This window comes from Streptomyces qaidamensis (assembly GCF_001611795.1).
GTDB classification, from domain to species: domain Bacteria; phylum Actinomycetota; class Actinomycetes; order Streptomycetales; family Streptomycetaceae; genus Streptomyces; species Streptomyces qaidamensis.
In genome coordinates this window covers 1,194,805-1,250,719 of the sequence record NZ_CP015098.1, presented here as the reverse complement: position 1 = coordinate 1,250,719, position 55,915 = coordinate 1,194,805, and the positions used below count along the sequence as shown (strand labels likewise).

55 protein-coding genes and 1 pseudogene (1 of these 56 cut by a window edge) are annotated in these 55,915 nt (G+C 72.0%); 30 read left to right on the top strand and 26 right to left on the bottom strand.

The features are described from left to right. Positions 1–118: 118 nt before the first annotated feature. Positions 119–1,144: a lactonase family protein gene (locus tag A4E84_RS05260; protein WP_062925414.1), complete on the top strand. Its 1,026-nt coding sequence runs from the start codon at positions 119–121 to the stop codon at positions 1,142–1,144. 101 nt (positions 1,145–1,245) lie between these two features. Here A4E84_RS05260 and A4E84_RS05255 read toward each other — a convergent pair whose 3' ends face one another. From A4E84_RS05255 to A4E84_RS05240, 4 genes are all read right to left on the bottom strand, one after another. Continuing rightward, positions 1,246–2,169 (bottom strand): sirohydrochlorin chelatase, encoded by a 924-nt coding sequence (locus tag A4E84_RS05255; protein WP_033307137.1) that lies wholly within the window; start codon positions 2,167–2,169, stop codon positions 1,246–1,248. A 110-nt stretch (positions 2,170–2,279) separates the two neighbouring features. Then, positions 2,280–3,266 (bottom strand): N-acetylglucosamine kinase, encoded by a 987-nt coding sequence (locus A4E84_RS05250; protein WP_062925413.1) that lies wholly within the window; start codon positions 3,264–3,266, stop codon positions 2,280–2,282. Then, complete coding sequence (locus A4E84_RS05245; protein ID WP_062925412.1) at positions 3,263–3,940, bottom strand: uracil-DNA glycosylase; 678 nt, start codon at positions 3,938–3,940, stop codon at positions 3,263–3,265. Before A4E84_RS05245 ends, A4E84_RS05250 begins: the two co-directional genes overlap by 4 nt. A gap of 92 nt (positions 3,941–4,032) precedes the next feature. After that, positions 4,033–5,190 carry a WD40/YVTN/BNR-like repeat-containing protein gene (locus A4E84_RS05240; protein WP_062925411.1) on the bottom strand — a complete coding sequence of 386 codons (1,158 nt, stop codon included), beginning with the start codon at positions 5,188–5,190 and terminating at the stop codon, positions 4,033–4,035. 210 nt (positions 5,191–5,400) lie between these two features. Here A4E84_RS05240 and A4E84_RS05235 point away from each other — a divergent pair, with 210 nt between their 5' ends. Then, positions 5,401–5,985 (top strand): Rv1733c family protein, encoded by a 585-nt coding sequence (locus A4E84_RS05235; protein ID WP_062925410.1) that lies wholly within the window; start codon positions 5,401–5,403, stop codon positions 5,983–5,985. A gap of 8 nt (positions 5,986–5,993) precedes the next feature. On the opposite strand, the gene A4E84_RS05230 is transcribed toward A4E84_RS05235, so the two are convergent. Then, entirely contained in the window at positions 5,994–8,009 is a 2,016-nt protein-coding gene (locus tag A4E84_RS05230; RefSeq protein WP_062931323.1) for a hypothetical protein, read from the bottom strand. A gap of 126 nt (positions 8,010–8,135) precedes the next feature. Continuing rightward, a complete protein-coding gene (locus A4E84_RS05225; RefSeq protein ID WP_062925409.1) occupies positions 8,136–9,821 on the bottom strand; it encodes an acyl-CoA dehydrogenase family protein in 1,686 nt (561 codons plus the stop codon). A 76-nt stretch (positions 9,822–9,897) separates the two neighbouring features. Here A4E84_RS05225 and A4E84_RS05220 point away from each other — a divergent pair, with 76 nt between their 5' ends. Next, positions 9,898–10,656 (top strand): PaaX family transcriptional regulator C-terminal domain-containing protein, encoded by a 759-nt coding sequence (locus tag A4E84_RS05220; protein WP_062925408.1) that lies wholly within the window; start codon positions 9,898–9,900, stop codon positions 10,654–10,656. Positions 10,657–10,730: 74 nt separating this feature from the next. Here the strand turns inward: A4E84_RS05220 and A4E84_RS05215 are convergent, their stop codons facing one another. Then, positions 10,731–11,519 (bottom strand): pectate lyase, encoded by a 789-nt coding sequence (locus A4E84_RS05215; RefSeq protein ID WP_062925407.1) that lies wholly within the window; start codon positions 11,517–11,519, stop codon positions 10,731–10,733. A 338-nt stretch (positions 11,520–11,857) separates the two neighbouring features. Here A4E84_RS05215 and A4E84_RS05210 point away from each other — a divergent pair, with 338 nt between their 5' ends. Beyond that, positions 11,858–13,216: an extracellular catalytic domain type 1 short-chain-length polyhydroxyalkanoate depolymerase gene (locus A4E84_RS05210; RefSeq protein WP_079128875.1), complete on the top strand. Its 1,359-nt coding sequence runs from the start codon at positions 11,858–11,860 to the stop codon at positions 13,214–13,216. A 20-nt stretch (positions 13,217–13,236) separates the two neighbouring features. Here the strand turns inward: A4E84_RS05210 and A4E84_RS05205 are convergent, their stop codons facing one another. Next, positions 13,237–14,316, bottom strand: coding sequence for an NADH:flavin oxidoreductase/NADH oxidase (locus A4E84_RS05205; protein WP_062931321.1), 1,080 nt, complete (start codon positions 14,314–14,316; stop codon positions 13,237–13,239). A gap of 118 nt (positions 14,317–14,434) precedes the next feature. On the opposite strand from A4E84_RS05205, the gene A4E84_RS05200 reads away from it, so the two are divergent. Next, positions 14,435–14,785, top strand: coding sequence for an ArsR/SmtB family transcription factor (locus A4E84_RS05200; RefSeq protein ID WP_062925406.1), 351 nt, complete (start codon positions 14,435–14,437; stop codon positions 14,783–14,785). 165 nt (positions 14,786–14,950) lie between these two features. Here A4E84_RS05200 and A4E84_RS40380 read toward each other — a convergent pair whose 3' ends face one another. The 3 genes from A4E84_RS40380 to A4E84_RS05190 all read right to left on the bottom strand — a co-directional run bounded on the left by A4E84_RS40380 (position 14,951) and on the right by A4E84_RS05190 (position 18,122). Beyond that, positions 14,951–15,868 carry an RCC1 domain-containing protein gene (locus tag A4E84_RS40380; protein ID WP_079128874.1) on the bottom strand — a complete coding sequence of 306 codons (918 nt, stop codon included), beginning with the start codon at positions 15,866–15,868 and terminating at the stop codon, positions 14,951–14,953. A gap of 62 nt (positions 15,869–15,930) precedes the next feature. Beyond that, positions 15,931–16,743 (bottom strand): IS5 family transposase, encoded by an 813-nt coding sequence (locus A4E84_RS05195; protein ID WP_062925405.1) that lies wholly within the window; start codon positions 16,741–16,743, stop codon positions 15,931–15,933. A 35-nt stretch (positions 16,744–16,778) separates the two neighbouring features. Continuing rightward, on the bottom strand, positions 16,779–18,122 hold the full coding sequence (locus tag A4E84_RS05190; protein ID WP_062925404.1) for an FAD-dependent oxidoreductase: 1,344 nt from the start codon (positions 18,120–18,122) through the stop codon (positions 16,779–16,781). Between the two features lie 215 nt (positions 18,123–18,337). Here A4E84_RS05190 and A4E84_RS05185 point away from each other — a divergent pair, with 215 nt between their 5' ends. Then, positions 18,338–18,790 carry a DUF6214 family protein gene (locus tag A4E84_RS05185; RefSeq protein WP_237304845.1) on the top strand — a complete coding sequence of 151 codons (453 nt, stop codon included), beginning with the start codon at positions 18,338–18,340 and terminating at the stop codon, positions 18,788–18,790. Between the two features lie 40 nt (positions 18,791–18,830). On the opposite strand, the gene A4E84_RS05180 is transcribed toward A4E84_RS05185, so the two are convergent. The 3 genes and pseudogenes from A4E84_RS05180 to A4E84_RS05170 form a co-directional block, all read right to left on the bottom strand. Next, positions 18,831–19,097 (bottom strand): hypothetical protein, encoded by a 267-nt coding sequence (locus A4E84_RS05180; protein ID WP_062924574.1) that lies wholly within the window; start codon positions 19,095–19,097, stop codon positions 18,831–18,833. A gap of 32 nt (positions 19,098–19,129) precedes the next feature. After that, positions 19,130–20,600, bottom strand: a pseudogene (locus A4E84_RS05175) (NF041680 family putative transposase). Between the two features lie 133 nt (positions 20,601–20,733). Then, positions 20,734–21,387, bottom strand: a complete 654-nt coding sequence (locus A4E84_RS05170; RefSeq protein WP_062925403.1) for a DUF305 domain-containing protein — start codon at positions 21,385–21,387, stop codon at positions 20,734–20,736. Between the two features lie 190 nt (positions 21,388–21,577). On the opposite strand from A4E84_RS05170, the gene A4E84_RS05165 reads away from it, so the two are divergent. After that, positions 21,578–23,080 (top strand): LVIVD repeat-containing protein, encoded by a 1,503-nt coding sequence (locus tag A4E84_RS05165; protein ID WP_062925402.1) that lies wholly within the window; start codon positions 21,578–21,580, stop codon positions 23,078–23,080. Here the strand turns inward: A4E84_RS05165 and A4E84_RS05160 are convergent. The 4 genes from A4E84_RS05160 to A4E84_RS05145 all read right to left on the bottom strand — a co-directional run bounded on the left by A4E84_RS05160 (position 23,068) and on the right by A4E84_RS05145 (position 26,409). Continuing rightward, positions 23,068–23,754, bottom strand: a complete 687-nt coding sequence (locus tag A4E84_RS05160) for a TetR/AcrR family transcriptional regulator (protein ID WP_062925401.1) — start codon at positions 23,752–23,754, stop codon at positions 23,068–23,070. The genes A4E84_RS05165 and A4E84_RS05160 overlap by 13 nt on opposite strands. A 246-nt stretch (positions 23,755–24,000) precedes the next feature. Continuing rightward, positions 24,001–24,669 carry a phosphatase PAP2 family protein gene (locus A4E84_RS05155; protein ID WP_062925400.1) on the bottom strand — a complete coding sequence of 223 codons (669 nt, stop codon included), beginning with the start codon at positions 24,667–24,669 and terminating at the stop codon, positions 24,001–24,003. Positions 24,670–24,826: 157 nt separating this feature from the next. Further along, positions 24,827–25,762 (bottom strand): M56 family metallopeptidase, encoded by a 936-nt coding sequence (locus tag A4E84_RS05150; RefSeq protein ID WP_062925399.1) that lies wholly within the window; start codon positions 25,760–25,762, stop codon positions 24,827–24,829. A gap of 98 nt (positions 25,763–25,860) precedes the next feature. After that, positions 25,861–26,409, bottom strand: a complete 549-nt coding sequence (locus A4E84_RS05145) for a DUF5134 domain-containing protein (protein WP_062925398.1) — start codon at positions 26,407–26,409, stop codon at positions 25,861–25,863. A 150-nt stretch (positions 26,410–26,559) separates the two neighbouring features. Here A4E84_RS05145 and A4E84_RS05140 point away from each other — a divergent pair, with 150 nt between their 5' ends. Then, complete coding sequence (locus A4E84_RS05140; RefSeq protein WP_062925397.1) at positions 26,560–28,224, top strand: FUSC family protein; 1,665 nt, start codon at positions 26,560–26,562, stop codon at positions 28,222–28,224. After that, on the top strand, positions 28,221–28,895 hold the full coding sequence (locus A4E84_RS05135) for a MarR family winged helix-turn-helix transcriptional regulator (RefSeq protein WP_079128873.1): 675 nt from the start codon (positions 28,221–28,223) through the stop codon (positions 28,893–28,895). The genes A4E84_RS05140 and A4E84_RS05135 overlap by 4 nt, the downstream gene beginning before the upstream one ends. Before the next feature lie 55 nt (positions 28,896–28,950). On the opposite strand, the gene A4E84_RS05130 is transcribed toward A4E84_RS05135, so the two are convergent. Then, entirely contained in the window at positions 28,951–29,712 is a 762-nt protein-coding gene (locus tag A4E84_RS05130; RefSeq protein ID WP_062925395.1) for a VOC family protein, read from the bottom strand. A 184-nt stretch (positions 29,713–29,896) separates the two neighbouring features. Between A4E84_RS05130 and A4E84_RS05125 the strand changes: the two genes are divergently transcribed. Continuing rightward, positions 29,897–30,832: a hypothetical protein gene (locus tag A4E84_RS05125; protein WP_062925394.1), complete on the top strand. Its 936-nt coding sequence runs from the start codon at positions 29,897–29,899 to the stop codon at positions 30,830–30,832. Here A4E84_RS05125 and A4E84_RS05120 read toward each other — a convergent pair. Continuing rightward, a complete protein-coding gene (locus A4E84_RS05120; protein WP_033307117.1) occupies positions 30,814–31,206 on the bottom strand; it encodes a VOC family protein in 393 nt (130 codons plus the stop codon). The genes A4E84_RS05125 and A4E84_RS05120 overlap by 19 nt on opposite strands. Before the next feature lie 71 nt (positions 31,207–31,277). Between A4E84_RS05120 and A4E84_RS05115 the strand changes: the two genes are divergently transcribed. Continuing rightward, positions 31,278–31,817, top strand: coding sequence for a GNAT family N-acetyltransferase (locus A4E84_RS05115; protein WP_062925393.1), 540 nt, complete (start codon positions 31,278–31,280; stop codon positions 31,815–31,817). Between the two features lie 3 nt (positions 31,818–31,820). Here A4E84_RS05115 and A4E84_RS05110 read toward each other — a convergent pair whose 3' ends face one another. Then, positions 31,821–32,504, bottom strand: coding sequence for a glycerophosphodiester phosphodiesterase (locus A4E84_RS05110; RefSeq protein WP_062925392.1), 684 nt, complete (start codon positions 32,502–32,504; stop codon positions 31,821–31,823). 253 nt (positions 32,505–32,757) lie between these two features. Here A4E84_RS05110 and A4E84_RS05105 point away from each other — a divergent pair, with 253 nt between their 5' ends. The 5 genes from A4E84_RS05105 to A4E84_RS05085 all read left to right on the top strand — a co-directional run bounded on the left by A4E84_RS05105 (position 32,758) and on the right by A4E84_RS05085 (position 37,366). Then, positions 32,758–34,155, top strand: coding sequence for a DUF6421 family protein (locus A4E84_RS05105; RefSeq protein ID WP_062925391.1), 1,398 nt, complete (start codon positions 32,758–32,760; stop codon positions 34,153–34,155). Positions 34,156–34,196: 41 nt separating this feature from the next. Then, a complete protein-coding gene (locus tag A4E84_RS05100; protein ID WP_062925390.1) occupies positions 34,197–34,943 on the top strand; it encodes an SDR family oxidoreductase in 747 nt (248 codons plus the stop codon). Continuing rightward, positions 34,940–36,010 carry a threonine aldolase family protein gene (locus A4E84_RS05095; RefSeq protein ID WP_062925389.1) on the top strand — a complete coding sequence of 357 codons (1,071 nt, stop codon included), beginning with the start codon at positions 34,940–34,942 and terminating at the stop codon, positions 36,008–36,010. The genes A4E84_RS05100 and A4E84_RS05095 overlap by 4 nt, the downstream gene beginning before the upstream one ends. Before the next feature lie 69 nt (positions 36,011–36,079). Continuing rightward, positions 36,080–36,652, top strand: coding sequence for a transglutaminase domain-containing protein (locus tag A4E84_RS05090; RefSeq protein WP_062925388.1), 573 nt, complete (start codon positions 36,080–36,082; stop codon positions 36,650–36,652). 12 nt (positions 36,653–36,664) lie between these two features. Then, a complete protein-coding gene (locus tag A4E84_RS05085) occupies positions 36,665–37,366 on the top strand; it encodes a B3/B4 domain-containing protein (protein WP_062925387.1) in 702 nt (233 codons plus the stop codon). A gap of 21 nt (positions 37,367–37,387) precedes the next feature. Here A4E84_RS05085 and A4E84_RS05080 read toward each other — a convergent pair whose 3' ends face one another. Continuing rightward, a complete protein-coding gene (locus tag A4E84_RS05080; protein ID WP_062925386.1) occupies positions 37,388–38,116 on the bottom strand; it encodes a lysophospholipid acyltransferase family protein in 729 nt (242 codons plus the stop codon). Positions 38,117–38,303: 187 nt separating this feature from the next. Further along, positions 38,304–38,720, bottom strand: a complete 417-nt coding sequence (locus A4E84_RS05075) for a DUF4395 domain-containing protein (RefSeq protein ID WP_062925385.1) — start codon at positions 38,718–38,720, stop codon at positions 38,304–38,306. A 78-nt stretch (positions 38,721–38,798) separates the two neighbouring features. Here A4E84_RS05075 and A4E84_RS05070 point away from each other — a divergent pair, with 78 nt between their 5' ends. From A4E84_RS05070 to A4E84_RS05055, 4 genes are all read left to right on the top strand, one after another. Beyond that, a complete protein-coding gene (locus tag A4E84_RS05070) occupies positions 38,799–39,212 on the top strand; it encodes a thioredoxin family protein (RefSeq protein WP_062925384.1) in 414 nt (137 codons plus the stop codon). Between the two features lie 83 nt (positions 39,213–39,295). Continuing rightward, positions 39,296–39,787 (top strand): flavin reductase family protein, encoded by a 492-nt coding sequence (locus A4E84_RS05065; RefSeq protein WP_062925383.1) that lies wholly within the window; start codon positions 39,296–39,298, stop codon positions 39,785–39,787. Between the two features lie 220 nt (positions 39,788–40,007). Next, positions 40,008–40,796 carry an electron transfer flavoprotein subunit beta/FixA family protein gene (locus tag A4E84_RS05060; RefSeq protein ID WP_062925382.1) on the top strand — a complete coding sequence of 263 codons (789 nt, stop codon included), beginning with the start codon at positions 40,008–40,010 and terminating at the stop codon, positions 40,794–40,796. Between the two features lie 52 nt (positions 40,797–40,848). Further along, positions 40,849–41,811 carry an electron transfer flavoprotein subunit alpha/FixB family protein gene (locus A4E84_RS05055; protein WP_062925381.1) on the top strand — a complete coding sequence of 321 codons (963 nt, stop codon included), beginning with the start codon at positions 40,849–40,851 and terminating at the stop codon, positions 41,809–41,811. A 69-nt stretch (positions 41,812–41,880) separates the two neighbouring features. Here the strand turns inward: A4E84_RS05055 and A4E84_RS05050 are convergent, their stop codons facing one another. Further along, a complete protein-coding gene (locus tag A4E84_RS05050) occupies positions 41,881–42,786 on the bottom strand; it encodes an endonuclease/exonuclease/phosphatase family protein (RefSeq protein WP_062925380.1) in 906 nt (301 codons plus the stop codon). 194 nt (positions 42,787–42,980) lie between these two features. On the opposite strand from A4E84_RS05050, the gene A4E84_RS05045 reads away from it, so the two are divergent. Then, a complete protein-coding gene (locus tag A4E84_RS05045) occupies positions 42,981–44,282 on the top strand; it encodes a DUF6986 family protein (protein WP_062925379.1) in 1,302 nt (433 codons plus the stop codon). A 155-nt stretch (positions 44,283–44,437) separates the two neighbouring features. After that, positions 44,438–46,402 (top strand): serine/threonine protein kinase, encoded by a 1,965-nt coding sequence (locus A4E84_RS05040; RefSeq protein WP_062931319.1) that lies wholly within the window; start codon positions 44,438–44,440, stop codon positions 46,400–46,402. Here A4E84_RS05040 and A4E84_RS05035 read toward each other — a convergent pair. Next, entirely contained in the window at positions 46,348–47,163 is an 816-nt protein-coding gene (locus tag A4E84_RS05035) for a hypothetical protein (protein WP_062925378.1), read from the bottom strand. The genes A4E84_RS05040 and A4E84_RS05035 overlap by 55 nt on opposite strands. Before the next feature lie 7 nt (positions 47,164–47,170). Beyond that, the gene (locus tag A4E84_RS05030) at positions 47,171–48,235 is read right to left on the bottom strand and encodes a LacI family DNA-binding transcriptional regulator (protein ID WP_062925377.1); all 1,065 of its coding nucleotides are present in this window, start codon (positions 48,233–48,235) and stop codon (positions 47,171–47,173) included. Positions 48,236–48,430: 195 nt separating this feature from the next. On the opposite strand from A4E84_RS05030, the gene A4E84_RS05025 reads away from it, so the two are divergent. From A4E84_RS05025 to A4E84_RS04990, 8 genes are all read left to right on the top strand, one after another. Further along, on the top strand, positions 48,431–49,384 hold the full coding sequence (locus A4E84_RS05025) for an ROK family protein (RefSeq protein WP_062925376.1): 954 nt from the start codon (positions 48,431–48,433) through the stop codon (positions 49,382–49,384). Positions 49,385–49,577: 193 nt separating this feature from the next. After that, complete coding sequence (locus A4E84_RS05020) at positions 49,578–50,021, top strand: helix-turn-helix transcriptional regulator (RefSeq protein WP_033307101.1); 444 nt, start codon at positions 49,578–49,580, stop codon at positions 50,019–50,021. A 10-nt stretch (positions 50,022–50,031) separates the two neighbouring features. Next, the gene (locus A4E84_RS05015; protein ID WP_062931318.1) at positions 50,032–50,448 is read left to right on the top strand and encodes a VOC family protein; all 417 of its coding nucleotides are present in this window, start codon (positions 50,032–50,034) and stop codon (positions 50,446–50,448) included. A 146-nt stretch (positions 50,449–50,594) separates the two neighbouring features. Further along, the gene (locus A4E84_RS05010; RefSeq protein WP_062925375.1) at positions 50,595–52,988 is read left to right on the top strand and encodes an ATP-binding cassette domain-containing protein; all 2,394 of its coding nucleotides are present in this window, start codon (positions 50,595–50,597) and stop codon (positions 52,986–52,988) included. A gap of 128 nt (positions 52,989–53,116) precedes the next feature. Beyond that, positions 53,117–53,353, top strand: coding sequence for a hypothetical protein (locus A4E84_RS05005; RefSeq protein WP_062925374.1), 237 nt, complete (start codon positions 53,117–53,119; stop codon positions 53,351–53,353). A gap of 65 nt (positions 53,354–53,418) precedes the next feature. Then, positions 53,419–53,619 (top strand): hypothetical protein, encoded by a 201-nt coding sequence (locus A4E84_RS05000; RefSeq protein WP_062925373.1) that lies wholly within the window; start codon positions 53,419–53,421, stop codon positions 53,617–53,619. Positions 53,620–53,767: 148 nt separating this feature from the next. Next, positions 53,768–54,811: an NUDIX hydrolase gene (locus A4E84_RS04995; protein WP_062925372.1), complete on the top strand. Its 1,044-nt coding sequence runs from the start codon at positions 53,768–53,770 to the stop codon at positions 54,809–54,811. 308 nt (positions 54,812–55,119) lie between these two features. Beyond that, on the top strand, positions 55,120–55,915 hold the 5' portion of the coding sequence (locus tag A4E84_RS04990) for an ABC transporter permease (protein ID WP_062925371.1). Its footprint extends 236 nt past the window's final position; 796 of the gene's 1,032 nt are visible here — the first part of the coding sequence; its start codon is at positions 55,120–55,122; its stop codon lies off the right edge, out of view.

Here is a 55,915-nt window from a genome sequence, read left to right as displayed (position 1 = left end):
CCGCGTACCCCCGGCGGCCCGGGGCCGACTGGGCGAACCACCCCTTGACCGCTTGGTCTAGACCTTGCATGATCGGCTGCGCTGTCCTTCCGGGCGGCGCGGGCGAGAGGGGTCAGCGGTGGCGGACGGCAGGCGACGGGCGTTCATCGGGTCGTTCACGGCGGCCGGCGGCCCCGGGATCGTGACCGCGGAGGTCGACCCCGGCAGCGGCGCGCTGACCGTGCTGAGCAGCGTGCAAGCCGTCCCGGACCCCTCCTACCTGACCCTCGCCCGAGACGGGGAAACGCTGTACGCGGTCAGTGAGACGGCCGAGGGCACGGTGGCCGCCTACCGGGTGGCCGGGGACAAGCCCGAGCCGGCCGGGCGGCCCGTGCCGGTCGGCGGCAGCGGACCGACCCACCTCAGCCTGTTCGCGGGGCACGTGCTGACCGCCAACTACGGCTCCGGCAGTGTCACCGCGGTCCCCCTGCGCCCCGACGGCACCCTCGCGCGGTCCGCTTCCGGTGTGCTCCGGCACACCGGCGCCGGACCGCACACGCCCCGCCAGCAGGGGCCGCACGCCCACCAGGTGCAGCCCGACCCGAGCGGACGCTGGGCCGTCAGCGTGGACCTCGGGACGGACTCGGTGCGGGTGTGCACGCTGGTGGACGGCGCCCTCGCCCTGTACCGGGAGACCGCCCTGCGCCCCGGCTCGGGGCCGCGCCACCTGGCCTTCCACCCGGACGGCACGCACGCCTACGTCGTCAACGAACTGAGCCCCTCCGTCACCGTGTGCCGCTGGGACGCGGCGGAAGGCGTCCTGACGCCGCTGTCCGAAACCGCAGTCCTGCCCGGCACACCGGCGAGCGACGCCTATCCCTCGGGCATCGTCACCTCGCCCGACGGCCGCTTCGTGTGGACCGCCACCCGCGGCGAGGACGTGCTCTCCGTGCTCGCCGTGCAGGGCGAAGAGCTGCGGCTCGTCACCACCGTGCACTGCGGCGGCCACTGGCCCCGCGCCCTGGCCGCCTCCGACGGCTTCCTGTACGTCGCCAACGAGCGCTCCGGCGATGTGACGTGGTTCGCGGTCGACCCGCTCACGGGCCTGCCGCGACGAGGCGGCTCGATCAGGGTGGCAGCGGCGTCCTGCGTGACCCTCGCCTGAGCCAGAGGTACAACACACCCCACCGGACGCCCCACCCGCGACGTCGAAGGCCCGCTCCGAACCGGAGCGGGCCTTCGAGGCGTTGCGCGCGGCAGCCCGCGTCAGCGCACCGGCGTGCTCTGTGCCTGCTGCGGGGCGATGCCCAGCGCCGTCGTGTACTTGGCCAGGGCGAGCTTGCCGATCGCCGGGTACGCTCCGAGCGACTCGGCGGCGGAGCAGCCCGCCTCCTTCGCGGCTTCCTCGATCAGCCCCTGCTCGATCTCCGGACCGATCAGATACGGAGCGAGCGCCAGCTGCTGCGAGCCGGAGGAGCGCAGCTGCTCGGCGACGGACGCGATGGAGCCCTCCTGGTCCAGGGCCGCGGCCATCACCGGCACGGCGAGGCGCGCGGCCAGCAGCATGCCCGTGATGCCGGCCGCCTGCACCGCCTCGTCACCGCCCACCGACGCCAGGACGATGCCGTCCGCGGCGGTCGCCACGGTGAACAGCCGGGCACGGTCCGCACGGGCCAGACCGGCCTCGGACAGCCGCACGTGCAGCGCCTCGGCGAGCAGCGGGTGCGGGCCGAGGACGTCGGTCAGCTCGGCGGCGACCCGGCTCTCCATGAGGGCCTGGCGGACCTGGCGCAGCAGCGCGCTGTCCGGGCCGGCGAGCAGCGGCACCACGACGGCGACGGGGCCGTCGGGCATCTTGACGTCCATGCCGGCGGCACGGGCCTGCTCGAAACGGGCCGTGCGCTCCTCGGCGGCGTGCACGAGCACGGCCTGCAGCGTGGGGAACTCCGCGTTGTCCCCGTCGAGGTATCCGATGCGGGCGTCGAGGCCGGGCAGCTCGGAGCGGGCGATGCTCACGACCTCCTCGGCGAGGCTGCGCGTGGCACTACTGGGCGTCCCCGGCACGGCGAGGACGAGCGCCGGCGCGCCCTCGGGAGCAACCAACGGCTCGGGACGGCGGTGCCGTCCGGGCTGGCGGGGGCGCGGCATTCGTACGGGCAGGCCATCCGCGGGCCCAGTGGGGGAACTCATGGCGCCGCATGTTACTGGCTTCTTGGGTTCCCCTGTTCGGGGAGGGTGCAGGTGAGCGGTATCCATCCTGTTTTGTCTGATGTGTTACCTACCGATGGGATGTGATCGGATCAATCACCCGACCGGGTGGTCACGGTCAGCATCGTCTCGTCACCCGGCAGCGTGAGCGAATCCGTGCTCAGTTCCGTCGCGATGCGCACCGAGCCGTGCAGTGGATCGCCCTCGGCCGGCACCCGCCGGACCTGCGGGAGCCGCTGCGTCAGTTCCTCGTCCAGCGGCCCGAGCAGCGGGTCGCCCAGCTTGAACAGGCCGCCGGTGACGGCGACACGCGGCTCACCGCCCGAGGGGCACACGGCCGCGGCCGAGTCGGCCAGGTGCCGGGCGGCTTCCCGCAGGATGCCCGCGGCGACGGGGTCCTCGTCGGCGCATGCGGCCACGCGGGGGGCGAAGGAGGCGAGTACGGCGGGCCGGTCGGGGCGGGGATACAGCGCGCCGGGCAGCCCGGCGACGGGCCCGAACACCTCCTCGGCGCAGGCCAGCAGACGGGTCGAGCCGCCCTCGCGTCCGTCGTGGGCGCGCAGTGCGGCCTCCAGACCGGCCCGCCCGATCCAGGCGCCGCTGCCGCAGTCGCCGAGCAGATGCCCCCAGCCGTCCGCCCGCCGCCAGCCGGTCAGGTCGGTACCCACGGCGATCAGCCCGGTGCCGCCGGCGATCACGGCACCCGGCCGCGGCCCGAGCGCCCCCACGTAGGCGGTCACGGCGTCGGCGGCCAGGGCGACCCTGCGCACGCCCCACTCCCGGGCCAGGGCGCCCGGCAGTTCGGCGCGCAGCCCGGCACCCAGGGAGGCCAGCCCGGCCGCGCCGACGGCGACGGCGGTCAACGGCACCGCTCCCGCCTCGGCGTTCAACGCGCGCACCAGCGGCACGAGTTGCGTCATGAAGTGCCCGGGATCGATGCCCCGGTCGCCCGTGCGGACCGGCTCACCGGACGCCCGCCGGGCCAGCGGTCCGCGCTCAGCGGTCCCCACCACGGCCCGGAGCCCGGAGCCGCCGGAGTCCACGGCGAGAAACCCGGACTCCTCCGACGGCCCGCTCACGGCAGGCGCCAGTCCACCGGTTGGCCGCCCTGGCGGATCAGCAGGTCGTTGGCCCGGCTGAACGGTCGGGAGCCGAAGAAGCCCCGGTCGGCCGACATGGGGGAGGGGTGGGCGGACTCGACGGAGGGCAGGTCGCCGAGGAGCGGACGCAGATTGCGGGCGTCACGGCCCCACAGGATGGACACCAGCGGCTTGCCGCGCGCCGCCAGGGCCCGGATGGCCTGCTCCGTGACCTCCTCCCAGCCCTTGCCGCGGTGGGCGGCGGGCTTGCGGGGGGCGGTCGTCAGAGCCCTGTTGAGCAGCAGCACGCCCTGCTGCGTCCACGGCGTGAGGTCACCGTTGGACGGCTGGGGGAGCCCCAGGTCGGCGTTCAGCTCGCGGTAGATGTTGATGAGGCTGCCGGGCAGCGGCCGCACCTCGGGCGCGACCGAGAACGACAGCCCCACCGCGTGCCCCGGAGTGGGGTACGGGTCCTGACCGACGATCAGGACCCGTACGTCGTCGAAGGGCTGCTGGAAGGCCCGCAGGACGTTCGGCCCGGACGGGAGGTAGGTGCGTCCCGCGGCGATCTCCGCGCGGAGGAAGTCCCCCATCGCGGCGACGCGTTCGGCCACCGGTTCCAGGGCCTTCGCCCAGCCCGCTTCGACGATTTCATGCAAGGGTCGTGGTGCCACGGGCGTCACCCTACTGCCGTACGGGCAGCGGCGATCAACCGGTGGCCAACGCCTGTGCGCAACCTCGTCCCCTCCCCGGCCCCGTTAGCGCCTCAGCCGACGACCGCGGCCCGCACGCACAGCACGTCCGGCAGGTGCGAGGCGAGCTGCTGCCAGCTGTCGCCGTCGTCCGCCGAGGCGAACACCTCGCCGTTGCGGTTGCCGAAGTAGACGCCCGCCGGGTCGGCGTCGTCGGTGCACATCGCGTCGCGCAGCACCGTGCCGTAGTGGTCCTCCTGGGGCAGGCCCGCCGAGAGCGGCTCCCAGCTCTTGCCCGCGTCCGCGGTCCGGTAGACCCGGCACCGGTGGTCGGCCGGGACCCGGTCGGCGTCGGCGTTGATCGGGAACACGTACGCCGTGTCGCCCCTGTGCGGATGCGCCACCGCCGCGAAGCCGAAGGTGGACGGGAGGCCCTCGCCGATGTCCGTCCAGTGCGCGCCCGCGTCGTCGCTGCGGTACACCCCCCAGTGGTTCTGGAGATACAGCCGGTCCGGGGTGGCGGCGTCCCGCGTGACCTTGTGCACGCACTGGCCGAACTCCGGGTTCGGGTCGGGCAGGAACACCGCGGAGACACCCGAGTTGGAGGGTGTCCAGCTCGCGCCGCCGTCCAGCGTGCGGAACACACCGGCGGTCGATACGGCGACCGTCACCGCCCGCGGGTCGCGCGCGTCGGTGAGCACGGTGTGCAGACCCTCACCGCCGCCGCCCGGCACCCACTTCGACCGCGTGGGGTGCTCCCACAGGGGCCGGACCAGCTCGAACGTCTCCCCGCGGTCCTCCGAGCGGTACAGCGCGGCCGGTTCCGTCCCCGCGTACACCACGTCCGGCTCGGCGGCGGCCGGGTGCAGCTGCCACACCCGCTCCAGGGACGCCTCGGTGTCCTGCGGGAACTTGACCGCCGGGCTGGCCGGTTCGGTCCAGGTGTGGCCCAGGTCGTCGGAGTGGAACACGGACGGGCCCCAGTGCGCGCTGTCGCCGCCGGCCAGCAGCCGCGGGGTCCCGGCCCGGGTGTCGATGGCGACCGAATACACGGCCTGCGCGTTGAAGTAGGGGCTCTCGTCGAACTCCCAGGCGCCACCACCTCGCCGGCGCCCGATGAACAGGCCTTTGCGCGTGCCCACGGCGAGCAGTACCTCGGTCATGCCGATCACCTCCGCGGCGTCTTCGTCGACGCCTTCGTCCCGGACATCGGCCAGTCTGCACCCGGCCACTGACAGTCACCTCCGGGCCGTGCTCCGCCGCAGGTCAAAGGGGTGTCGGCGGCGAGGAGGCTGAGGTGGCCCCGCCCCTTCAGCAGGGCGCCGGCAGGGGCGGGGCCGTGGGGACCGTCACGCCGGGTAGGTGCAGTGAGCATCCGGGCGCCGCCGTCCGTATGGGGTGGACGGCGGGATGGTCGTGGGCTCGTGAGGAGGAGGCCTTCGATGGCGTTACGTGGTCCGAAGGTGTGGCTGTGGCGCTGGCGGCGCAATCCGCTCAAGCGCCGCGCCGACAGGGTGGAGGCCTGGGTCGTCCTCGGCGTGTGGACACTCACCGTGCTCGCCGGGGTGCTGGCCGGGACGGCGGTGAGCCGTTCCGTGGCGGACGGACTGGCCCGGGAACGCGTCGAGTGGCGCCCCCTCGTGGCACGGCTCGCCGAGCGCGCTCCGGGGACGGCCACCGAGAACGCCCATGTGTCCCGCGCCGAGCAGGTATGGGCGACGGCACGGTGGACCGCCGCGGACGGCTCCCGGCACTCCGGCCAGCTGAGGGTCCCGGCCGGCAGCGCCGCCGGGGCCCCGGTCACCGTGTGGACGGACGCCGAGGGCCGCCAGGTCACCCGGCCCGTCACCGAGTCCCAGGCCCGCGTACGGGCTCTTCTGACCGGCGGCGTGGCAGGCCTGTGCGGCGCGGCCGTACCCCTGATCGCCGGCCGTGCCCTGCGCAGCCGCCTGGAGTGCCGCCGGATCGACCAGTGGGACGCGGAGTGGTCCCGCTTCGGCCCGATGTGGGGGCGTACGACGGGGTGAGGCGAGGCCTACCGGTGCGCCTGCCCGGCCAGAGCCTCCCGGCACTCCCGCAGGAGCCCCAGGTCCTCGCGAATGCCGTGACCGCCGGAGTCGGGGCGATGCCGCCGGGGAGAGGCGAGCTCCGCCCGGAGCACGTCGTGCAGGGGAGTTCCCGCCGGTCCCAGTGCCGAGAGGCTCGCGGCGATCGTGCTGCGGGTGCGCGGTTGTTCCGCCCACGTGGAGCGGAGGAGGGGGAGGAACCCCTCCGGTTCCCCGGTGATGCGCCACACCGCGCACGCGGCCGTGGCCCGCGCCCACGCGTCCCCGGAGCCGGCCACCTCGCGCAGCCCGGGCAGGGCCGGGCGGGCCGCCGGGCCCAGCCGCCCCAGTACGGCCGCGGCACGGCGCCGCCGGCCGCTCGTGGGGCCCGTCAGCTCCCGCAGCAGGACCGGCAGCACGGCATCCGCGTCGCCCGCGACCGACCACAGGGCGTCCGCCGCCGCGACGGCGCAGCCGGTCTCCAGCAGCCCGCGCAGATCCGGCATCGCCTCGCGCGCGCCGCCGCCGAACACGCCGAGGGCACGGGCCGCGGCTTCCGTGACGGTATCGCGCCGCTGCAGCCCGTCCGGCAGGCCGCGCAGCAGCCGCAGGACCGCGGGCAGGGACTCGGCGTCGCCCAGTGCGGCGAGGGCCGACAGCAGGGGAACCGCCCGCTGGTGGATGTCGGACGCGTCGAGCGGCAAGCGGGCGAGCCGTCGCCGCAGCGCCGGAGCGAGCGGCAGGGCCGCACGCCCCAGGTGGGGTATCACCAGCCCCAGGTCGTCCGGTACGACCGGGCCCGCCAGCACCTCGGCCAGCACCGGTGCGGCCCGCGCGTCCCCGGTCCCGGCCAGTGCCTTGAGCGGACCGCCCAGGGCGGGAGCACTCCTCTCCCGGTGCCGTATGCGCAGCCCGGGACGGTACGTCACCAGCGCGTGCAGGCGGTCCGCGGCGGGCGCGGCCAGTTCGCCGAGCTCCACCAGGACGGCGACCGCCGCGTCGTGCAACCGGCCCTCTTCCGTGCCCAGCTGGCCGCCGATGAGGGTGACCGGCTCCGCGTGGCCGTCACGCCACTCGCGGAACAGGCCGGCCGACATCCACACGCCGTTGCACCGGTCGAGGGGATCCGGACTGGTCAACTGCCCGCACAGCAGGGCGACCCGGTCGGCCACCCGGCTGCCGAGCGCGGAGTGCAGGGTCCGCAGCAGCCGGGAGCCCTCCTCGTCCGAGGGGCGCAGCCGCAGCAGCCGGCCGGCGAGCGTGTCCGGTCCGGGACCGTCGTCCGCGTGTCCCGCGGCAGTCCGCTGCCCGGATCTGTCCCTGAGCAGCCGGACGACGGCCGGCACGAGATCGGCGGGGAGCAGTTCCGGGGCGCACCCCGCGAGCTGGCCGAGTGCGGCGAGCCGGAGCCCGGGGTCGTACGGGGGCCTGCTCAGTTCGGTCAGCAGGCGGACCGCTTCGACGGCGTGGGCATCGCTGGTCAGGCGGTACCGCTGCGCGAACAGGCCGAGGCTCTCCGTCAGGGCGAGCAGGACGCGGTCGTCCCGCTCCACGGTGATCCGCTCCCGCACCAGGGCGAGCACCCGCTCCGGCGGGTCGAGGAACCGCACCAGCGCCCCGGGGACCGCCCTGCGCACCCCCGCGTCCGCGTCCCCCGCGAGCCGGACGAAGACGCCGGCCCGCGCGCGCAGCGCCGCGCGGGCCCGCACCGCGAGATCACCGCGGGCGCCGTCCTCGTCGCCGATGCTGACGAGGAGCTCCACGATCCCCGCCCGGTCCCGAACCTCCTCGCGGACGGCGAGCGCGAGGAGAATCGGAAGGCAGGCGAGCGTCGAGTCGTGCACCTCGCCCCGGTGGTGCACGGCGCCGTACAGCCCGTCGAGCGCGGTCTGCCGCTCGGCCGGGTCGGCGGAGGCCAGTCCCCGCAGTAATCCGGGTACGTCCTCCGCACTGCCGTACGCATGGCGCAGCGAGGCCCAGTCGACCTCGTCGATCCCCCTGAACACCTTGTCCTCCCCCAGACGATGTGCCATCTGACGGGGAGTCTGCACCACGGCACTGACAACGAAGCGGAACCGGGAGGTGACTGTGCGCGAACTGTGCGCACGATGGCTTGAGTTCGAGTCGCCCCGTCAGCCTGCCCCGGTGCCCGGGCCTTCGCCGGGCAGCGCCCGCTCCACGATGGTGTCGAGGCCCGCGGTACGGGGCAGCGTCCCGAACGCATGCCCCCAGTCACCCCCGAGCCGTGTCGCGCAGAACGCGTCGGCCACCGCCGGCGGGGCGTGCCGGACGAGGAGGGAGGCCTGGAGCGTCAGCGCCATCTGCTCCACGAGACGGCGGGCCGTCGTCTGCGATGCCTCGGACAGCCCCGTCCTGAGCCGCGCCACGGCCCCGTCCAGCCGGGCGTCCGCTCCCCGGGCGAGGGCCAGCTCGCCGAACAGAGCCTCGGCGGTGCCCGGTTCGCGGCTCAGCGCCCGCAGCACGTCGAGGGCGTTGACGTTCCCCGAGCCCTCCCAGATCGACAGCAGGGGAGCCTCGCGGTAGTGCCGGGGCATGCCCGAGTCCTCCACGTAGCCGTTGCCGCCGAGGCATTCCAGGGCCTCCGCGGTGAACGCCGGGCCCCGCTTGGTCACCCAGTACTTGCCGACGGCGGTGGCGATCCGGCGGAAGGCGGCCTCACCCTCGTCCCCGCGGATCGCCCGGTCGGCCGCCCCGGCCAGCCGCAGGGTGAGCGTCGTGGCGGCCTCGGACTCCAGCGCCAGATCGGCGAGAACGTTGCGCATCAGCGGCTGGTCCACCAGCCGTGCGCCGAACGCGCTGCGGTGACGCGCATGGTGCCCCGCCCCGACGAGGGACGTGCGCATCAGCGCCGCCGACATCATCACGCAGTCCAGCCGGGTGCAGTTGACCATCTCGATGATGGTCTTCACGCCCTGCCCCTCGGGGCCGACCAGCCAGGCCACGGTCCCGTCGAACTCGGGCTCGGAGGAGGCGTTGGACCGGTTGCCCAGCTTGTCCTTCAGCCGCTGGATGCGGAAGGTGTTGCGCGTGCCGTCGGGCAGCACGCGCGGCACCAGGAAGCACGACAGTCCGCCCGGAGCCTGCGCCAGGACCAGGAACACGTCGCACATCGGCGCCGAGGTGAACCACTTGTGCCCGCGCAGCGTGTACACCCCGGGCTCGGCCGTGGGCGTGGCCGTCGTGGTGTTCGTCCGGACGTCGGAGCCGCCCTGCTTCTCCGTCATCCCCATGCCCGCCAGCAGTCCCCGCTTCTCCGTGGGCTCCCTCAGGGCCGGGTCGTACTCGCGGCTCGTCAGCAGCGGCTCGTAGAGCTTCGCCAGCTCGGGCTGGGTGCGCAGGGCGGGGACGGCGGCGTAGGTCATCGACGTGGGGCAGCCGTGCCCCGCCTCGGTGTGCCCCCAGACCAGTCCTCCGGCGGTCCTCGCGACATGGGCGCCGGGCCGGTCGTCCGCCCAGGGCGAGGCGGCGAGACCCTCCGCGATCGCCGTGCGCATCAGGTGGTGCCAGCTGGGGTGGAACTCGACCTCGTCGACGCGGTTGCCGTACCGGTCGTGGGTGCGCAGCTCCGGCTCGTGCCGGTTGGCCAGGTCGGCCCACTCCTGCACCTGGGCGCTGCCGGCCTGGCGGCCCAGGCGCCGCAGGTCCTCCTCGGCCCACCCGGCGCCCTCCCGCCGCAGCCCCTCCAGCAGCGCCGTGTCGTCCGAGGCGTCGTACGGGGCGAGGGGCGGGGCCTGGTTGGTGACGTCGTGCGTGGCGGGTCCGCCCTGCGCCTGATGTTCGTCCGCTGTCGAGACCATGCCACGAGTGTTGCACTCTGGCTGCGGCCGCAGCAATACTGCAACATGGAAGCGGTGCCGCGTACAGTACGTGACCATGCCGATGAACGTCCCGGCGCGGTCCGGCGCGCTCGATCTGCGTCCGTTGTCCGCGCGGTCGGTCGTGCTGAGCCTCCTGCTCGGGGCGCATCCCCCCGAACTGCCGGTCAGGGAACTGGTGCGGCTCGTGGAGGGATTCGACGTCGGCGGCTCGACCCTGCGGGCGGCGCTCAGCCGGATGGTGACCGCCGGAGACCTGCGGCGTACGGACGGCGGCTACCGCCTCAGTGACCGGCTGCTGGACCGCCAGCGCCGCCAGGACGACGCCGTGCACCCGCGCACGCGCGCGTGGGACGGCGACTGGGAGATGGCCGTGATCACCGCGACGGGACGCGGCCCCGCCGAACGCGCCGACCTGCGCACGAGGCTGACCGCCCTCCGGCTCACCGAACTCCGCGAGGGTGTCTGGCTGCGACCCGCCAACCTGACCCGTGCCCTCCCTGGCGACCTGGACCAGGTGGTCCAGTACTACACGGCCCACCCCGCCCGGCCCTCGGCTGAACTGGCCGAAAGCCTGTGGCCGCTGGAGGACTGGTCCGCCACGGCGCGGGCCCTGCTCGCACACATCGCCGGCGAGGCCCGCCCGGCCGGCCGCCTGACCGCCTTCGCCGCCGTCGTACGGCACCTGCTCGCCGACCCCGTTCTGCCGCCCGCGCTGCTGCCCGCCGGCTGGCCCGGCGCCGAACTGCGCGCCGCCTATACCGACTACCAGCGGGATCTGATCGGAGAGGTAAGCGCGCGCGTGCGCGGCACCTGACACGAACGGCCGTGCGCAGCGCCCGCCGGGACGCTCCGCACGGCCGCCTTCACCGTGGGGGGAACCGCTGCGGACTACCTGTAGGTGATGTCCGAAGTGGAGTACAGACAGTTCTTGCTGTCGGGTCCCGAGCCGACGGCGGTGTTGTTGTTGTACTTCTGGCAGGGCACGACCTTGCGCCCGGAATCGTTGCGGATCGTGATGTTCCGCAAGGTCGCCACGTCGTTGCGGTTGACGTTGATGCCGACGAGTCGCGCGGTGGAGCCGGTTCCGGTCACGTCGACGGTGTTGAGGTTGACCTTGCGCGTGTACTGCGTGGAGCAGTCACCGCAGGAGCGGTAGAGCGTCTTGAACTCCTGCACCGCGAAGTTGGAGATGGTCAGCGTGCCGCCGCCGTTGTGCTGGAAGACCTTGTCGGCCGCCTTCTTCGCGCCGCCGCCGATCACCTGGTAGGTGGCGCCGTTGCCGCCGCGGAAGGTGGCGGCGTCCTCGCCGACGTCCTCCCACCAGACGTTCTGCAGCGTGCAGCTGCCCTCGCAGTGGATGCCGTCGGCCGCGGGGGCGCCGAGGATGACGTTCTTCAGCACCGCGCCGTTCGCGAGCTTGAAGATCGGGTCCTGACCCTCCTCCTGGCCGTCACCGGCCAGTGCGCCCGTGCCGTAGTACCGCTTCATCCCGTAGTCCTTGGTGCCGGACACGGAGATGGTGGAGGAGGTGCCCTGGCTGCCGTTGGGGGTCGGCCAGGTCGCGGCGCTCGCGGTGGGCGCATGGGTAGTCATGATCATGCCAACCGACAGGCCGAGTGTGGCCAGTGCGCCGGTCAGTGCGCGCCTGCGGGCGCGCGGACGTGTCGCAGAAGTCATGTCCCGATTCCTTCTGTCGTGGGGGCGGATGGGGAGGGGTGGGGCCTCCGGCGCCCGGGCGTCCCGTGGGGGGATGTCTTCATGGAGCCTGGCGGATCATGTAGATGAACGAGGTTCATGGGTCTGTCTACTGCGCGAGCTGAACGTGCCCCGCTTGCGCTGACGGGTCACACTGCTGAACGGAACGTAGGGGGCAAGCGCTTTCTAGTCAACGCTTCGCGCAGAACACTTTCGGTCGCTCCTGGTCAGGCCGCCGACTCTGTGGGAGCGCTTCCATGCGGGCCATGTCCATGTCACCATGCCGAACGGACCGCTTCCCTTCACGAGAGGGCGAGTCGATGAACCGAAGGATCCCGGACGTGCCCGCCACCGCCCGCGCCGCGAGGAGACGCCCGCGGTCGGCCCTCCTCGCGCTCGTCGCCGCGCTGCTCTCGCTGCTCACGGCCACGGCGCTCACCGCGCCGGCGGCCGTCGCCGGCGAGCCGGCCCGCGACTCCGTCCGCGCAGGGGCCGTGCCCGCCGCGGCCCTCACCGAAGTCACGAACTTCGGAACCAACCCCAGCAATCTGCGCATGTACCTGTACGTACCGGACAGCGTCACGCCGAAGCCGGCCGTCGTGGTCGCCGTGCACTGGTGCACCGGCTCGGGCCCGGACATGTACAACGGCACCGAGTACGACACGCTCGCCGACCGGTACGGATTCATCGTGCTGTACCCCTCCGTCACCCGCAGCAGCAAGTGCTTCGACGTCTCCTCGCCCCAGGCCCTGCGCCGCGGTGGCGGCAGCGACCCCGTCGGCATCAAGTCGATGATCGACTGGGTCACCCGCACCTACGACGCCGACACCGGCCGGGTGTTCGCCACCGGCATCTCCTCCGGCGCGATGATGACGAACGTCCTGCTCGGGGACTACCCGGACGTGTTCGCGGCGGGCGCTGCCTTCTCGGGCGTCCCGTTCGGCTGTTTCGCCACCACCGACGGCTCCGAGTGGAACAGCGCCTGCTCGGGCGGCACGATCACCCGCACTCCGAAGGAATGGGGCGACCTGGCCCGGGGCGCGTACCCCGGTTACACCGGCCCCCGGCCCCGGATGCAGATCTGGCACGGTACCCAGGACGACGTCCTGCGCTACCCCAACTTCGGGGAGCAGATCAAACAGTGGACGAACGTGCAGGGCGTGAGCCAGACGGCCACCACCACCGACACGCCCCAGTCCGGCTGGATCCGCACCCGCTACGGCGGCACGGGTGACCGGGCCCCCGTGGAGGCCGTCAGCCTCCAGGGCGTCGGCCACAACCTCTACGCCCAGGGCATGGCGTCCCGCGTGCTCACCTTCTTCGGCCTGGACAGCTCGGGCCCGGCGCCCCAGCCCCAGCCCGGCGCGTGCAGGGTGAAGGTGTCGGTGAACGCCTGGAACACCGGTCTGACCGCCTCCGTGACCCTCACCAACACCGGCACGAAGGCCGTCGACGGCTGGAAACTCGGCTTCACGCTGCCCGCCGGCCAGACGGTCACGGGTGGCTGGGGCGCCACGTACACGCCGTCGTCCGGGGCGGTCACCGCCACCAACGTCGCGTACAACGGCACCATCTCGCCGGGCGCGAGCGTGAGCATCGGCTACCAGGCGAACCACGGTGGCAACAGCGCCGCCCCGGCCGCGTTCACGCTCAACGGAACGGCGTGCGCGGCCGGCTGACGTACCTCACGGGTGCCGGATCAGACCGACCGGTGGTACTGGTCCGGCACCCGCACCTCACCGCCGAGTTCCCGTGCCGCGTGCCGGGCCCACGAGGGATTGCGCAGCAGCTCACGGCCCAGCAGGACCGCGTCCGCCTCGCCGTTGGCCAGGATCTTCTCGGCCTGCTCCACGTCGGTGATGAGTCCGACGGCGGCGACCGGCAGGGACGTCTCGTTCCGCACCCGGGCGGCGAAGGGCACCTGGTAGCCGGGGGTCGTGGGGATGCGGACGCCGGAGGCGTTGCCGCCGGTGGAGACGTCCAGCAGGTCGATGCCGTGGGCCCGCAGGTCGGCGGCGAAACGGACCGTGTCGTCCGCGGTCCAGCCGCCGTCGTCGAGCCATTCGGTCGCCGAGACGCGGAAGAACAGCGGCTTGTCGTCCGGCCAGACCTCCCGCACGGCGTCGACGACTTCGAGGGCGAAACGGGTGCGGTTCTCGTACGAGCCGCCGTAGGCGTCGGTGCGGTGGTTGGAGTGCGGGGAGAGGAACTCGTTGATCAGGTATCCGTGGGCGCCGTGGATCTCGGCGATCTCGAAACCGGCGTCGAGCGCGCGGCGGGCCGCGGCGGCGAACTGCTCGACCACGTCCTTGATCTGGCCGGGGGTCAGCTCGGCCGGAACCGGGTGCCGGTCGTCGAAGGCGAGCGGGCTCGGGGCGACCGGCTCCCAGCCGTGCTGGTCCGGACCGACCGGGGCGCCGCCCTTCCAGGGGCGGTCCGTGGATGCCTTGCGTCCCGCGTGAGCCAGCTGGATCGCCGGCACCGTGCCCTGTGCGGTGAGGAAGCGGGTGATGCGGCGGAACGCCTCGACCTGCGTGTCGTTCCAGATGCCGAGGTCGTAGGGGGAGATGCGGCCCTGCGGGGACACCGCGGTCGCCTCGACGACGATCAGGCCCGTGCCGCCGGTGGCGCGGGCGGCGTAGTGCGCGAAGTGCCAGTCGGTGGGGACCCCGCTCTCCGGGCCCTTTGGCGCCGCCGAGTACTGGCACATCGGGGGCATCCACACGCGGTTCGGGATCGTCAGCTCGCGCAGGGTGAAGGGCTCGAAGAGCGCGGTCACGGCGGACTCCATTCGTCACGGGGCCGAGGTCGACTCGTACGATAGGCATCGTAGTACGGCGGATGTCAAACTACGAAGGCTCTCGTACTATGGGAGCTTCCGAGGAAGTGGAGCCGCCGTGTCGTCGTCCGCCGTCAGCAGTCGTGACCTGCCGCATCCCGCGCGTGACGAGATCCGGCTGGAGGGGGTGCTGCACGCGCTCTCGGATCCGATGAGGTTGCGGATCGTGCGGGAACTTGCCGGTGCACGGGGGGAGTTGTCCTGCTCGGACTTCGAGCTGCCCGTCACCAAGTCGACCACCACCCACCATTTCCGGGTGCTGCGGGAGAGCGGGGTGATCCGGCAGGTGTACCGGGGGACGGCCAAGATGAACGGGCTGCGCCGGGACGAGCTCGATGAGCTGTTCCCGGGGCTCATGGGTGCTCTGCTCGCCGCGGCGGCCCGGCAGGCCGTCCGTCCGGGCGGCTGAGGTGCCTGCGGGGCGTGCGGCCCGCGTGGCTCCGGCGCCTTGCGAAACGCCGCGGCGCCACACCCACGCCCTGATCGGGCGCTCATCGGCAAGGGGCTAAGGCGGTAAGGGGCTAAGGGTCCAGGGGGACTAAGACGGTGTCCAGGGCACCGTCTAGGACTGGAATCAGAACGAGGTCTCTGAGGCTCGGGGGTGACGGCGTGTCAGTTCGCGTTGGCGCGGCCCGGCGGCCTGTGGAAGCTGGACTCCGGACCAGGCATCGACTTCACACTGTCTGTCGGCATTGTTCCCTGTGGTCACGACTGTGCCGTTGGCACGCAGGCCAAGGGTGTGCGTTGAACCGGCCGCCACGGCGACAATGTCGCGCCAATCGCCGACTTCGCACTGTCCGTAGCTGTTGTCTCCTGCTGCGAGGACCCGTCCGGACGCAGTGACCCCGACGGTGTGGTAGCTGCCCGCGCCGAGCGCCACCACGTCTTCCCACTCATCGACCTCACACGCCCCGGTTGCCCGGTCTCCGGTCGCTACTGCCCGCCCGTCGGCTCTGAGGCCGACGGTATGGAGATACCCGGCCGAAATGGCGGCCAGGTCACGCCACCCTTCAACGGCACACTGTCGTCGTCGGTTGTTCCCCGTGGCCAGTGCAGAACCGTCCGACCGGACGCCGACCGAGTGCCAGTCACCACACGAGAGGACGACCATCTCGCGCCAGGACTGCACGTCGCACTGTCCTTCTGAACTCCGGCCAACTGCTAGCACGCGGCCATTCGCGAGGAGCCCGAGCGTGCGGCGCCAGCCTGCGGCGACGGCCGTGATGCCTCGCCATCCGGCGACATCACATTGCCCATCGCCATTCCACCCCGTTGCCAGCACCGTACCGTCCGACCGGAGTCCCACCGTATGAGCCCTGCCTGTGTTCGTCGCGGTATGGACGTTGCCAGCTGCCACCGCGACGACGTCTTCCCATCGCTCGACACGACATTCAGCGGCTGCGGTATCGCCCACGGCGAGAACGGTTCCATCCCAGCGCCGTCCGACCGAATGACGCCTTCCGGCCGCCAGCGCCGACGAGTTGGCGAGCATTCCGCCTCCGTGTGCTTGGCGCGAGTTCGCGACGCGGGATGCCACCTTACTTTGGACTGGAATCAGAGCGGGGTCCTCAGTCGTCGCCGGCAGATGACGGCACAACCGAGTGTGATGAAGGCCTGGTGGATGTCGTCGCGGATCTCCCAGCGGATGCGTAGGCGGCGGAACCAGTGCAGTAGTGCGATGGCGCCTTCCACGCCCCAGCGGTGTACGCCGAGTCCGGAGCCGTGTTCGGTGCCGCGCCGGGCGATGTGCGGGGTGATTTCGAACCGTCGGACCTGGTTGCGGTAGCTCTCGTGGTCGTAGCCGCGGTCGGCGTAGAGGTGCTTCGGGCGGCGCAGCGGTTGGCCGCGTTTGCCGCGGATCGGCGGGACGGCTCGGATCAGTGGGATCAGCTGGGTCACGTCGTTGCGGTTGCCACCGGTCAGCGTGGCGGCCGGCGGGATGGCGTGGGCCTCGACGATCACGTGGTGCTTGCTGCCGGTCTTGCCCCGGTCCACCGGGGACGGGCCGGTGGCCGCACCACCTTTCATCGCCCGCAGATGGCTCGAGTCGACCGAAGCCCGGGACGGATCCGATATGCCGGCCGCCCGCAGTTCGGCCAGCAGCATCTCGTGCAGGCACTGCCAGACCCCGGCCTCGTTCCACTCCCGCAGTCGCCTCCAGCAGGTCATCCCGGAGCCGAAGCCGAGTTCCTGCGGGAGGCAGCGCCAGGGGATGCCGGTGTAGAGCACGAACAGGATGCCGCACAGAACCTGCCGGTCATCGAGCCGACGACGCCCCGGGTACCGGAAGCGCCGCTCAGTCACCGGCAACAGCGGCTCGATCCGCTCCCACAGCCCATCGGCAGACCTCCCACGGCTTGCGCCCACCACGAAGCCTCAGAGACCTCATTCTGATTCCAGTCCTAAGGGTCCTTGCCCGCCGCGGCCTGCAACAGGGACTGCCAGTCCGGGAGTTTGACCACGCCGCGGCCCAGTGAGGCTCCCAGTTCCGCCTCCGCCCGCTCGATCGACTGCCACCCCTGCCAGGCGACCGGGTCGCTCCCCGCCGCGTGCAGGGCCGGGAGGGGGTCGTCGGGCACGGCCCGCAGGGTGAGGGCCGGCGCGTCCTCCAGAAGCGCCGTGGCCGTCTCCTTCGCGCAGGGGCGGTTCGTGCCGATGACGCCCGTGGGGCCGCGCTTGATCCAGCCCGCCACGTACTCGCCCGGAGTCACGACGCCCCCGCGCAGAACGCGGCCGGACCGGTTCGGGACGGTGCCGGTGGCCGGATCGAACGGAAGGCCCTCCAGGGGGACCCCGCGGTAGCCCACCGAGCGCAGGACCAGCTGTCCCTCGACGACCTCGTGACGGCCCGTGCCCGTCACGCCGCCGTGGCCGTCCGGGGCCGTCCGCTCGAACCGCACCGCGCCCACACGGCCCTGCTCGGCGAGCAGTTCGGCCGGGCGGAGGAAGAACCGGAGGCGGATGCGGCGCGGGGCGCCTGTCGGGGGTGTCCCGGCCCAGCCGCGCAGGACCTCCACGTTGCGGCGCTGCGGGGCGGGCAGCGCGGAGGGGTCCGTATAACCCGGGTCCAGGGCCAGTTCCGCCGGGTCCACGACCACGTCGGTCTCCGGCAGGGTGCCCAGTTCACGCAGCTCCTTGGTGGTGAACCGGGCCTGGGACGGGCCGCGCCGACCCACCATGTGGATCTCGGTCACCCGGCTCTCCGCCAGGGTCGTCAGGGCAGCCTGCGGCATGTCGGTCGGGGTGAGCTCGGCCAGTCCCCGGGCCAGCATCCGCGTGACGTCCACGGCGACGTTCCCCACGCCGATGACCACGGCCGACCGGGCGTCCCGCAGGAATCCGGCGTCCACGGCGTCCGGGTGGGCGCTGTACCAGGACACGAATTGCGTCGCCGACCAGCTTCCCGGCAGGTCCTCCCCGGGGACGCCCAGCCGCCGGTCGGTGGCGGCGCCCACGCAGTACACCACCGCGTGGTAGAGCTCCCGCAGCCGGGCGGCGCGCACACCCCCTGGGCCGATCTGCACGCCGCCGAGGAACCGGACCCGGTCGTGCTCCAGGACCGCGCGCAGGGTGTTCTGCAGGGACTTGATCTTCTCGTGATCGGGTGCCACGCCGTAGCGGACGAGGCCGTACGGGCACGGCAGCCGGTCCAGCACGTCGACGCGCACCTCGGAGTCCAGCTGGACGAGGCTCTGGGCGGTGTAGCACCCGCTCGGCCCGGAGCCTACGACGGCGACTCGCAGCACGGCGGAACTCCTTACCCGGGGGATCCGACGGATCTCAGGAGAGCGCTGACGCCTCCAGCATCGCACCGGCCGGGCTCCGCTGACAGGGTGCTGTGCTCCACCCGCGGCGCGTGTCCGATCTATAGGGAATGTGATCATGCGGTTACGTTCAGTGCGTGCTGGAAGCATCCTTTCTGAATCTTTCTGATCGCTCTCCGGCGGACGGTGCGGCGTCCGTGCGCGCCGCATGGGAAGTGCGGGAGAACGAGGGCGCCACGCGGTGGTTCGAGTTCCGGCTGGCTTTCGCGGACGGCGCCCGGGTCGACGCGCTCGCCGTCGTGGGCGGCGGATGCGTCTGCGTCGAGGAGGTGCGCGCTCAGCCCGCGCTGTCCCTCGACGACCTGGCGGTGCTCGCCGACTGGATCGAGGAGGCGGTGGGGCAGGCGTGCGCCACCGGGCCCGGGCCGGACGGCTGCGGGGCGCAGCGGTGCCGTGCCCGGCCGGCCTGGCCGCTGGGGGCGGAGGGGCGGCGGCTGGTGGCGCGGGAGTACCGCGCGGCCCAGCGGGACGGCGCCGACCCGGTCCTCGCCGTGATGGGTGCGACCGGGCACAGCCGCCGTACCTCCCTCAGGCTGATCGGCCAGGCCCGGGACGCGGGCCTGCTGCCACCGCGCCGCGCCCGCCGCTGACTGCGACAGCGGCCCCGCCCCGGGGCGCTCAGCTTGTCGTTTAACCTCGGCTCTCGATGAGACGGGCGAGTGATTCTGTGGGCCAGCAGAGCCACTGCAGAACTGGGTTGGTGACCACGAAGTAGTGGGCGCTGACCCGACCTCGCTCCTTGTCCAGGATCTGCGGGGCCTCATCGCGGTAGACGTAGCGGAGATAGCGGCGGCGGATCGGTGCTCCTGCTATCAGCAGCACTGGTGAGGCGACAAGGACGGCCAGCTGGACCAGGACTTTCACGACTGTGAGCTTGGCTCTCTCCTCATAGCGCATGCGCTCAGTGTGCTGGCCCTCTGTGTCACTCGTCAGCCTGTTCTGCGGGGTTTGGTGCCCACCTTGTGGTGGGCGGGACGGCTGTATGCCTCGCCGGTGGCGAGGACGCGTCCCACGTCATGACGGATAGCCGGATAGCGGTTCTTCGAGCCGGGCGGTCGGCCTGGGCCGGGACGGGAGGGTTTCGGTGCGCCGACGGGTGAGCCGGTCTTCGCGTGCAGGTTTCTGAACCCTCTGCGGACGCGGGCGGGTGTCATTTTGTTCGGCTCGGTCGGCTTTTCCCAGGGCCTGCGAAGGTCGGTGGCCAGCGGGCGGGCGATCCGGAGCTGGGCATAGGCGGCGATGACGAGCCAGGTCCACCGGTCGGCCGCTTCCGAGCTGCGGAGCCGGGGCTTGGTCCACCCGAGGGTCTGCTTGAACAGGCGGAATGTGTGCTCGATGTCGAAGCGGCGGAGGAAGGACTGCCAGCAGCGGTCGACGTCCGCTTCGGTGGCGCCGATTCGCGACCACCACAGCCAGACCGGCCTGTTGACTCCGCCGCTGGGCAGCTTCTCCACGGCTAGGCGGATGACGGTGCCCTCGATGATGGGCAGCGGCCCGTTGTGGTCGAGCCATGCGGCCCGGTGGGTCAGCCGCGGGTGCAGCCGGTCCCATGCCTGCGCGGTCGCCTTCCCATAGAGCCGGGTGGCCGTGGCGGTCACGGCCTGCTCGGTGCCCCAGGTTGCGGCGTCACCGAAGACGAACTCGCCGCCGTGCTTGGGTGGCCGGCCGCCCTTGGGGTTGGCCAGGTGGAACTCTTCGCGGGAGGGTGTCGGACGCCGCATCACCCGGTCTGAACGGAGTCGGCCGAGGATCTCGACGGGCAGGTCACTCAGCAGGTGGGCGATGCGCGGGGCGTCGTATCCGGCGTCCAGCACGACCAGGACCTCCGGGTCACCCGGTCGCCACTGGCCGGCGGTGACGCTCGACGACCTCGCGGATCTGCACCGTGGTCACGGCGGCGACGTCGGCGCCGGGCTCCAGGCGGACAGCGTCCAGCACCGCCGTCCAGGACGTGCGGCCGGTCTCCAGCGCAGCCACCACCGAGTACGGCCAGCCTGGCACCATCTGATGCTTGCCCTCGCCCCGGCCGAAGGTGTGGCAAAAGGCACGGTTGGCAGAGGTGTTGGCGTCCGGTCGCAGCCACGGCGAGACATCGACGGCCAGTACGAGCCGACCGTCCGCCGCCCTCGGCAGCGGCACCTCGGTCAGGGCACGACGCAGCCGTGCGACGTCGATCCGGCCCTGGTTGAGTCCGCCGTACAGAGCCCCGTGACCTCGGCGGTGTTCGGGCGCGAGCGCGAGATCAACCAGCGTCCGAACCGGCCCGTCCGTGCACAGCAGCGCGTCGCACAACTCGAACAACGCGTCGCCCCGCGCGGTCAGACACGCGTACAACTCCGACCGGAAGCGTGACACTTCCGCGAACGCATCCCGCAGGACGCCCTGATGCACCAAACTCACGACCACGGCCTTCGCGCTGATCCACTCTGTGACGGAGCACAGGATCAGACGAAGGCCGCCTACACGTCCGCCGAACTGCGAGAACGCTGATCAAGTTCGAGCCGCGTTCGACGCTGGACGTTAAACGACAAGCTCAGAGCATGTTCCGCATCCGTGTGATCTCGCTCGTCTGCTGCGCGATCACCTCGTCGGCCATCTCCTCGACGCGGATGTTGTTGCCCTGCCCCTTCACGTCCGTGGCCATGGTGATCGCGCCCTGGTGATGGGTCGTCATCAGGGTGAGGAACAGCCGGTCGAAGGCCTTGCCGTCGGCCGCCCGGAGCTTCTTCAGCTGGGCCTGTGTCGCCATGCCGGGCATCGTGGCGTGCTCGTGCCGCTCGGCCTTCAGCGGCTTGCCGTACGACTTCAGCCAGCCCTTCATGGCCTCGATCTCGGGCTTCTGGCCGGCCGCGATGCGCTCGGCGATCGCCTTCACGCCCTTCGACTCGGCGCGCCGTGGGGTGAGTTCGGTCATCACCAGGGCCTGGGCGTGGTGCTCGATCATCATGCGGACGTAGGAGACGTCGGCCGAGTTGGGGGAGTCGTTCTCCGAGCGCTGGTCGGCGGCCTCCTCGGCGGACAGGGTGCGGTTCGCCTCGCCGGGCTCGCCCGGCGCGATCACGGCGGGCCCGTCCGCCGCGGCGGGTTTGCGGTCCGGACCGGAGTCACAGCCTCCGACCGCGAGCACGGCCAGGGCGACCAGCCCCGTCGTGACGGCGGACGCCCGAGACGCACGGCGGAAGAGCACAACGACCTCCTGTGGCAGGTGGGTTGGGACGCACCTCGTGTTGCGGACGACGTACTGGCACGCTTCCGCGGGTCATTGATCGGGAAACTTCATTGCGATTCTGTTGCCCCCTGTTGGTATGTGCATGGCGAAGACGATACTGCGTGGTGCGTGAACCGTTCCGCAGTGAACGGAACCAGGGAGGAAAACAGTGATCCTGTTGAACGACCGCAGAACACGCCGCAGACGCGTGGGAGTTGTGGCTGCCGCCGGTGGGCTGCTGGCCGCGCTCCTCACAGCGGCACCGGCAGCGGCCACCCCCGACCCGGGGGACGCGCCGCCCGCGCCGAAGAAGGTTTCCAAGAGCGCTCAGGCCGAGGTCCGTGAGGCCATCCAGAGCGGCGAGATACCCGCCCAGGACGAGATCGTCCACTCCGACAACATCCAGCACCTGGCCCACGTCCCCAAGGACGTGCTGCAGGGCACGAACTCGGACCTCGCCTTCCAGGGCAGGTACGCGTTCGCCGGCAACTACGACGGTTTCCGCATCTTCGACATCAGCAACCCCAAGGTGCCGAAGACCGTCGCCCAGGTGCTGTGCCCCGGCTCGCAGAACGACATCTCCGTCTCCGGCAACCTGCTGTTCCTGTCCACCGACTCCTCGCGCAGCGACAGCAGTTGCTCCAGCACCACCCAGCCGGCGACCGAGAAGTCCTCCTGGGAGGGCATGAAGGTCTTCGACATCAGCGACAAGCGCAACCCGAGGTACGTCGCCGCCGTCGAGACCGCATGCGGCTCGCACACCCACACGCTGGTGCCCGAGCGCCGCAACGTCTACGTGTACGTCTCCTCGTACTCGCCGAACGCCGCCTACCCCGACTGCCAGCCGCCGCACGACGGCATCTCCGTCATCAAGGTGCCGCGCAGCGCCCCCGAGAAGGCGAAGGTCGTGGGCTTCCCCGTGCTGTTCCCCGGTGAGGGGCCGGACGGCGGCGGCAACCCGGGCGGACCCACCAACCCGGGCGTCTCCAAGACCACCGGCTGCCACGACATCACCGTGCTGCCGTCGAAGGACCTGGCGGCCGGCGCCTGCATGGGCGACGGCATCCTGTTCTCCATCAAGGACCCGGAGCGCCCGAAGGTCATCGACCGCGTGCAGGACAACGTCAACTTCGCGTTCTGGCACTCGGCGACCTTCAACCAGAAGGCGAACAAGGTCGTCTACACCGACGAGCTGGGCGGTGGCGGCGCGGCCACCTGTAACGCGGAGGTCGGCCCGGACCGCGGTGCCGACGGCATCTACGACATCGTCGGCAAGGGCGACAAGCGCAAGCTCGTCTTCCGCAGCTACTTCAAGATCCCCCGCCACCAGGCGGACACCGAGAACTGCGTCGCCCACAACGGTTCGCTGATCCCGGTCAAGGGCAAGGACATCATGGTCCAGGCCTGGTACCAGGGCGGCGTCTCCGTCTGGGACTTCACCGACTCGGCCAAACCGAAGGAGATCGCCTACTTCGACCGCGGCCCGCTGACCACCGACACGATCAAGTCGGGCGGTTCGTGGTCGGCGTACTACTACAACGGCTACATCTACTCGAACGAGTACGCGCGGGGCTTCGACGTCCTGAAGATCAAGGACCGGCGCACGGACCCGGCTCGCTGGGTCCACATGCGTGAGCTCAACGTGCAGACGCAGCCGGACTACTTCGACTGATCCGGCGGACCGCACTCCGGTGCGGCCCCGGTCGCGAAGAACCGCGACAGATCCTTGTCGCCCCTCCCGCCGCAGACTCCGGTCTCCGGCGGGAGGCCCAGCTCCCAGTCGAGCCGGTAGCGCTTGAACAACTCGGCCCGCAGCACCGGCACCGGCATCGGCACCCCCGGCACCAGGGCCGCGTACACGGCGCCCATCAGCAGGGCACGCATCATCGGATAGTCGCTGTCGACGTCCGGTGAACCGTGCCGGACCATGGTGTCCCGCAGCAGCTCGGCCAGCCGCCGCTGCTCCGGGCACTGCATGAAGCCCTCGGCCTGCAGGATCCCCGCCATGTGCTGGCGCATCAGCACGGGCCGGTCCCGGGCCAGGCCCAGGATCGCGTCGATGGCCCGGGCCATCCGCTCCCGGCCGTCCTCGGTGCGCGGCTCGCGCTCCAGCGCCTCCTCCAGCGTGCGGTGCATCAGCCGGTGCACGGCGGACTGCACCAGCTGGCGCTTGCCGGGGAAGTAGTACGACACCAGACCACGGGCCGAACCCGCTCGGTCGGCGATGTCGCCGAGGGTCGTCGCGTCGTAACCGCGCTCGCCCACCAGCTCGACCGCAGCCTGCAGGAGCCGCTCCCGGGAGCGCCGCCGCAACTCTTCATTGACCGAGGCGCTACGCGGAGACATGCTGTAACTCCTGTGTTGACTGGCTGCCAGCCAACTATACTCAGAGCGTCCGGCCACGGCCTGTCAGGTCTGGGCCGGTGATGCCGTCTGCCTCGGGCGACACGGGGGATCGTCCGAGGCGGGCGAGCAGACGGATCCGATGGTGGCTTCGGGCCACCTGCCCCCGCAGGTACCGACGGCCGGCACGCGGCGACCCTGCGAGGGCGCGGCGGGCCGCGCGGTAGGGCCGGTGAGGTGTCCCCGGGGTCAGGGCTGCCGGCGGCGGTGCACCCACACCGCTGCGGCGACCACCGTCGTCCCCAGCAGCCAGCCGCCCACCACGTCCGACGGCCAGTGGACGCCGAGCCAGATCCGGGTCAGCCCTACCCCGACCACGGAGACGACGGCCACGGCCACGGCCGTACGCCACACGGCCCGGCCGACGCCGTGCCGGCGCAGGAGCCACAGCAGCAGGCCGCACACCACCGTGGCGGTCATGGCGTGGCCCGACGGGAACGCCGAGTAGTGGGCCGAGTCGACGGGATCGGGCCACACGGGGCGGGGGCGGTCCACCGCGGCCTTGACGCCCTGCTGCAGCACGGTCCCGAGGGCGACGGCCAGCGCCAGCCACAACGCCGTCCAGCGGGCCGCCCGCCGCACCACCAGCCACACGACGACAGCAGCGCACAGCAGTCGCATCGTCCACGGATCCCACACCCAGTCCGTGAGGATGCGGCACGTCTGGGTGAGGACCGGTTCGTCGACCGCCCAGCGGTGGGTGGTGCCGGCGATGTCTCCGTCCGCGCCGATCAACGGGCTCCATCTGGCCGCGACGAGGGTCAGCAGCAGTACCGAGCACAGGGCCAGAACGCCGGCGAAGCGGGCGACGGCGTGGTGCTCCGGGCGGGGCGGGGCGTCGACGGACGAGGTGTGCATACAGCGATCCTCGCCGAACCGGGGGGTCCGGATCCAGTACGGCCACGATCTTCGGCTCTCGGGCAACCCGCTTCGGCCATCCAGAGCCGCCGAACCGGGCCCGGGCACACGCCTCGTCCGATGCCGGCCGCGGCCCGGACCCCGGCGGCCCCGGCGGTCATCCCAGCGCCCGCAACCCCGGTACGAACGCCACCAGCACCGGCACCGCCGGCACCAGCGCGGCCGCCGCCGTCAGCCGCAGGCGCCGGGCCGCGGTCAGCCGGTCCGGCGGCGTGAGCAACCGGTGCACCCGGGCCGGGACATGGGCCTGCGGTGTCGGGCAGGGTCCGAACACGCCGCGGTGCTCGTTCAGTTCGACCAGGGCCAGGGCGGTTGTCAGACGGCCGAAGCGGCGCGACGCCGTGTCGTCGGCGGAGAGTTCGACCAGGCGGTGCATCTCGTCACGGAACGCGGCGAACACCGGAACCTGCGGAAACCCGCCGGCCAGGGCCGAGGAGCAGTTCAGCAGCCAGTCGTGCCGGGCCCGGGCGTGGCCCTGCTCGTGGGCGAGCACTGCGTCCAGCCGGTGGCCCTTCAGCCGGAGCAACGCGGCCGTGGTGACGACCAGTTGCGGGGGAGCGCCGGGCTGCCACCAGGCGTCGGGCCGCTCGCTCTCCAGGACGACGAGCCGGCCCGACACGGCCACCTCGCCCGGCAGCAGCGGAGCCCGGACCAGAAGATCGGCCCGTCGGCGGCGGCGCCCGGCGCGGGCCCGGCCGATCTCGCGGAGCAGCATCGCCGCGCTCCACAACCCGCCGCCGGCCAGCGCGAGGGCGGTGGTCGCCGCCCAGGGGCCCGCCGTGCCGAGGACGTAGGCCTCGACGACCGCGCGCGGGGCCGTCGCGAAGAGGTGCCCGCCGACCGCGTGCCAGGCCGCGGCCGCGCTGAGCGTCATCGACAACGCGCAGCACACGAGGACGGTCGCCACGACGCACTGCCACACCCACAGCGCCACCACCGGCTCACGGTCCGGCCAGTCCGCCCGGGCGAGCAACCGGGGGCCGGCCACGGCGGTCAGGGCGCCGAGCAGCAACAGCGCGGCGGTGAGCATCATGAGGGCAGCCTATGAGGGCGGCTACGCTCCGGGGTACGACTTGTGCCGTCGAAGTGACGCAGACAACGGAACCGTTGGGTGTTCCGGACCGCTCCCGCTCACAGGGTCAGCAGCATCGCCACCATCGCGATCCCCATGGACAGCCGGCAGGCCCGCGCCAGTTCCGGCCGGTCGCCCCACCCGGCGGAACCGCCGCTCCCGGCCACGGCCGCGACCGGCACCAGACGCACGCCGGTCAGCAGCACGTAACCGGCGAAGTACAGCAGCAGCGCCCCCGTCAGGAGCGGGACCCCCGACCCGCCCCGACCGTGCGCGTGTGCGGGCGAGCCGGCCATGACGAGGGACATGTAGACCATCGCGGCGGCCCCCACCAGGTGGTGGAGATGGTGCGCGCCGGCCCGCGCCGCCCACAGCGCGTGCACGCCCGCCGCCCCGAACACCGCCGCATAGACGGGCCACGCCCACGAAGGAGGGGTGAACACCGCCGCCGGCACGGCCATCGCGGCCATCCCGAAACCCATCAGCGCCTCGCCGCCCGCTGCGCTGCGCTGCCCCTCGGCGCCGCTGCGCATCCGCGCGAGGCAGTAGGCGCCGGTCGCCGCGCAGAGCGCCACCAGCAGCCAGCCGGACGAAGCCGGTCCGTGCACGCGCACCTCCCCCTTCGGCAGTCGGTCATTCGATGCCCGGGCCATGCGGCGCGCACGCGAGCGCAAGGGTGTACACGGGGAGCATTCGACGGAGCACGCCAGGTGAGGAGATATCGTTTACAGGTAAAACACCTGTTAATCTTGTTTCTCATGAGCAGTGCTGCACCCACCCCCGCCTCCCCACCCGCCCGGCGCCTGCCGCTGGCGGGGGTGCTGCGCCTCGGCAGCCCCTCGGAGATCTGGTTCAAGCCCGCGCTGAGTGTCGTCGCGGCGATCGCTCCACCTGCCCTCACCCTCTCGGCGCTCGGCCGGCCCGACCTCGTGATGTACGCGATGGCCGGATCCCTGTGCGCGCTGTACGCCCACAACCGGCCGTACGCCGCCCGGGCCGGAGTCCTCGCGAGGGTGGTGCTGGGCATGCTCGGCGGGGTCGCCGTGGCCCTGGTCGCGGCCTCGCTCACCGGCAGCGCCGTCGTCCTGGTCACCGTCGGCGCGCTGCTGGCCGCCGCGCAGAAGGCGCTGTGCGACGCCACCCGGGTCGGCCCGCCCGGCAACGTCGTCCTCACCTTCGTCAGCTCCGCCTCCCTGTTCGCGCCGCAGACCCTCGGCCAGGTGCCCGGCCACCTGGCCCTGACCGCCGCGACGGGGGGCTGGGCCTGGCTGGTCTGCATGGCGCCCGCGCTCATCCGGCCGCACGGACCGGAACGCCGCGCCACCGCCGCCGCCCTGAAGGCCGCCGCCGTGTGTGCCGACACCGGCGGTACGGGGGAGGGCCATGCCCGGGCCCGCGCCGCCGGTTGTGCCGCGGTACAGGCCGCCTGGCAGTCGCTGCTGTCCACCAGCGCCCCATCCCGGACCAGGCGTGCCCTCGAACGGCTCGTCGTCCGCGCCGAGGTCGCCCTCGCGGCGCCGACGGAGGCGGACGCGGAGCGACTGCGCGCGTGGGCGGGCTCGCTGCGCGGCACCGGCCCCGTCCCGCAGGCCGGACCGGCGGACGCGGCAGCCGACGAACTGCTCGGAGTCCACGCCGCCCGGCCCCTCCGGGCGCGGCTCGGCCCGCTGGCCCCCCTCGCGGTGCGTACCGCCCTCGGCTGCGCGCTCGCCGGCTACGCCTCGCTCGCGCTCGGGATCGGCCGCCCCTACTGGGCGCTGGTCACCGCCGCCTCCCTCTACCAGGCGAACCTCACCCTGACCTGGAGCCGGGCCGTCCAGCGGGTGGTGGGCAACGTCGTCGGCGTGCTCGCCTTCCTCGCCGTCGTGCCGCTGGCGCACCTGGGGCCGGTGGCACTCGTGCTGTGCTGCCTCGCGCTCAGCTTCGGCGCGGAGGTGCTGATCAGCCGCAACTACTGGCTCGGCAGCGTCTGTGTGACGCCCATGGCCCTGCTCATCACGGAGTTCGCCGGGCACCAGGAGCCCGGCGCGCTGATGGCGGAGCGGGTCGTGGACACCGTCGTCGGTGCGCTGGTCGGTTTCGTCGCCGCCCTGGCCGTCACCAACCGGCGTGCGGGCGCCCGCGTGGAACGGGCGCTGACCGCCGCCGACCGGGCCCGCGAACACGCCGCCCGCCTCCTGGCCGAACCGGACCCCGGCGCCGCGGCCCTGGAATCCGCCCGTCGCGGCCTCGCCGTCGCCCTGGCCGAGCTGCGCGCCACGGCCGACGCGGCCGCCGGTGAATGGTGGCAGCGGGCCCTGCCACAGGAGCGGGTCGTGCTCGTCGAACAGTCCGGACACCGTACGCTCGCGGCGACGGCCCGACGCCAGGGACTGCTCCCGGACCGGGACCCGGCCACCGAAACGGAGGACGCACGGCCATGACGCCGACCGAAGGACCATCGCCCACGGGGAGCGACGCGGGACCTGCCCCGCAGCCGGGGACCGGGGCAGAGCCGGTGGCGGAGGGGCGGACGTCCGACGAGGAGGCAACGGCCGGAGGGGGTGCGGTGGAGGACGCGTCCGGTGAGGGTCTCCCGGGCGGCGAACGCCGGGGCGACACCGTCGCCGCCGTCGTCCGGCAGTGGCAGGCCGTGCACCCCGGGCTCGACACCGGGCCGATGGAGATCATCGGGCGGATCAACCGCTGCGCCGCCCTGCTGCAGCAGGCCGAGGACGCTCCGCTGCGCCGGGCCGGACTCAGCCGGCCCGAGTTCGATCTGCTGGGTGCGCTGCGGCGTACCGGGCACGAACTGACGCCCGGGGACCTGGCCAGGGAGACCTTCTCCTCGGGAGCGGCCGTCACCAAACGCCTGAAGCAGCTGACCGAGCGCGGCCTGGTCGAACGGCGGGGCGACACGCGTGACCGCCGGGTCGTCCACCTCCGCCTCACCGACGCCGGACGCGACCTCGTCGACGCGATCCTGCCCGTCCAGCTCGCCTACGAGACGGCCGTGCTGTCCGGCGTGGACGGCCCCGAGCAAGGTGAACTCGCCGCCTTGCTGGGGGAGTTGCTCAGCCAGCTGGAGGGGCGCCTCGGCGTTCTGCGGGCCTGACCACCTCCGAGGCAGGCAGTGGTGGTGCCGCCGGACAAGGTGCCACGACGCAGGCTCAGGCCTCGTCGCCCGCCCGGTACACGCCGAACACCGCCCCCTGCGGGTCCCGCAGCACCGCGATGCGCGGCCCGTCGGGCACGGAGGTGGGCACCATCAGGACCGTGCCGTGCCGCTGGACGACAGCGGTGGTGTCGTCCACGTCGGCGACGGCGAAGTACGGCAGCCAGTGCGCCGGCACCTCGGGCGGGAACTTGTCGTCCATCGTCACCATGCCGCCGAAGTCCGCGCCACCCACGCCCCACTGGGTGTAGCGGTCCGACGGGGCGACCGTCCAGCCGAACACCCGCGTGTAGAAGGACACGGCCCCCTCCGGGTCCCGTGTCATCAGCTCCACCCAGCCCAGCGAACCGGGCGCGTTGAACAGCCCGGCGCCCGGGAAGGTCCCCGCCTGCCACAGCTGGAAGACGGCGCCGCCCGGATCGGCGGCCACCGCGAACCGCCCCAGGTCGAACACGTCCATCGGGCCGAACAGCAGGGACCCGCCCGCCTCCGTCACCGCACGGCCGGTGGCGTCCGCGTCGGTCACCGCGAACGACACGTTCCACGCGACCGGCTGCGACGGCTGGTACAGCGGGGCGAGCGCGGCGACGGCCGCTTCCCCGAGGTGCGCGACGGTGTAGCCGCCGGCCTCCTGGCGCGCGTCCGTCTCGGGCCGCCAGCCGAACAGCCGCGTGTAGAACCGCCGGGCCGCGTCCAGGTCACTGGTCCCCAGCTCGGTCCAGCAGGGACCGCTGGTCACCGGTGCGTCGAGCTTCATGGCGTTCCTTCCGCGAGCGGCGGGGACCTCGCCCCCGAGGGCCCCCTCCAGCACGCTAAGCCGCCCGCAGGGCTCCCTGCCATCCGGGGAAACCCGGTGGTGTGCCACAACGGCCCCGGCGTACCCTCACCCCGTACCGCACCACGTGGCGGCCTCCGCTCCTTCAGCCTGCCCGGAGGTTCCCATGCCCGCGCCCGAGGTGCGTCCCTTTCGCAAGACCGACCGCGACCAGCTGACCGACCTGGTCACCATGCACGTGGCGGCCGTCGTCCCCGGCGTCTCCGTCTCCGTGAACACCGTCCTCGGCGACCTGGAGCGGCGGCCCGGCGAGTTCATCACCGACCCGTGGGTGGCCGAGCGGACGACGCTCGTCGCCGAGCAGCGCCGGTACGTCGTCGCCGCGGCCCACCTGCTGCGCTACCGCGCCGACGCCGACGTCGGGGAGAGCTACCGGGACGCCGCCGAGATCAACTGGTTCGTCCACCGCCCGGCGACGCCCCTCTGGCCGGACGCCGAGCCGGCGGCGGACCTGCTGATGCGGGCGTGCCTGGCACGGTTCGCCCGCTGGAACCCCCGCGTCCGGTACGCCGACGGCGCACTGCCCGCCCCGCTCGTCTACGGCCTGCCCCGCAACTGGCCGCACATCAGGGCCCTCTACGAACGCGCGGGGTTCCGGCACACCGGAGACACCGAGGTCATCCTGATCGCCCGGGTGGCCGACCTGCCGGCCCACGAGCCCCGGCCGGGTGTCACAGCCGAGCGCACGCTGGGGGAGTGCGGCACCCGCTTCACGGCCCGGGCCGGGGGAAAGGCGCTCGGCTTCGTCGAGATCGACACCGCCCTGGCACGCCCGGAACGCCACACGCGCGCCTCCGGCCTCGCCGACATCGGCAACCTGCACATCGACCCGGCAGAGCACGGCACCGGCCTGGAGCACTGGCTGCTCGCCCGGGCCGCCAACTGGCTCAGGCTGTGCGGTGTGGACCGGCTCGTCGCCTACGAACCCGCCGACGGCGGCGCCACGACCGCCCTCCTGACCGGTGCGGGCTTTCGCGAACTCACCCGCACCGACCGGGGCTGGGAGCACCGCCCGGGCCGGGCTCAGATGCCGGGCCGGTAGCGGATGGGATGGTCCGCCGGCACCTCCACCAGCACGATCGGCGTCCCGTCGGGATCCGCGATCCACATCTCGACCAGCCCCCAGGGTTCCTTCACCGGCGGCCGCACGATCTCCACGCCCTTCGCCCGCAGCTCCTCCTGCGCCGCCGCCACGTCGTCGACCTGCAGCCACAGCCGCACGGCGGGCGCCGGGGGCGTCTCGGACCGGCCCGAGACCTCCAGGAAGCCGCCGCCCAGGAAGAAGACCGTGCCGCGCTCGGCTCCCGTGCCGAACTCGCGGTACACGGCGAGGCCCAGCTGCTCGCCGTAGAAGGCGCGCGACCGCTCGGGGTCGGTGGGGCGGAGCAGGATCCGGCTGCTGAGTACATGCACCATGCAGCGGAGGTTAGTGGTGGCGCTACGCTCATCCCTGCCCAGCCTCGCAGCCGCAACGGAGACGTACGCCCATGGAGACCGCCGCCACCGCACTGACCTTCCGCGACGCCACCGACGCCGACGTGGACGAGCTGGTCGCGCTGATCGAGTCGGCGTACCGGGGCGACGACAGCAGGGCCGGGTGGACCACCGAGGCGGACATCCTCGCAGGGCAGCGCACCGACCCCGAGGGCGTGCTGGAGGTCATCAAGTCGCCCGACAGCCGGCTCCTCACGGTGGAGCGGGACGGCGGGATCGTCGCCTGCTGCCAGCTGGAACACCAGGGAGAGAACGCCTACTTCGGGATGTTCGCCGTCAGCCCCCGGCTCCAGGGCGCGGGCCTCGGCAAGGTGATCATCGCGGAGGCGGAGCGGCAGGCCCGCGAGACCTGGGGTGTGCGGGAGATGCAGATGACCGTGATCTCCGTACGCGAGGACCTCATCGCCTGGTACGAGCGGCGCGGCTACCGCCGTACGGGACGGATGACTCCGTTCCCGTACGGCGATGAGCGCTTCGGTGTTCCGCAGCGCGACGACCTGCAGTTCGAGCTGCTGGTCAAGGAGCTCGCCTAGCGGCTAGGCCGTGAAACGGCCCGTGCGCTTGATGTCCGGGTGGTCGGTGGTCGCGCCGTCCAGACCGAACGCCCGGACGAGCCGCAGCTGGTCCTGCGTGTTCACCACCCAGCCGATGATCCTCAGGTCGGCCTTGCGGGCCCGCTCCACGATCTCCAGGGTCAGCCGGCGGATGTTCAGGCAGACGGTCTCGGCGCCGGCCTGGACGGCGCGGTCCACGATGTCGGTGCCGTAGCGGCTGGCGATCAGCGCGGTGCGCACCCCCGGCACCAGGGGCTTGATCTCGGCGATCGCCTCGTCGTGGAACGAGGACACCTCCACGCGGCCCGCCAGCCCGCGCTCGTTCATGACCTCGGCCAGGGCGCGCGCCGCCTGCGCGTCCTTGATCTCCGCCTGGAGCGGCGACTGCACGGCCTCCAAAACCTCCTCGAAGACCGGGACCCGCTCGCCCCGGCCCGCGTCCAGGGCCCGCAGCTCGGCGAGGGTCTTCTCGGCGATCGGCCCGGTGCCGTCGGTCGTGCGGTCCACATCCGTGTCGTGCATGACGACGAGCGCGCCGTCCTTGCTCAGATGCAGATCGAGTTCGATGGCGTCCAGGCCCGCCTCCTGGGCGGCGACGAAGGATCGGAGGGTGTTCTCGGGTTCCACACCCATGACTCCGCGGTGACCGATGGTGAGGAAGTTCAAGGCGCGACTCTCTTCCGTCGACAGGCGGCACTGGTGGCAGGCCTGACGGCCCCCCTGACCGTATCGCCTGGACCCGCCCTGTGCAGAGAGTGAGGGCATGGTCGCCGCACATCCGGGCACAAGCGTGACCGACAGGAAAAAGTGCGGTGAAGCACAGGGTCGGGCAGGATAATTTCCCGGGTTCGCCCTTGCTGGGAGGAACCTCGTGTGTATACGGTCTGCATACGTGAGATTCTCCCGTGGAAGGTGGGACATGACGGAAATTCTTGTGCAGGTGGGTTCGGAGGAAGGTCTTCCTCCCGTGGCCAGGGTGGTCGAGCACCCGGCATGGCCCGTGCTCAAGGATGCCGTGGAGCGGATCCGGCCATGGCAGTCCAAGGACGGGTCGATCGACTTCGACGCCGAGGGCGCGCCCGAACCGGCCGAGGCCGAGATCGCGGTCCGCCAGGTCGCCGACGCCGTCCTGGAGCTCTCCCCGCTGCTCCCGCACGACGGCGCCTATCACGAGGCCCTGGTCAAGGACCTGACCCGGTGGGCCGACAGCGGCTTCCAGGTGCCCGACTTCCTCGACTCGCTGCTGGCTTTCCAGCCCGCCGCGCACCGTGCGGACGGTCTCCAGCACCTCGTCGTCTTCCCGATGTACACGCAGAACGGCAACCCGGACCGCAACCTCGAAGCGGTCGTGCTGCGCATGGTCTGGCCGGACTGGCTGGCCGAGCTGGAGCGCACCCGCTACGACAACCCGCTGTTCTGCGGCATCAAGTTCGAGGACTTCACCTCCGGCTACGACACCAACTCCGCCGTCCTCTTCCCCGAGACCATCGCCGTGCGCGAGGCCCCGGAGCGGTTCACGTGGGGCGGCATCTTCTGCGACCGCGAGGCCGCCCGCTTCCGCCGCGTGACCGACGCCGCCGTCGACATCCTGGGCCTGGAGCTGCCCGAGGACGTCGCCGCGATGGTCCACGACCAGAAGCGCTGCGAGGAGGCGTTCGTCCTGTGGGACATGGTCCACGACCGCACCCACAGCCACGGTGACCTGCCCTTCGACCCCTTCATGATCAAGCAGCGCCAGCCGTTCTGGATGTACGGCCTGGAGGAGCTGCGCTGTGACCTCACCGCCTTCAAGGAGGCCGTGAAGCTGGCCGGGGAAGGCGTTCCGCAGGCCCGTGACGTGCAGGTCGCGGTCCTCTTCGACCGCATGTTCCGCTTCCCGGTCACCGGCGAGCGGGTGCGAAACTACGACGGACTGGGCGGCCAGCTCCTCTTCGCGTACCTGCACAAGCACGACGTCGTCCGCTGGACCGACAACAAGCTCACCATCGACTGGGAGCGCGCCCCGCAGGTCACCAACCAGCTGTGCGCCGAGATCGAGGACCTGTACCGCGACGGCATCGACCGTCCGAAGCTGGTCCACTGGTTCGCCGGGTACGAGCTGGTCTCCACCTATCTCTCCCCGCACCCGGGCTCCAAGTGGGCCAAGGGCCCCGACGCCCTGGACACGACGCAGCCGCCGCGCAAACTCGTCGATGACGTGCTTCCGGACGAGTTTCCGCTGAGCATGTTCTATGAGGCACTGTCCAAGAAGCTGAAGAACGTGATCGCCTCCACCAAGGGCATCACGGCGGACAGCGCCGAGCGGATCGCCGCATGAGCGATCGGCGTACCGAGGACACTGCTCAGGAGGCGAAGATCATGGGGAACGGGGCGCTCAGCGGTGCGGTGATCGCGGTGGCCGGAGCCGGCGGGCCCGCCGGCCGGGCCGCACTGCTCAGGCTGGCCGAGGCGGGTGCGACGGTCATCGGATCGGACAACGATCCGGAGCGGCTGGCGGAGGCGGTGGACGCGGCGAGCTACGCGACCGGCGGTGCCACCGTCACCGGTGACACGGTCGATCTGCTGAACCTGGGGGCGACCCGCGACTGGGCCACCCGCATCGAGAAGGACTTCGGCCGCGTCGACGGCCTGGTCCACCTCGTCGGCGGCTGGCGCGGCAGCGAGACCTTCACCCGGACCAGCCTCGACGACTGGGACTTCCTGGAGATGCTGCTGGTCCGCACGGTGCAGCACACATCCCTCGCGTTCCACGAGGCACTGCAGCGCAGCGACCGCGGCCGGTACGTGCTGATCAGCGCCGCCGGAGCCACCAAGCCCACCGCGGGCAACGCCGCGTACGCCGCCGGAAAGGCGGCCGCCGAGGCGTGGACGCTGGCCATGGCGGACTACTTCCGCAAGGCCGGGGGCTCCGGGGGGCCGACGTCGGCGGCTGCGATCCTGGTGGTGAAGGCGCTGGTCCACGATGCGATGCGCGCCGATCGGCCCAACGCGAAGTTCGCGGGTTTCACCGACGTCAAGGACCTGGCCGAGGCCATCACCAAGGTCTGGGAGAAGCCCGCCGCCGAAGTGAACGGAAACCGTCTGTGGCTCACCGAGAAGCCGTGAACCCGCCGAAGACCGACGCCCGTCGTCATCACGACCCCGAGGTCCGCGGTTTCGCCAGCGACAACTACGCCGGGACCCACCCGGAGGTGCTCGCGGCCCTGGCTCTGGCCAACGGCGGGCACCAGGTCGCGTACGGCGAGGACGCCTACACCGAGAACCTCCAGCAGGTGATCCGCAGCCACTTCGGGCCCACGGCCGAGGCGTTCCCGGTCTTCAACGGCACCGGCGCGAACGTCGTCGCGCTCCAAGCGGTCACCGACCGCTGGGGCGCGGTGATCTGCGCGGAGAGCGCGCACATCAACGTCGACGAGTGCGGGGCCCCGGAGCGGGTCGGCGGCCTGAAGCTGCTGACCGTTCCGGCGCCCGACGGCAAGCTCACGCCCGAGCTGATCGACCGGCAGGCGTACGGCTGGGACGACGAGCACCGGGCGATGCCGCAGGTGGTCTCCATCGCCCAGGCCACCGAGCTGGGCACGGTCTACACGCCGGAGGAGATACGCGCCCTCTGCGAGCACGCCCACGCGCACGGCATGAAGGTGCACCTGGACGGCTCCCGGCTGGCCAACGCCGCCGCCACCCTGGACGTCCCGATGCGGACGCTGACCAACGCCGCCGGCGTCGACATCCTCTCGCTGGGCGGCACGAAGAACGGCGCCCTGTTCGGCGAGGCCGTCGTGGTCCTCAACCAGGACGCCGTCAGTCACATGAAGCACCTGCGCAAGCTGTCCATGCAGCTCGCCTCCAAGATGCGCTTCGTGTCGGTGCAGCTGGAGGCCCTGCTCGCCCGGGACCTGTGGCTGCGCAACGCCGGTCACGCCAACGAGATGGCCCAGCGGCTCGCCGAGGGCGTGCGGGCCGTGCACGGTGTGGAGATCCTTTACCCGGTGCAGGCCAACGCGGTCTTCGCCCGCCTGCCCCACGACGTGAGCGAGCGTCTCCAGAAGCGGTTCCGCTTCTACTTCTGGGACGAAGCCGCGGGTGACGTCCGCTGGATGTGCGCCTTCGACACGACCGAGGACGACGTGGACGCGTTCCTGGCGGCGCTGAAGGAAGAGATGGCCCGCTAAACGCATAGCTATGCGGCAGAGTGTAAATGAATTGACGAGGAAAGTGGTCTCTTCTTACGCTCTGCCGTCATGCAACTGATTCAGCAGGCGCCCGACCTATCCGCGTATCTCGTCGCTGACGAGGCAATCGACCATCGCCATCCGCTCGTGCGGGGAACGGCGGCGAGGCTCGCCGACGGGGTGGCCGACTCGTATGACTATGCACGGGCGGCCTTCGAGTTCGTTCGCGACACCATCCCGCACTCGCAGGACTCCGGTGATCTCCGCGTCACCTGGCGCGCCTCCGACGTCCTGGAGCAGCGCACCGGCATCTGCTACGCCAAGGCCCACGCGCTGGCCGCCCTGCTCCGGGCCGAGGACATCCCCACCGCGCTGTGCTACCAGAAGCTCGACGTGGTGCACGGCCTGGTCGCCGTGCGGTTCAACGGCGCGTGGCACCGGCAGGACCCCCGGGGCAACAAGCCCGGTGTCGACGCCCAGTTCCGTCTCGATGGTGAGCGGCTGGCCTTCGTGCCCGACCTGGCGTCCAATGAACTGGACTATCCAGTCTTGTATGCTGCACCGCATCCGGTCGTGCTCGACACGCTCACGGCAGCGCGCGACCGGCTCCACCTGTGGCAGACGCTCCCCACCGCACTCTGAGGCAAGGCGATCATGACGCTCACCCTGACCGTGTCCGACGACGTACGCGCACTGGCTCCCGGTTTCACGCACGTCGCGATCGAGGCACACGGCCTGGTCAACGGCCCGAGCAGTGATGCCGGTTCGGCCCTGCTGGACGACGCGGCGCGCCGCCTCGCCGTACGACTGGACGGCCGCGCCCCGTGCGAGGACCCGCACATGGCCGCATGGCGCGAGACCTACACGGCGTTCGGTTCGAAGCCGTCCCGCACCCGCAACTCCGCGGAGGCGCTGGCCAGGCGGGCCCTCTCGGAGGCCGGGCTGCCCCGCATCAACCTGCTGGTCGACCTCTACAACGCCATCTCCGTCGCCCATCTGATCCCCGTTGGCGGCGAGGACATCGACCGCATCGAGGGCGGCATGCGGCTGATCCGTGCCACGGGGGAGGAGGACTTCGTGACCGTCGCCGGGGGCGAGGAGACCGTCGAGCACCCCGACGCGGGCGAAGTCGTGTGGCGCGACGACGCGGGCGTGACCTGCCGGCGCTGGAACTGGCGCCAGGGCCCGCGCACCCGGCTCACCGAGCGGACGACGTCCGGAATCTTCCTGCTGGAGAGCCTGGCGCCGATGCCGGTCGCCGAGGTGACGGCCGCCGCCGCGGAACTCGCCGAGCTGCTCGCGAAGTTCAGTCCGGGAGCGGACATCGCCGTCCGCGCTCCGGAGTCCTCCGCCTGAGCTCCGGCCGGGCGGGGGGCGTCAGTGGCTCTCGGCCGCCCGCACCTGCTCCGGCGTGGGCGCCGTGCCGCCGAGGTGGGCCGGCATCCACCAGGTGTCGTCCGGGCCCTTCGGGCGGACGGGGTAGGCGCGCTGGGCGGCCTCGAGGAGTTCCTGGACGCGCTCGCGCAGCTGGCGCGTGATGGCGCCCGCGTACTTGTCGCGGGAGGCCTCGATCGCCTCGCCCACCCGGATCGTGATGGGGATGTGGCTGCGCTTGAAGTTGCGCGGCTGGCCCTTCGTCCACAGCCGCTGCGTGCCCCACACCGCCATCGGGATCAGCGGGACGCCGGCCTCCTGGGCCAGGCGCGCCGCGCCCGACTTGAAGCTCTTCAGCGTGAACGACTGCGAGATCGTCGCCTCCGGGAAGACCCCGATGATCTCGCCCGACCGCAGTGAGTCCAGTGCATGGGCGTAGGCGGCCTCGCCCTGCTTGCGGTCCACGGGAATGTGCTTCATCCCGCGCATCAGCGGACCGGAGATGCGGTGCCGGAAGACGGACTCCTTCGCCATGAAACGCACGAGACGTTTCTGCGGCAGCGCCGCCAGACCGTCGAAGACGAAGTCCAGGTAGCTGATGTGATTGCTCACCAGCACGGCGCCGCCCGAGCGCGGGATGTTCTCCGAACCCTGGAGGTCGATCTTGAGGTCCCACACCTTGAACAGCGTGCGGGCGAAACCGACGACGGGACGGTAGACGAGCTCTGCCATGGGCGGGCCGGACCCTTCCTGCTCTGCCTGGGAAGGGATTCCCAGTGGAAAGTTACGCAGCCGTAGGTTTACGGCTTGTCGCAGATCGTGCCCGAAGAACGGCCGGGTAGCCAGCCCTCGTGCCCGGCGGCGGCGAGATTCTCGTCACGTCGCCCGCCGGTTCCCACCTCGGGCTTTTGCGCGCCCATTACTCCGCCCGGACCGCAACCCGCCGCACGAGCAGGTACAACTCGCAGCCCAAGCAGTACCCGAACGCAGCATTGAGAAACGCGGCGGCGAGCGCGGCGCCGGTCGCCGCGAGTCCCAGCCAGCCGGGACCCAGGGTGGAGCCGACGAGCCCGAGTCCGGCGAAAAGCAGCCCCACCACCTGGGCGAAGCGCGGCGGTTCGGGCGCTTCGAACGCCGTCGGCGGCCCCAGCCGCGGCCGAACGGCCTTGGCGAACAGCAAGCCGTACGGGGAGCGTCCGACGCCGCCCACCGCGCCGAGCAGGAAGGCCAGTGTCTGCCAGGCCAGCAGCCAGGCGCTCCCGGTGACCAGAACGACCGCCAGGACGGCGGCCGTGACGGCCGCGCCGAAACGCGGCCCCCTCGCATCGATGTCCATGGGAACCAAGCATTCCGCAGCAGGGCCGGGTGGCGGGGCCGGGAATCTTTGCGGTCTCGTGAACGCTTGCAGCAGGTGATGACCGGACTGGTGGTGTGCGTGGCGGTGCTCGCGGCGGCGAGCGTCTACGGAGTGCTGCAACGGCGGCGGAGCGGGAGAGTACGGGTGCGCGGGCGCGACGACGGCAAGCGGCTCGATGCGGCGGAACTGGGCGCGGAACTCGGCGAGCGGGCCACGCTCGTGCAGTTCTCCAGCGCGTTCTGCGCGCCCTGCCGGGCGACCCGGCGGGTCCTCGGCGAGGTCGCCGGCCTGGTCCCGGGCGTGACCCACGTCGAGATCGACGCCGAGGCCCACCTCGACCTGGTGCGGCGCCTGGACATCCTCAAGACCCCGACCGTGCTGGTCCTGGACGCCGACGGCCGGGTGGTGCGGCGCGCCACCGGGCAGCCGCGCAAGGCCGACGTGATCGCCGCGCTGGGGGAGGCGGTGTGACCGGCGTGACGCCGTCCGTGAGTCATCTCCCACATCACGGAACGAACTTGACTGCGCGTACCAGTTATCGTCAGCCTGACCCCATGCCTGCGGACCTCCTCGCCACGCCCGACCTCCTGCGCTCGGTCTTCCGGCGGCACGCGGCGGGAGTCGCCGTCGTCACCGCTCGTGGTGATGCGGGCCCGGTGGGCTTCACCGCGACCTCCCTGACGTCCGTCTCCGCCGAACCGCCCCTGCTGTCCTTCGGGGTCGGCACCGGCGCCTCCAGCTGGCCCGCGATCGCGGTGGCGGACCACGTCGGTGTTCACATCCTCGGTGAGCACCAGCAGGAGCTGGCCGCCACCTTCGCCCGCAGCGGTGCCGACCGCTTCGGCCCGCCCACCGCCTGGCGGGAAGGGCCCGAGGGCGTTCCCGTCCTCGACGGTGTGCTCGCCTGGCTGGTGGGCCGGGTCGTCGCGCGCGTGCCCGCCGGGGACCACCGGATCGTGCTCGCCGAGGTCGTGCACGGCGACCCCACGGGCACCGGTCGTCCCCTCCTCTACCACCAGGGACGTTTCCAGCGTCTGGGCGACTGAGCGGGGCGCCCCCCGGGCTGCGTGACCGTCGAGTTCCGGTTACGCTGCGTTGCGAAGGTCACAGTTCAAAGCGCTTGCTTAGCGGGAACGAACTGGGTGTACTGACGAGTAATATTTCGCTCGGGGCGTGGGTTCGCCCCGACCGGGATCGGACGCTAGAGGCGCCTATGCTGCCTGCAAGTAGGCAGCATGGAAATGACGATGCAGTAGGAGAGCCGGCGTGAGCTTGAGGATCGTTGTCACTGTGAAGTACGTGCCCGACGCCACTGGCGACCGGCACTTCGCCGATGACCTGACCGTCGACCGGGACGACGTGGACGGTCTGCTCTCCGAGCTCGACGAGTACGCGGTCGAGCAGGCGCTGCAGATCTCCGAGAACTCCGACGACGACGTGGAGATCACCGTTCTGACGGTGGGCCCCGAAGACGCCAAGGACGCCCTGCGCAAGGCGCTGTCCATGGGCGCGGACAAGGCGATCCACGTCGAGGACGACGACATCCACGGCACCGACGCCATCGGCACCTCCCTGGTCCTGGCCAAGGCGATCGAGAAGGCCGGCTACGACCTCGTCATCTCCGGCATGGCCTCCACCGACGGCACCATGGGCGTCGTGCCCGCGCTGCTCGCCGAGCGCCTGGGCGTTCCGCAGGTCACCCTGCTCTCCGAGGTCTCCGTCGAGGACGGCACGGTCAAGGGCCGCCGCGACGGCGACGCCGCCTCGGAGAACCTGGAGGCCTCCCTCCCGGCGGTCGTGTCGGTGACCGACCAGTCGGGCGAGGCCCGCTACCCGTCCTTCAAGGGCATCATGGCCGCCAAGAAGAAGCCGGTGGAGTCCTGGGACCTGTCCGACCTCGACCTGGAGGCCGAGGAGGTCGGTCTGGAGGGCGCCTACACCACCGTCGACGGCGCGGCCGAGCGTCCGGCCCGCACCGCGGGCACGATCGTCAAGGACGAGGGCGAGGGCGGCAAGCAGCTCGCTGAGTTCCTCGCGGGCCAGAAGTTCATCTGAGCCCTTTCGCTGACCGCCCCTCATCTTTCGCAAGCAGGAGAGAAGAAGTCCCATGGCTGAAGTTCTCGTCTACGTCGACCACGTGGACGGCGCCGTCCGCAAGCCCACCCTGGAGCTGCTGACCCTGGCCCGCCGCATCGGCGAGCCCGTCGCCGTCGCGCTGGGCAACGGCGCCGGCGACACCGCCGCCGCCCTCGCCGAGCACGGCGCGGTCAAGGTCCTCACGCACGAGGCCGCCGAGTACGCCGACTACCTGGTCGTACCGAAGGTCGACGCCCTCCAGGCCGCGCACGAGGCCGTGTCCCCGGCCGCCGTGCTGGTGCCGTCCTCCGCCGAGGGCAAGGAGATCGCCGCCCGTCTGGCGCTGCGTCTGGGCTCCGGCATCATCACCGACGCCGTCGACCTGGAGGCCGGCGACGAGGGCCCGGTGGCCACGCAGTCGGTGTTCGCCGCGTCCTTCACCACCAAGTCCCGTGTCGCCAAGGGCACCCCGGTCATCACGGTCAAGCCCAACAGCGCCGCCGTCGAGGCCGCCCCGGCCGCAGGTAGCGTCGAGGCCCTGTCCGTGACCTTCTCCGCACAGGCCACCGGCACCAAGGTCACCGGCCGTACGCCGCGTGAGTCGACGGGCCGTCCGGAGCTGACCGAGGCCGCGATCGTGGTCTCCGGTGGCCGTGGCGTCAACGGCGCGGAGAACTTCGCGGTCATCGAGGCGCTCGCCGACTCCCTCGGTGCCGCTGTCGGTGCCTCGCGTGCCGCGGTGGACGCCGGCTGGTACCCGCACACCAACCAGGTCGGCCAGACCGGCAAGTCCGTCTCGCCGCAGCTGTACATCGCCAACGGCATCTCCGGCGCGATCCAGCACCGCGCCGGTATGCAGACCTCGAAGACCATCGTGGCGATCAACAAGGACGCCGAGGCCCCGATCTTCGACCTCGTCGACTACGGCGTCGTCGGCGACCTCTTCGACGTCGTCCCGGCCCTGACCGAGGAGATCAAGACCCGCAAGGGCTGATCGCCCCCGGCTGTGAAAGGCCCCCGTGACCGCTCGAATGCACGCTCGAACGGTCACGGGGGCCTCTTCTCATCCCAGGGTCATCGAGGCCTGCACCGGCAGATGGTCGCTCGGATACGTCCCGTCCATGCTGAAGGTGTTCATCCCGGCCCAGTGCGTGGTCACCCCGGGCGTGGTGAGGATCCAGTCGATGCGCCGCCCGCCGGGCCTGAGCCTCCGGTAGCCGTGGTGCGTCCCGTACGCCGGACTCCGCGAGGCCGCCGCGTCCCAGGCGTCCACCAGCCCGATGTCCAGCATGAGGTCGTACACCCGGTTGTCGTGGGCGGCCGCGTTGAAGTCTCCGGTGACGATGACCGGTGACGACCGGTCCCACCCGGCGATCGTCTCGCCGATGAGCCCCGCCGCGCGCTCCCGCGCGTACTGGCTGACGCTGTCCAGGTGAGTGTTGAGCACGTAGAACTCCCGTCCTCCGTCGGCGAGATCCGCGAAGCGGACCCAGGTCACCATGCGCAGCCAGTCCGCGTCCCAGGTGTTCGAGGCGATCGTGTACGGGGTGTCGGACAGCCAGAAGTGATCGAACTCGATCGGTTCGAGTCTGCGCGTGTCGTAGAAGACCGCCATGAACTCGTCCTTGCTGCCGCCCCCGCGTCCGGTGCCGATCCAGTCGTAGTGCCCGCCGAGATCCTTCTCGATCGCGCGCACTTGCCGGTAGAGCCCTTCCTGGGTGCCGATGAGGTGCGGTAGGTCGCGGCGCAGCAGTTCTCGCATCACCGGCCGGCGCACGTCCCAGCGCGGTGTCCTGTCGACGACGGTCCCGAAACGGACGTTGAACGTCATGACGTTCAGGGCGCCCGGGTGCTCGTCGGCGGAAGCCGGCGGTGTGGGGCCCGCGGTGGTGAGCAGCGGTCCTGCGATGGCGGCGGCCGCCGCTGCCTTGAGCCCGTGGCGGCGCGTCACTCCGGCCTCGTTCGGCACGTGGTCTCCCTCCCCTTGCACGTCAGGATGAAGCTTGCCTTCTGAATACGGAAGATGAGGGCGGGTCGGCGGTGATCATGGGTGGAGGATGGGCAATCCCACTGCACGACGGTGTTGACCAGGGCGAAGGTCGGCCGATAACTTCGCTCTACGGATTGTTGATTCCGTACAGCGGAAAACAGGAGGGTCTCGGAATGGGTCAGGGCCAGCAGGAGAAGGTGGCGACCAGCCTCGCGGGCGCCGTCAGCGACGAGATCAGCGCCTCCCTCGCGCCGGTCGACGCCGAGCTGGAGCGCCGCTACCCCGGAGACCCCGGCACCCGCCAGCCCGTCCACACCGTCTACGTACCCGGCGACGCCTTCGCCGCCGACACGATCCGCTCCTGGGGCGACCGCGCCCTCGCCGCCCTCGACGAACACGCCCCGGACGCCGCGTCCTTCGCCGCCGTCCTCGGCCTCTCCGACGAACTCGCCGAGCCCGTCCACGCACGCGTGCGCGCCAAGCTGGAGCGCGAGCCGATCGAGGACCTGCGCGTCGACTTCGAGGACGGCTACGGCAACCGCCCCGACGCCGAGGAGGACGAGGCCGCCGCCCGCGCCGCCCGGATCGTCGCCGAGGCCTACGAGGACGGCACCGCCGCCCCGTACATGGGCATCCGCATGAAGTGCATGGAAGCACCCGTCCGCGCCCGGGGCATCCGCACCCTCGACATCTTCCTCACCGGCCTGATGGAGGCCGGCGGCCTGCCCGGCGGGCTGGTGCTCACCCTGCCCAAGGTCACGTACGCCGAGCAGGTGACCGCCATGGTGCGGCTGCTGGACGCCTTCGAGAAGACCCACGGTCTCGAACCGGGCCGGATCGGCTTCGAGATCCAGATCGAGACCAGCCAGTCCATCCTCGCCGCCGACGGCACCACCACCGTCGCCCGCATGATCCAGGCCGCCGAGGGCCGCGCCACCGGCCTGCACTACGGCACCTTCGACTACAGCGCCTGTCTCGGCGTCTCCGCCGCCCACCAGGCGAGCGACCACCCCGCGGCGGATCACGCCAAGGCCGTCATGCAGGTCGCTGCGGCCGGCACCGGCGTACGCGTCTCGGACGGCTCGACGAACGTCCTGCCGGTCGGCCCGACCGCCAAGGTCCACGACGCCTGGCGCCTGCACTACGGCCTCACCCGCCGCGCCCTGGCCCGCGCCTACTACCAGGGCTGGGACATGCACCCCGGTCACATCCCCACCCGCTACGCGGCCGTCTTCGCCTTCTACCGCGAGGGTTACGAGCAGGCCGCCGCCCGTCTGTCCCGCTACGCCAACCGCACCGGCGGCGACGTCATGGACGAGCCCGCCACCGCCAAGGCCCTCAGCGGCTACCTGCTGCGCGGCCTGGACTGCGGCGCCCTGGACAACGGCGAGGTCGCCCGCCTGGCCGGCCTGACCCGCGCGGACCTGGAGTCCTTCGCGGCACCCCGGCGCGGTGACCTGACGGCGTCCGTCTGACACCGTCCGCACGGCGGATCGGACGGCGCGTACCGGCCCTGTCACAGCCGTCACCTGCGGCCGTCGCCGTCACCACTGCCCCGTAGTCTGTACGCCACGCACTGGCGGTGTCGGCCGCCGGCGCATCAGGGCGGGGTGACAGGAACGGGGCAGTGGTGTCAACGGGGGAGCACGGGCAGGCGGACGGGACCGGACGACTGCTGGCCGGCCGCTATCGCGTCATGGAGGCGCTGGGACGCGGCGGCATGGGCATCGTCTGGAAGGCCCTCGACGAGGTCCTCGGCCGTGAGGTCGCGGTCAAGGAGCTGCGCACCTACACCGACGCGGCCGGTCCCGAACTGGCCGATCTGCAGCTGCGGATGCGGCGCGAGGCGCGTGCTGCGGCCCGGGTGCGCCACCCCGGCGTCATCTCCGTGCACGACATCGCCCAGGTCGACGGCCGCCCGATCATCGTCATGGAACTGGTCGACGGGCCGTCCCTGGACGACGTCCTGCGCGAGCGCGGCACGCTGGACCCGGGCGAGGCCGCCGGCATCGGCGCGAAGGTCATGGACGCCCTGGCCGCCGCCCACCGCGCCGGCGTCCTGCACCGGGACGTGAAGCCGGCCAACATCCTGCTCGACCGCTCGGGCCGGGTCGTCCTCACCGACTTCGGTATCGCCACGATGGACGATCCGGGGGACGGTTCGGCCACGCACCTCACGCGCAGCGGCGAACTCGTCGGCTCCCTCGACTACCTCGCCCCCGAGCGCGCGCAGGGCGCCGACCCGGGCCCCGCCTCCGACATCTGGGCCCTGGGCGCCACGCTGTACGCGGCCGTCGAAGGATCCTCGCCCTTCCGCCGCACGTCCACGTTCTCCACGCTCACCGCGATCGTCACCGAGCCGCTGCCCGAGCCCCACCGCGCCGGCTCCCTCGCGCCCGTCCTCCAGCGGCTGATGGACAAGCGCCCCGAGTCCCGCCCGAAGGCAGTCCAGGCCCGCGAACTGCTCCAGGCGGTCGCGGACACGAGCGGCACGGACACGCCGACGTCCACCCTGCGGGGCTCCGCGGCCACGCCCCCACGCGCGGAGACGGAACGCAGCGTTCCGTCGGTACCGCCGGGGTTCGGCCCCCCGCAGCAGGGCGGCGGCGGGCCTCAGGAGGGCACGAACCCAGCCGGCTCCGGCACGGCAGCCGTGTTCGGAGCCGCAGATGCGGCGGGGACCGCGGGTGACGGCGGGCCGGGGCACACCGGCCCCGGCCACCCGGCACCGCAAGTCCACCCGGCACCGCAAGTCCACCCGGCACCGCAAGTCCACCCGGCACCGCAAGTCCACCCGACACCGCAAGGCATCGGCCCGCAGGGCCCGGGCACCGCCCCCCAGGGCTTCGGTCCGGCCGATCCCGGCACCACCGCCCCCGGTGCCTCCGCTGCCACCGCCCCGGTGAACGCCGACCGTGCCGCGCCCCGGCGCAAGGCGCGCGTGCTGCTCGCCGCCGCGGCCGTCACCGTCGTGCTCGCCGCCGCCGGGACCACGGTCGCGCTCCTCGGCGACTCGGCTGACTCAGGCGACTCCGGCGGCAAGGACACCGCCGCACGAACCGGCACCGCCGGTACGCACGCCGGGCCCTCCGAGCCCGGCGGCGCGGACGGCTCGAACGCCCCGAGGTCCACGCCCGAGGCCGACGACAAGCGCACGGACCCGACCGCGAAGCCCGGCGGCAAGAAGGACCCCGAGCCCACCGGCGGGGCGACCAGCTCCGCCCCCGCCAAGGCCCCCGGCGGCGACACCAGTGGCGCCACCGGCGCAGAGACCCCGGACGGCGCCGCCTCCGACGGTCCGACCACCCCGGCCCCGGCCTGCCACCCCATCGGCGGCGGCAAGTACAACTGCCAGGTCTGGAAGACCGCCGACTCCTACACCGCCTCCGGCACCAAAGTCGGCATCCTCAAAGCGGGCACCAACTACTTCTACTGCCAGCAGAACCTGGGCCGCCGCGAAACCTCCGGGGAGTGGACCAACGTCTGGTGGGCGAAGACCGACGACGACAGCGGCAACACGAACGTCTGGGTCAGCGACGTCTACGTCAAGGGCGGCGACAACGACGCGCCGGTCCCCGGGCTCCCGCTCTGCTGAGCCCGCGCCGAGGCTGCCACGTACCGTTCGAGACCGGAGGCCGTCACCAGCTTCTCCTCGATGAACAGCCGCGTTCCCCGCTCGCACAGCCGCCGGTCCCCGCGGGCCCGCGCGCAGAACTCCTCGGGCACGACACCGAACAGCTCCCGCAGCCGCGGCAGCCCGACGAGCAGCTCCGTCAGCAGCTCCCGCTCACCCGGGTGCGTGCGTGGCGTGCCCGTGCCGTCGTGGAGGACACCGTGCCGGTTGACGTAGGCGTACGCCCCGGGCAGGCGCGTGCCGTCCGCGAGGTCGATCCGGATGTCGGGCGACGGCAGCCAGGCCCGGTCGAAGTTGCCGCCCGGCACCGGCGCGCCCTCGCTCGCGTCGATCACCGCGAGCTGCTCGGCGTCGAGCCACAGGACGAACAGCTCCCGCACGGTGTCCGGGGCACCGACCGGCGAGGCCGACACATACCCCATGCGGCTCACGTGCGCCGAGACGCCGGCGTCGACGCCCGTCACCCGGGCCTTGACCATCGGCAGCGGCGACCCGATCCCGAACTCCGTCATCTTGTGCCTGAGCTGCCCCGGGCACCCGTTGGAGCCGATGGCGAAGACCGGCGTGCGGTCCTCGTACACCAGCCGCTGCAGCGGCAGGAAGCGGTCCCCGACCAGGAGCCCGGACTCCGCGGGCCACGCGCCCGGATACAGCAGCGGATGCTCGCGAGGCGCCTCATGCAGGCCCAGGGCTCGCAGCGTGCGATCGGTGGCGTCGTCCATCGGCCGCTCAGTCCGCCGGGGGGATCTCGCCCGAGCCGCGGGTGATCAGCCGGGTCGGCAGCTCGATGCGCTCGGGGGCGACCAGGGTGCCGTCCAGCTGGCGGAAGAGACGTTCCGCCGCGGTGCGGCCGATGTCCGCCGCGTCCTGGGCGACGACCGTGACGCCCGGCTGGAGCAGGTCGGCGAGCTCGATGTCGTCGAAGCCGACCAGGGCGACACGGCGGGCCTGCTCGGCGAGAACGCGGATCACGGTGACCGTCACCCGGTTGTTGCCGGCGAAGATCGCCGTCACCGGGTCGGGGCCGGTCAGCATCTCCTCGGCCGCCCTGCGCACCCGCTCGGGGTCGGTGACGCCGAGGGACATCCAGGAGCCCGCCACCGGTATGCCCGCGTCCTCCATCGCGGCCCGGTAGCCGCGCAGCCGCTCGGCGGCGGTGTGGATGCGGGGCATGTCGCCGATGAAGCCGATCCGGCGGTGCCCGTGCGCGATGAGGTGGGCGACGCCGCCGCGGGCGCCGCCGTAGTTGTCCGACAGGACCACGTCGGCGTCGATGTGCCCGGCGGGCCGGTCCACGAACACCGTGGCGACGCCCGCTTTGAGCTCGGGCTCCAGGTACCGGTGGTCGTCCCCGGCCGGGATCACCACCAGCCCGTCCACCCGCCGCGCGCACAGGGCCAGCACCAGCTCCTGCTCGCGCTCGGGGTCCTCCGCGCTGGAGCCGTTGATCAGCAGGGCGCCGTGTGCGCGGGCCACCTCTTCCACCGAGCGGCTCAGCGGTCCGTAGAACGGGTCGGCGAGGTCTTCCAGGACCAGGCCGATGCTCGCCGTGCGGCCCTTGCGGAGCACCCGCGCGCTGTCGTTGCGGCGGAAACCGAGGGCGTCGATCGCCTCCTGTACCCGCCGCTCCGTCTCCGGGGTGACCCCCGGTTCCCCGTTCACGACGCGGGAGACCGTCTTGAGGCCCACTCCGGCGCGTGCCGCTACGTCCTTCATGGTCGGCCGGGTGCCGTAGCGCGCTGCGGATCGGAGGGGGGTCGGGGCCACGGTGTCCAGTCCTGTCCTGTCGTCCACGGGGGTGCGTCGATCCTGGGTTTGTATGAGGATGTGGCGTCGAGCATAGAGCCTGGACAACGTTGTCAGGCTCGGGAGAGACTGTCCACCGCAATCTCCGGCCCCGCGCACCCTCGGGGGACCGGTCCGCTGCTTGCCCTGCTCGATGGCCATTCTCGGCGTTTTTCTCATGTCCGACGGGGAGATCCGACTCTGATGCACACCGACCTCGTGGCCGCGCTCGACATCGGCGGCACCAAGATCGCCGGCGCTCTGGTGGACGGCCACGGCCGGATCCTGGTCCGCGCCCAGCGGCCGACGCCCGCCCGGGATGACGGCGACACCGTGATGCGGGCCGTGCAGGAGGTGCTGGCCGAGCTCACCGCGTCGCCGCTGTGGGGGTGTGCCACGGCGGTGGGGATCGGCAGCGCCGGGCCCGTGGACGCCTCCGCGGGCACGGTGAGCCCGGTGAACGTGCCCGGGTGGCGCGACTTCCCGCTCGTCGCCCGGGTCCGGGCCGCCGCGGGGAACCTGCCCGTCGAGCTGATCGGTGACGGTGTGGCGATCACGGCGGCCGAGCACTGGCAGGGCGCCGCCCGCGGTCACGACAACGCGCTGTGCATGGTCGTCTCCACGGGCGTCGGTGGCGGTCTCGTGCTCGGAGGCCGGTTGCACCCCGGGCCCACCGGCAACGCGGGTCACATCGGTCACATCAGCGTCGACCTCGACGGCGATCTGTGCCCGTGCGGCTCGCACGGCTGCGTGGAGCGCATCGCGAGCGGTCCCAACATCGCCCGGCGCGCCCTGGAGAACGGCTGGCGGCCGGGCCCCGACGGGGACACGTCGGCCGCCGCGGTGGCAGCCGCCGCCCGCTCCGGCGACCCGGTCGCCGTCGCCTCTTTCGAGCGGGCCGCCCAGGCTCTGGCGGCCGGGATCGCGGCTACCGCGACGCTCGTGGAGATCGACATCGCCGTGATCGGCGGGGGAGTGGGCAAGGCGGGCGACGTCCTCTTCGAGCCGCTGCGCAAGGCGCTGAGCACCTACGCGACGCTGTCCTTCGTCCGGCATCTGACGGTGGCGCCGGCCCAGATGGGCACCGACGCCGGGCTGGTGGGCGCGGCGGCGGCAGCACTGGCGAAGCGGACGGACCCGGCGGCGGCCGGGGTGTGAGGCAGGGACCGGCGGAGCGAGCAGGAACGTTCAGCCTGTGGGGGCGTGATGCGGGCCGGTGCGGGCGACGGTGACTCCGGGGTGCTACGGACCGGGTCGGGGGCCGATGGTGGCCCCGGGGTGATACGGACCGTTCCGTTCCGGATCGCCGGAAATCAACCGCACGTGCGTGCGATGTGGCACGATCGCGCTTGTGAGCAGCAGACCCGCCTCGGCGCAGCACCTGCGTGACCTCGCCCGGCTGCGCCGTGTCAAGGACCGGATCGACCGGGAGTACGCGAAGCCCCTGGACGTCGAGGCGCTGGCCCGGGGCGTGCACATGTCGGCGGGGCACCTGAGCCGCGCGTTCCGGCAGGCGTACGGGGAGTCGCCGTACAGCTACCTCATGACGCGGCGCATCGAGCGCGCCATGGCGCTGCTGCGCCGGGGCGACCTGAGCGTCACGGAGGTGTGTTTCGAGGTCGGCTGCGCATCGCTGGGCACCTTCAGTACCCGCTTCACCGAGCTGGTCGGCATGCCGCCCAGTGCCTACCGGCGCGAGGCGGCGCGCGCGACGGCCGGCATTCCGTCGTGCGTGGCGAAGCAGGTGACCAGACCGATCAGGAATCGAGAAGCGCCCGCCGCGAGCCGAAACTAGCGTGATGGCCATGGACCTCCACATTCACGCCAGCTTCCTTCCGCACGACGACCCGGACGCCGCCCTGGCGTTCTACCGCGACACCCTCGGCTTCGAAGTCAGGAACGACGTCGGATACGAGGGCATGCGCTGGATCACGGTCGGCCCCGTCGGCCGGCCCGGCACGAACATCGTGCTGCACCCGCCGGCCGCCGACCCCGGCATCACCGACGACGAACGCCGCACCATCACCGAGATGATGGCCAAGGGCACCTACGCCAGCATCGTCCTGGCCACCACCGACGTCGACGGCACCTTCGAGCGGGTGCAGGCGGGCGATGCCGAGGTGGTCCAGGAGCCGGTGGACCAGCCCTACGGCGTCCGCGACTGCGCCTTCCGCGACCCCGCGGGCAACATGGTTCGCATCCAGCAGCTGAAGGCGTCGTAGCAGCCCACAGAAGTCACCCCGCGGGACCCCGTACCGGCCGTGCTGCGGCACCGGTTCCCGCACCCCCCCGCGCCGCCCCCCTCGGGACCGGTGCGGGGGGCCGAGATAGCCCAACGCGGCAGCGCCGCCCGGCAGATGGAGACACCATGAGCAAGGCCACGACGACGGACAGACAGTCGCCCGGGCCGCACGTTGCCGACAGCCATGACGTGATCCGCGTGCACGGCGCGCGCGAGAACAACCTCAGGGACGTCAGCATCGAGATCCCCAAGCGCAGGCTCACGGTGTTCACCGGTGTCTCCGGCTCGGGCAAGAGCTCGCTGGTGTTCGACACGATCGCGGCGGAGTCGCAGCGGCTGATCAACGAGACCTACAGCGCCTTCCTGCAAGGGTTCATGCCGAACCTGGCCCGGCCCGAGGTCGACGTGCTGGACGGGCTGACGACCGCGATCGCCGTCGACCAGCAGCGCATGGGTTCCGACCCCCGCTCCACCGTCGGCACCGCCACCGACGCCAACGCCATGCTGCGGATCCTCTTCAGCCGGCTCGGCACGCCCCACATCGGCCCGCCCGGCGCGTTCTCCTTCAACACCGCCTCGGTCTCCGCGAGCGGCGGATTCACGGTGGACCGCGGTGCCGACAAGACCAGGACCGAGAAGGTGTCCTTCAGCCGCACCGGCGGCATGTGCACGCACTGCGAGGGCCGGGGCACCGTCTCCGACATCGACCTCACCCAGCTCTACGACGACTCCAAGTCGCTGTCCGAGGACCCGTTCACGATCCCCACCTACACCGGCGACGGCTGGGTGGTGCGGGTCATCGCCGAGTCGGGCTTCTTCGACAAGGACAAGCCGATCCGGAAGTACACCAAGAAGGAGCGGCACGACTTCCTGTACCGCGAGCCGACCAAGGTGAAGGTCAACGGCGTCAACCTCACCTACGAGGGACTGATCCCGAAGATCCAGAAGACCTTCCTCTCCAAGGACCGCGAGTCGATGCAGCCGCACATCCGGGCCTTCGTGGACCGGGCGGTCACCTTCACCCGCTGCCCCGAGTGCGAGGGCACCCGGCTCAGCGAGCTCGCCCGCTCCTCGAAGATCGGCAAGGTCAGCATCGCCGATGCCTGCGCGATGGAGATCCGCGACCTGGCGGAGTGGGTCCGGGGGCTCGAGGAGCCGTCGGTGGCGCCGCTGCTGACCAAGCTCCGGCACACCCTGGACTCGTTCGTGGAGATCGGCCTCGGCTACCTCTCGCTCGACCGGGCCTCGGGCACGCTCTCCGGCGGCGAGGCGCAGCGCACCAAGATGATCCGCCACCTCGGCTCCTCGCTCACCGACGTCACCTACGTCTTCGACGAGCCGTCCATCGGCCTGCACCCCCATGACATCCAGCGGATGAACAACCTGCTGCTGCGCCTGCGCGACAAGGGCAACACCGTGCTGGTGGTGGAGCACAAGCCGGAGACGATCGCCATCGCCGACCACGTCGTGGACCTCGGCCCCGGTGCCGGCAGGGCGGGCGGCACCGTCTGCTTCGAGGGAACCCTGGACGGGCTGCGCGGCAGCGACACCGTCACCGGCCGCCACCTCGACGACCGGGCCAAGATCAAGGCGACGGTCCGCAAGCCCACCGGTGCGCTGGAGATCCGGGGCGCCTCGGCGAACAACCTGCACAGCGTCGACGTCGACGTCCCGCTCGGCGTCCTCACCGTCGTGACCGGTGTCGCGGGCTCGGGCAAGAGCTCGCTCGTGCACGGCTCGATCCCCGCCGACGAGGGCGTGGTGGCGATCGACCAGACCCCGATCCGCGGCTCCCGGCGCAGCAACCCGGCGACGTACACCGGCCTGGCCGACCCGATCCGCAAGGCCTTCGCCAAGGCCAACGGGGTGAAGCCGGCGTTGTTCAGCGCCAACTCCGAGGGTGCCTGCCCCACCTGCAACGGCGCCGGTGTCATCTACACCGACCTGGCGATCATGCAGAGCGTCGCCACGCCCTGCGAGGAGTGCGAGGGCAAGCGGTTCGAGGCGTCGGTGCTGGAGTACCGGCTCGGCGGCCGCGACATCAGCGAGGTGCTGGCGATGCCGGTGGCCGAGGCCGAGGAGTTCTTCGGCAGCGGCGATGCCCGCACCCCGGCCGCGCACAAGATCCTGGAGCGGCTCGCGGACGTCGGGCTCGGCTATCTCACCCTCGGGCAGCCGCTCACCACGCTGTCCGGCGGCGAGCGGCAGCGCCTCAAGCTGGCCACGCACATGGGAGAGAAGGGCGGCGTGTACGTCCTGGACGAGCCGACCACCGGTCTCCACCTGGCGGACGTGGAGCAGCTGCTCGGCCTGCTCGACCGGCTCGTCGACTCCGGCAAGTCGGTCATCGTCATCGAGCACCACCAGGCGGTCATGGCGCACGCCGACTGGATCATCGACCTCGGCCCCGGCGCGGGTCACGACGGCGGCCGGATCGTCTTCGAGGGCACCCCGGCCGACCTCGTCGAGGCCCGCTCCACCCTCACCGGGGAGCATCTGGCGGCCTACGTGGGCGCCTGACCCCGGCGGAAGGAGCCGCCGGTGTCCCGGCACCGGCGGCCTCCCCGGCCCGTGCGGCAGCCGCGCAGGGCGGGCTGAACGGCCCATCCCGGCGCGCGGCCGGTGCCGTCCCCGCGCACTGTGGTGCCATGGCCTCCGAGAAACCCGTCGTGGTCTACCCGCCCGCCGCGGACGGCGGCCGGCGGGTCCGTGTGGCCGACCAGTTCCTCGGCATCGCCTACGGGCCGCTCGACGTGGCGGAGTTCCTGCGGCGAGCCGGGATCGAGGACGCGGACGCGGCGTACGTGGCGGCCACAGGGCTGATCGAGTGGCGCGGCGGCGGGCCCGGGGCGTGGGGAGCCGGCGCGGGCGGCGACTCCGCGTGAAGCCCGCTTCGCCCGGTCGTACGCGGTTGCGTGACCCCGGAGCGGGTCCGGCAGTTGAGTCGGGCATGAAGAAGCGCAGCATGCTCGCCATCGCCTCCCTCGCCACCGGCTTCGTCGTCGCGGCGGTCACCCCGTCCCACGCCCTCGGGGACAGCCTCGGCACCCTGAGCGTCGACGACACCCTCAAGACCCTCGACGAGACCGTCGCCAAGGACAGCCTGTCCCTGGACCGGGAGGACGGCGCCCAGGCGAAGAAGAAGGGCTGACGAGCCGCACGGCACCGCAGCCACGGCGCCGGCGCCCCCGCGTGAGGGGGGCGTCGGCGCCGTCGTCATGTGCGCCCTCAACTGCGGCTGGTTTCCGTGGCAGGGTGGAGCGGGCAAGCCTCAGGGGGCCAACAGAAGAGGGGGACCTGTGACCGTCGTCTGGATCAACGGCGCGTTCGGTGCGGGGAAGACCACCACCGCACGGGAACTGATCGAACTGATCCCGAACAGCACGCTCTTCGACCCGGAGGTCGTCGGCGGCGCGCTCGCCCACCTGCTGCCACCCAAACACCTCGCCGAGGCCGGCGACTTCCAGGACCTGCCGATCTGGCGACGGCTGGTGATCGACACGGCGGCCGCGATGCTCGCCGAGCTCGGCGGGACCCTCGTCGTCCCGATGACCCTGCTGCGCCAGGAGTACCGCGACGAGATCTTCGGCGGTCTGGCCGCGCGCAGGATTCCGGTCAGCCACATCCTGCTGGCACCGGCCGAAACGATACTGCGGGAGCGGATAGCGGGCCGTGAGATCCCGCGCGACCTGCCCGACGGCGACCTGCGAATACGCCAGTGGTCCTACGACCACATCGAGCCGTACCGGGCCGCCCTCGCCTCCTGGCTCACCGCCGACGCCCACCCGGTCGACACCAGCGACCTCACGCCGTACGAGACGGCGGTCCGGATCGCCGAGGCCGTCACCAGCGGTTCCGTGCCCGTCTGCGACATCGTGCAGACGCCCGAGCCCACCGCCGAGACCGTCGCCGCCGGAGTGCTCCTCTTCGACGAGCAGGACCGGGTGCTGCTCGTCGACCCCACGTACAAGGCCGGCTGGGAGTTCCCCGGCGGCGTCGTCGAACCCGGTGAGGCGCCCGCACGGGCCGGGATGCGCGAGGTCGCCGAAGAGACCGGCATCAGCCTCGACGAGGTCCCGGGCCTGCTCGTCGTCGACTGGGAGCGCCCTACGCCCCCCGGCTACGGCGGCCTGCGGCTCCTCTTCGACGGCGGCCTCCTCGATTCGGCCGAGGCGGGACGGCTGCTGCTGCCCGGCCCGGAGCTGCGCGCCTGGCGCTTCGTCACCGAGGAGGAGGCCGCAGAGCTGCTGCCCCCGGTGCGCTACGAGCGGCTGCGCTGGGCCCTGAGGGCCCGTGAACGCGGAGCGGCGCTCTACCTGGAGGCCGGGGTGCCGGTCGGCTGACGCCGGGCCGGCCTTGCCCCGGCCCTTTACCCGGCACGGGGGATTCCGAGGGAAAAGCAAAAGGAAACAACGCAGGAGTCACGGCCAATCACTGCCCAAGGAATCTCCCGCAAACATTCACGCGGCGGGTAATCACGTTCCCCGGTCTCGTCAACACTTTTCCATGACCGCAAACAATCCCTTTTCTCGCCCCTGCGCGGCTTGACCGGACTCGCACGCCATTGCGAAAGTCCGCAGAGTCTCACGGCGGAAGCAACGACCGCCACCCAATTTCCTTGCCCCAGGGGCAGATCCGGGATGTCCGTACGATGACCACGCAACACCAGCCGGTCGACACCGGCGGCGGCACCACACTGCTGACCGAGCCGTCGACGCAGGACTCCAGACCCGGCGGCACGGTTGTCGCCGGCCGCTCACCGGCCCGGATGGCCTGGCGGCGGATCAGGCGGGACAAGGTCACCACGGCCGCCCTGGCGATCACCCTCCTGTTCATCGCGACCGCGCTCCTCGCGCCCGTGCTCACCGCACTGACCGGCTGGGGGCCGATCACCCCCGACAACAAGGCGATCAATCCCGACACGGGCAACTTCCCCTACGGATCGCTGGGCGGCGTCAGCGCCCAGCACCTGCTCGGCGTGGAACCGGGCACCGGCTACGACCTGTTCGCCCGCATCGTCTACGGCCTGCGCACCTCCCTCTACGTGGGTTTCGCCTCGGCCGTGCTGTCCACCGCGGTCGGTGTCGTCGCCGGGCTCGCCGCCGGCTACTTCGGCGGCTGGGTCGACTCCCTGCTCTCGCGGATCATGGACGTGATGCTGGCCTTCCCGCAGCTGCTGTTCATCATCGCGCTCACCCCGGTGATCCAGAACGCGCTGCAGACCAACAGCCACGGCGGCACCGACGAGAACCTCCGGCTGCTCGTCCTGGTCCTCAACATCGCCGTCTTCGCCTGGGCGTACACCGCCCGTCTGGTGCGCGGACAGGTACTGTCCCTGCGCGAGCGGGAGTTCGTCGACGCAGCGCGCCTGATGAGCGCCGGCCGCCGGCACATCCTCTTCCGGCAGCTGCTGCCCAACCTGTGGGCGCCGATCCTCATCTCCTTCG

What these genes read in the sequence shown, in the direction of transcription:
- A4E84_RS05220 (WP_062925408.1), top strand. Translation starts at nt 9,898, where the DNA reads ATGCCGATGAACGTCCCGGCGCGGTCCGGCGCGCTCGATCTGCGTCCG.
- A4E84_RS05065 (WP_062925383.1), top strand. Translation starts at nt 39,296, where the DNA reads ATGCCTGCGGACCTCCTCGCCACGCCCGACCTCCTGCGCTCGGTCTTC.
- A4E84_RS05120 (WP_033307117.1), bottom strand. Translation starts at nt 31,206, where the DNA reads ATGGTGCATGTACTCAGCAGCCGGATCCTGCTCCGCCCCACCGACCCC.
- A4E84_RS05100 (WP_062925390.1), top strand. Translation starts at nt 34,197, where the DNA reads ATGGGGAACGGGGCGCTCAGCGGTGCGGTGATCGCGGTGGCCGGAGCC.
- A4E84_RS05180 (WP_062924574.1), bottom strand. Translation starts at nt 19,097, where the DNA reads ATGCGCTATGAGGAGAGAGCCAAGCTCACAGTCGTGAAAGTCCTGGTC.
- A4E84_RS05075 (WP_062925385.1), bottom strand. Translation starts at nt 38,720, where the DNA reads ATGGACATCGATGCGAGGGGGCCGCGTTTCGGCGCGGCCGTCACGGCC.
- A4E84_RS05225 (WP_062925409.1), bottom strand. Translation starts at nt 9,821, where the DNA reads ATGGTCTCGACAGCGGACGAACATCAGGCGCAGGGCGGACCCGCCACG.
- A4E84_RS05235 (WP_062925410.1), top strand. Translation starts at nt 5,401, where the DNA reads ATGGCGTTACGTGGTCCGAAGGTGTGGCTGTGGCGCTGGCGGCGCAAT.
- A4E84_RS05210 (WP_079128875.1), top strand. Translation starts at nt 11,858, where the DNA reads ATGAACCGAAGGATCCCGGACGTGCCCGCCACCGCCCGCGCCGCGAGG.
- A4E84_RS05115 (WP_062925393.1), top strand. Translation starts at nt 31,278, where the DNA reads ATGGAGACCGCCGCCACCGCACTGACCTTCCGCGACGCCACCGACGCC.
- A4E84_RS05045 (WP_062925379.1), top strand. Translation starts at nt 42,981, where the DNA reads ATGGGTCAGGGCCAGCAGGAGAAGGTGGCGACCAGCCTCGCGGGCGCC.
- A4E84_RS05000 (WP_062925373.1), top strand. Translation starts at nt 53,419, where the DNA reads ATGAAGAAGCGCAGCATGCTCGCCATCGCCTCCCTCGCCACCGGCTTC.
- A4E84_RS05130 (WP_062925395.1), bottom strand. Translation starts at nt 29,712, where the DNA reads ATGAAGCTCGACGCACCGGTGACCAGCGGTCCCTGCTGGACCGAGCTG.
- A4E84_RS05140 (WP_062925397.1), top strand. Translation starts at nt 26,560, where the DNA reads ATGAGCAGTGCTGCACCCACCCCCGCCTCCCCACCCGCCCGGCGCCTG.
- A4E84_RS05025 (WP_062925376.1), top strand. Translation starts at nt 48,431, where the DNA reads ATGCACACCGACCTCGTGGCCGCGCTCGACATCGGCGGCACCAAGATC.
- A4E84_RS05105 (WP_062925391.1), top strand. Translation starts at nt 32,758, where the DNA reads ATGACGGAAATTCTTGTGCAGGTGGGTTCGGAGGAAGGTCTTCCTCCC.
- A4E84_RS05035 (WP_062925378.1), bottom strand. Translation starts at nt 47,163, where the DNA reads ATGGACGACGCCACCGATCGCACGCTGCGAGCCCTGGGCCTGCATGAG.
- A4E84_RS05160 (WP_062925401.1), bottom strand. Translation starts at nt 23,754, where the DNA reads ATGTCTCCGCGTAGCGCCTCGGTCAATGAAGAGTTGCGGCGGCGCTCC.
- A4E84_RS05085 (WP_062925387.1), top strand. Translation starts at nt 36,665, where the DNA reads ATGACGCTCACCCTGACCGTGTCCGACGACGTACGCGCACTGGCTCCC.
- A4E84_RS05255 (WP_033307137.1), bottom strand. Translation starts at nt 2,169, where the DNA reads ATGAGTTCCCCCACTGGGCCCGCGGATGGCCTGCCCGTACGAATGCCG.
- A4E84_RS05155 (WP_062925400.1), bottom strand. Translation starts at nt 24,669, where the DNA reads ATGCACACCTCGTCCGTCGACGCCCCGCCCCGCCCGGAGCACCACGCC.
- A4E84_RS05080 (WP_062925386.1), bottom strand. Translation starts at nt 38,116, where the DNA reads ATGGCAGAGCTCGTCTACCGTCCCGTCGTCGGTTTCGCCCGCACGCTG.
- A4E84_RS40380 (WP_079128874.1), bottom strand. Translation starts at nt 15,868, where the DNA reads ATGCTCGCCAACTCGTCGGCGCTGGCGGCCGGAAGGCGTCATTCGGTC.
- A4E84_RS05070 (WP_062925384.1), top strand. Translation starts at nt 38,799, where the DNA reads ATGACCGGACTGGTGGTGTGCGTGGCGGTGCTCGCGGCGGCGAGCGTC.
- A4E84_RS05015 (WP_062931318.1), top strand. Translation starts at nt 50,032, where the DNA reads ATGGACCTCCACATTCACGCCAGCTTCCTTCCGCACGACGACCCGGAC.
- A4E84_RS05135 (WP_079128873.1), top strand. Translation starts at nt 28,221, where the DNA reads ATGACGCCGACCGAAGGACCATCGCCCACGGGGAGCGACGCGGGACCT.
- A4E84_RS05005 (WP_062925374.1), top strand. Translation starts at nt 53,117, where the DNA reads ATGGCCTCCGAGAAACCCGTCGTGGTCTACCCGCCCGCCGCGGACGGC.
- A4E84_RS05215 (WP_062925407.1), bottom strand. Translation starts at nt 11,519, where the DNA reads ATGACTTCTGCGACACGTCCGCGCGCCCGCAGGCGCGCACTGACCGGC.
- A4E84_RS05055 (WP_062925381.1), top strand. Translation starts at nt 40,849, where the DNA reads ATGGCTGAAGTTCTCGTCTACGTCGACCACGTGGACGGCGCCGTCCGC.
- A4E84_RS05150 (WP_062925399.1), bottom strand. Translation starts at nt 25,762, where the DNA reads ATGATGCTCACCGCCGCGCTGTTGCTGCTCGGCGCCCTGACCGCCGTG.
- A4E84_RS05090 (WP_062925388.1), top strand. Translation starts at nt 36,080, where the DNA reads ATGCAACTGATTCAGCAGGCGCCCGACCTATCCGCGTATCTCGTCGCT.
- A4E84_RS05125 (WP_062925394.1), top strand. Translation starts at nt 29,897, where the DNA reads ATGCCCGCGCCCGAGGTGCGTCCCTTTCGCAAGACCGACCGCGACCAG.
- A4E84_RS05010 (WP_062925375.1), top strand. Translation starts at nt 50,595, where the DNA reads ATGAGCAAGGCCACGACGACGGACAGACAGTCGCCCGGGCCGCACGTT.